A 57671-nucleotide genomic window follows, 5' to 3' on the forward strand; every position below is an offset into this window, starting at 1 on the left:
ACCACCGAAACCACCACCCATACGACGCATATCAATCACGACTTTGTGCATTGGTACGCCAATCACTTCCGCAACCAGTTTTTGAACTTCGGTCGGGTTTTGAGTCGAGGTGTACACGATCATGCCGCCGTCTTCGGTTGGCATTACGCTACTTATTTGAGTTTCTAGGTAGAAGTGTTCTTGTCCACCGATCTCTAGGTCACCAGAGATCACGTGTTTTGCTTTTGCCAGCGCCGCTTTTGAATCACCACGTTGTTGAGTGTGGCTTTCTGTGACGAAGTGCTCTTTCTCTAGCGCTTCTTTTACATCAAGAATCGCAGGGAGTTCTTCATATTCAATGATTGCAGCGTGTGCGGCTTTGCGTGCGGTTTCTAAATCGTTAGCTGCCACGGCAATCACAGGTTGGCCGTAATATTCGACTTTGCCGTCGGCAAGCAGTGGGTCACCCGGAAGAATCGCGCCGATATCCAGTTCACCCGGTACGTCTTTCGCTTGAATGGCAATCGCCACGCCTTCGAATTCGTAACACGGCGATAAATCTATCTTGGTGATGTTGGCGTGTGCTTGCGTGCTCAGGCGTGCGTATACGTGCAGCTGATTTGGGAACTCTAGGCGGTCGTCAATGTATACCGCTTCGCCCGTGACTTGCTTGGCTGCACTGTCGTGTTTAACGCTTTTACCTACGCCAGTTTTAAGGTCTTGTTTTGCAATGGTAACCATCTCTTCGTGGGTCATCGCATTGCTCTTGTGACCAGAGGAATTTGATTTAGACATAAGACGTTACCCTTGTTTCGATTTGGTTGTTTTTGTTCTGTCGTTCAATGAAGTAGCGACGCAGCATGTTGGCCGCCGACAATGAACGGTATTCTTGGCTTGCACGGAAATCAGAGAGCGGCTCAAAGTCGTTATACAGTTCCTGCATCGCTAACTTAATATTAGCGTCTGTCCACGGTTTGCCTAATAACGTATTTTCACAACGAGTTGCACGCTTAGGCGTTGCTGCCATACCGCCGAAAGCGATACGAGCGTAAGAAACCTTGCCATCTTCAATTTGAATATCAAACGCGCCACACACCGCAGAGATGTCGTCGTCTAAACGTTTCGACACTTTGTAAGCTCGGAAGCTGTCGTTGGTTGGCTTAGGAATGATGATCTGTTCGATGAATTCACTCTCTTTTTGCGCCGTCACTTTATAGCTGATGAAGTAATCTTCAATCGGCATCGTGCGTGACTCGTCTCCGCAGCGAAGTTTGATTTTCGCGTCCAAAGCAATCAGCAGAGGAGGGGTATCACCGATAGGTGAGGCATTCGCCACATTACCGCCAATGGTGCCTTGGTTGCGTACTTGCAGTGAAGCAAAGCGATGCAACAGTTCACCAAAATCTGGGTAGTGCTTTTTCAGTAGTGCGTAAGAGTCACTGATAGGCAGGTTGGCACCAATAATTAAATCGGTGTCGGTTTCTTCGCATACCTTCATGTCTTCAACAAGATTTACGCTGATCAGCGTTTCAATCTCGCGATGAAACTGCGTCACTTCTAGCGCTAAATCCGTACCGCCAGCAACCAGCTTAGCGTTCGGATGTGCTTGAAAAAGCTTGGCCAGCTCATCAGTGCTTTTCGGGGAAAAAGCGGTGAGGTGACCAAGGCGTAAGTTGACTTCGGTGTCTTGAATGCCTTCTAGCTTCTTGATGGTGTTGCGTTCAAGTTCAGCAAATTGGTCGATCAAAGGTTGGTCTGTTGAAAGTGACATCGCAGCATCAACGATTGGTCGGTAGCCAGTACAGCGACATAGGTTACCCGCCAGTGATTCCATGACGTCTTCTTTGCTCGCATCGGGTTTGTTCTTGCCTAGGGCAAACATCGACATGATGAAGCCCGGCGTGCAGTAACCACACTGTGAACCGTGAAAATCCACCACCGCTTTCTGCACGGGGTGCAAAGAACGATCTCGGTTTTGTAGATCTTCTACTGTGATCAGTTGCTTGCCATGCAGCGCTGAAACGAACGTCAGGCAAGAGTTCACCGAGCGGTATTGCAGTTGTCCATCAACCACTTCACCCAGAACTACCGTACATGCACCACAGTCACCCGACCCACAACCTTCTTTTGTACCGGTTTTATTAACCTTGGTACGAAGGTAGTTGAGCACTGTCATATTCGGCGACAGATTATCTTCACGTCTTATTTCCTGATTGAGCAAAAAAGTAATCAAGAGACCTCCTTGTAAATCGACATATTTCCATGTGTATTCTTTTTGACTTCTAGGTCAATAATTATCCATCCTGACCCTGTGGTCAACTATTTATTTACAAAAATGCAACAAATAATCTTTTGTGGAGATTGTGTACAATTTTATTTTAACTTTAGTTGCTTGTTTTATAAGGGTTTGAATTAAAGGTGAACAGTTTTATGGCGTGAATGAATTGATAAGTATGTATACAAGATAAAGACAAGGTTTATGGCACTGTTGGAAGTGATTCTGTAGAGGCTAAGAGCGTTGTTGAGGCTAGAATAGGCAGTGTTTTAGATGGATGTGAGCCGATCGTCGTCTTTATTTTTAGGGGAGAGGGCACAAAAAAGAGAAGTAAACACTAAGGCTTACTTCTCTCCAATTTTGTTAACAAAAGCTGTTAACAAAAAGCTGTTAACAAAACGTTGTTGAATGATGGTTATTAATCACATGTTGAATCTTCTATGACTTGCTCTTAAGCAGATCTGAGAACACAACATGCAGGTCGCTCGATGCGGTGCTGCTGTCTAGGTTGAGCTTCGAACGAATATGGCTTAGATGTTCTTGCATCAACTCTACGGCTTGTTGTTCGTTGCCTGACTCTATCGCATCCAGTAAGCCTGAGTGTTCGTCTAGAGAACAGTTCGAGTGGTTGCCCGTTTCGTATTGAGCGATCAGCAGTGAAGTTTGCGATACCAAGCTGCGTTGGAAAGCCAGCAGTGGTGCGTTCTCAGCCATTTCAGCCAGCTTGATGTGAAACTCGCCAGACAAACGTAGGCCAGAGCCGTAATCACCTTGGTCGAAAGCACAGTTCTCTTTCGCGACTAATTTTCTGCATTCTTCTATTTGCGCTTTGGTTGCGTTTTTCACCGCTAGCTCAGTGATAGCAATTTCCATTACTTCACGTGCTTTAAATATCTGCTTGGCTTCATCAACCGTTGGGGCTGCGATCATGGCACCTCGGTTTGGACGGATCACCACAACTTGTTCTAAAGAGAGACGCAGTAAGGCACGACGGATAATGGTGCGGCTAACGCTAAAGATTTCTGCTAAGGCTTCTTCGCTTAATTTGGTGGCTGGTGGCAGCCTCTGTTCTAGTATCGCGTCGAAGATATGGCAGTAAACAACATCGTCTTGAGTCTGGCCTGTTACTTTCGTTTTTACACCTTTGGAGACAGAGTTTTTGAGAACTGTCATAGAGATAAGGACCCTTGTTTAGTCGAGTTGGGTTGGTCGAGAATAATTCATGAGTATTACTCTATATTGTATACATTTATCTATACAATGCCACCGGATGAAAGTGCGATGCACGCTTATTTGTTAATGACTTATAACATTTTGTTTGCAGGGAACTGTGTGCAATCTTTAGCTTCAAGCCATTTTTAATCCAACTAAACTCGATTATCACCGCAGTTGTAGGCAACGATCTGGCTGATTTCGCTTAGGCTACGACCTGACTGTTGCTGCCATTCGTTGAAGGCTTTACCCGCTGCCAGTTGTGCTCGCTTGGTGTTACGGCCGCTATCCACCACATCGGTACTGCGTAGGTGTGCTTCAACATCTGATGACAAGATGAAGGTGTCTTTACCCATTTGGCGCAGAGTGTAGGCACCAGTATTACCACCTAATCGCTTGCCGTGTTTTTTCAGGTAATCCCAAAGCTCTGTGATGCGCTCTGATGGCCAGTCGGCAACCATTTGTGAGAATGAATCGGCTTCACGCTTGGCATTGTGGATCATGGTGGCGTTGGCAGGGATGGTCATCACCTTGGTGAGGTGGCGAATAATGCGCGGGTCTTGTGCTTTCTGTTCCCACATTTCATTCGGCAGCATTAGCATTTTTTCGATATTGAATTCAAAGAACACTTCTTCAAATTGCGGCCACTTCTTTCTCACCACACTCCACGAAATACCACATTGGAATACTTTTTCAGTAAAGGCGGCCAACCAACGATCGTCGGTGATCTGTGATAACTCGGCTTGGGAAAGGGGCGCGCGAACAATCTTTTCGAGCTCGGCAGCTCCGCCTTTACGGTGAGCCGCACGTTGATAAATGGTGTCGAATTTTTCTTGGGTCATTGGAGGTTCCAAATTACATCTGTGTATCTTGAGTGTGTAGCTAATGCTTAATGATATGGGGTCAAATTTGGCAATTAAAACAAGTCTGTTAACTAAAACCAGTCTGACAATTAAAACAAACTAGCTGAGCTTTAATTCCATCTGATACAAGGGCCATGTTTTACCATTGAACTCTTTTACGCTCGGCTCTTTGTCTACCACCTGAAAGCCCGCTTTGTCGTAGCAGCGTTTTGCGCCGTGGTTTTGCTTAAATACGGCCAAGGAGATGGTGGTGACATCTGGTATTTTTTTCGCAGCTTCTAATGCACTTTCTATCATGGATTGCCCAAGCCCTTTGCCTCGTTGGTTTGGGTGAATCGCGACTCGGCAGAAACGAAGTTCGTTGTCTGACATGCGTTGAAATTCCATAAAGCCAAGTAAGTCGCTGGCGTTTGAGTTGGCGTTTGAATCGGTGTTCAGTTCAGAGTATGACTTAGATGCAGAGAAGATATACAGCTCAACCTGTGGCTCTTGAGAACGTTCGACGATTGAAGCGGCTTCTAATGGCCAACCAAATGTTCGTCCGCCCCACAGAACGTAGTCTTCTAGGGATGTAAACCAAGTGACGATCTCGTCGGCGTCGGATGCTTTAAAGCGGTTTATTTCCATATCCTTCTCTCTTCCTTATCGCGTGTCTCTTTTTTTAAGCCGTTAAACTTCGGCGCCCAATTGTTCAAGAAAGCCACGCATGTAGTCGGTGCGCTTGTTCGCTTCTAATTTGGCAGATTCTGTATTCATGGTTTCAGCGAGCTTGAACAGCTTCACGTAGAAATGGTCGACGCTGTAATGCTTGTCATCCAAGTCGCGATGTTCAGCGAATGGGTCTTCGTGGTTATAGAGTTCAGCGTTAAAGCTTTGACCCACGTATAGACAGCGTGCAATGCCAATTGCACCGAGAGAATCGAGGCGATCCGCATCTTGGACTATTTGCGCTTCCAAGGTTTCAGGTGTGATGTTAGCGCTGTAGCTGTGCGTGACAATGGCATGATGGATTTCATCAAGGTAGGGCGCAGGATACTCGATAGATTTGAGGAAAGAGATGGCCTTGTCTGCTGCCATCTGTGAGCTTTTGGCTCTGTCTGAGTGATTCTTAGGAAAGGTGAAGCAATCGTGAAGGTAAGCGGCGGGTAGAACGACTTCAAGCTTAGCCTGTTCTTGAGCACACAAAGCTTTCGCGGTTTTGACTACGCGCTTGATGTGGCTGATGTCGTGCGCCGCATCTTGTATCATTTCTTGTTTTGCAAAATCAAGTAGTTGGCTTTCAAATTTTTCTATCACGCGTCCCTTTCTCCATTTTTAGACGTTATCAATGTTGCTTATCGATCAGTGTCGTTTTATATCGACTGTAACAGTTTCAAGCGCGAGTTTTTATCTTTTATAAAAGGAGTACCCACAAAAAAACCGACTCTGTGAGTCGGCTTAATAGAGAGGCTTGTCTACGTATTTTAGGACGAGACAGATAAAAGCATTATCAACAGAAGTGACAGCCTAAGCGGCAGCTTGTTGAAGCTGCGTTAACACATGATGCAGAGAAGGGCTGATCGTGTGCCCAAGTGCTTTGACTTCTTCGCAAGGCTCAACCAAATCTGGGATCTGGAAGCTAATCATATTCGCTGCCATTGATGCGCGAATACCATTGTTCGAATCTTCAAACGCTAGGCAGGTTTCAGGGGCAACACCTAGGCGTTCAGCCGCTAGCAGGTAGATCTCTGGGTGAGGCTTACCATAAGTCACTTCACAGCCAGTGCTTAACGAGGTGAAATAAGAATCTAGGCCAGCCAGTTCAAGCTTCTTCTTCGCGATATCAAGCTGAGTCGAGGTTGCCACCGCGATTGGAATATCGTTCGATTTGAGCCACTCAAGAAGTTCGATGACGCCATCTTTTACTGGGATCGCTTGGTGCTTAACAATTGCACTGTAGCGAGTTCGCCATTCGTTGTTCAGCGCTGGGTAATCTAACCCTTCACCGTAGCCATTTCTAAAGATCTGTTCGATGGTTTTTGCGTTACAGCCAATGATGCCTAAGTAGACATCTTGCAAAAACGGAACACCTTGCGCGTGACATGCTTCTTCAAAAACCTGCATACAAAGTCGCTCGGTATCGAGCAGCAGTCCATCCATATCAAAAATAGCAGCTTGAAAATTCATATCCGTGGTTCTTTATGTGTTGTCATCATGAGGGCGAGTATTTTGACATAGTGTCTAAGGATAGGCGAGTCAGCGTTGGGTGATAATCAGCGGTGTTGGCTGTGTAATATGCTCCGGATTGACTTAAGGTGCGATTGTTTGGGGGTGGATTAATATCGTTTGGTTATGAGTTTGATGTTTTATAGGCCGTACCGGTCTAACCGATACAATAATGGTTATCGTACATAACAACTTTAAGTCGAGCTTCTGATTTACTATTACAATTCATAAACCTACAGGCTTGGTAGCGTGACCATAATCTTATAAAAAACAATTTGCGTGAGCCTGCAATGATAGTGTGACCAAGCAATAAGTAAATGGCTGAGCTTAGGGACAAAATATAATTAGTCCATATTTTTAGCAAGGTTGCTTATGTTGTATTTTGAGTTTCTATTTTTATTAGTCGTACTTTATATCGGGTCTCGGTATGGCGGTATCGGCTTAGGTGTTGTTTCTGGTATTGGTTTGGTTATCGAGGTGTTTGTCTTCAAGATGCCACCAACGTCTCCACCTGTCACCGTAATGTTGATCATCCTCGCCGTGGTAACCTGTGCTTCGATCCTCGAAGCGGCTGGTGGCTTGAAATACATGTTGCAAGTCGCGGAAAGGGTGCTGAGAAAGAACCCGAAACGCGTCACCCTGATAGCACCGTTCGTGACTTACTCGATGACATTCCTATTAGGTACTGGCCACGCGGTTTACTCCATCATGCCTATCATCGGTGATGTTGCGTTGAAGAATGGTATTCGTCCTGAGCGTCCAATGGCAGCGGCATCAGTGGCGTCTCAGCTAGCGATTACGGCTTCTCCAATCTCGGCTGCAGTGGTGTATTACCTCGCGCAACTTTCCGATGTCCAACACTCCATTACTCTGCTTTCCATTTTGATGGTGACGGTTCCTGCAACGCTGTTCGGCACACTTTTACTTTCTCTATATAGCTTGAAACGCGGTAAAGAATTGAACGACGATCCTGATTATCAAGCACGTCTAAAAGATCCTGAGTGGAAAAAACGCATCGAGAACACGACGGCGACGTCTTTGGATGAAGTGCTTCCAACTTCGGCTCGTAATGCCGTGTTGATTTTCCTACTTTCAATTGTCGTGATTGTTATCGTGGCGATGGTGCCGGAGATCAGAACTATCGTAGACGGCGACAAGCCAATCAAGATGTCGGTAATCATCCAAATGATGATGCTCTGTTTCGGCGGTATCATCTTGCTGGCAACCAAAACTGACCCACGTGATGTACCAAATGGTGTGGTATTCAAATCGGGTATGGTGGCAGCAATTGCTATCTTCGGTATCGCTTGGATGTCGGATACTTACTTCCAATATGCAATGCCTCAGTTCAAGTCTGGCATCGTGGAAATGGTAACGAATTACCCATGGACGTTTGCTCTAGCGCTATTCATCGTATCGGTTGTGGTGAACTCGCAAGCCGCTACTGCGCGTATGATGCTACCTGTTGGCCTTGGCTTAGGATTAGATCCAGCACTGCTTATCGGCTTAATGCCAGCGGTGTACGGCTACTTCTTCATCCCGAACTACCCATCAGATATCGCAACGGTTAACTTCGATGTCTCTGGCACCACCAAGATTGGTAAGTGGTACTTCAACCACTCATTCATGTCGGTGGGTTTAATCGGTGTGGTCGGTGCATGTTGTTTAGGCTACGCACTGGCACAGATTTTTATCGCTTAACCTAACTTCTTGTCGCGTAATCTACGAGCGAGATAAAACGAAAAACAGCGCCTATTTGGGCGCTGTTTTTGTATGTACTGTATTAATTCACTACTGTGCTTCGAAGTTAGGTTTCGAACTAATAACCAATATTAACGTGGCTCAAAAGCCAAAGACTGAATCGCTTCTTCGATAGTCAGGAAGTGGATCTTCATCAGGCATACTTCTGCTTTCTGGAACTCATGATTTCGAATCAGTTTCGTCACGGCTTCAACCGAATATTGCAGTGTTCGTTTAGCTAGGGATAGTTGGTTTGAACTCGATTGAAGCGAGTAGCTGTCGCCTTCAGAATCGATGAGGTAATCATCTTCGCCCAAGATCATGTCTGAGCATTCTGCTTGAAATTCGCGTTCGGATGCGACGTAAATAAGCTCATCGTCACCGTCGAGTTTTACCAAAGATGGCCAACTGATCATTACTGCCTCTAAATCATGGATGTTGAAGTTTGTGTCTCGACTATAAACATTTTCCACTGCTTGGTCATCTCTTCAAGCAAACGACTCAAAACGTTACTTACTTAAAGATCGTCCCAACGGAGCAAAATACCCCTGCATCGCATTGTAGATTTCCTCTCTATGTGTGAGGTCTGGATAGAGAGGGAACATATCCGGTTTGGTCGTGCCATCGACTAAGTAAGAATTCTCGATATCAGAGCAGGATTCAATTGCAGACTCAAAAGCACGTGCCATCATCTCCGTAGGTAATGAGAAATAACGGGCAGACGTTGCCTTGTCGGCAATAACACTTCGAGCCACGTAGTCGTGTTTATCCAGATTATTGCCGCTGAGCAATGTGGCGTCGAATACAGACATCAAACTCTCGTTTAATGGATGAGGTCGCACCTTTCTATCGTGTAGCCAACAATCACTGGCGAACAAGATGTGTTTTCGAGGGCCGGACATATCACCAATCTCAAACGCCTTTTCGGCAATGTAATGGTCAAACGCATGCCAAAACTCGTGGGCTAATGCACCGGCGCCAGCGTTCTTGGCGAGGGCTAGCTCTCGTTGGTTCGGTGCGTAGTGTGCTTGCACACCTTTCCTACCACCACTGCCAAAGGCTAAGCCTAACGTGCCGCGCAGGCCAATCGCTTCTGGCGGCAGAGCCAAGATGTAAGCCAAGTCTGCCAGCGAGTCGAATATCAGGTTCGCAGCGAGCTCTTTCTCTTCTTTAGAAACCCAAGCTCCCACGCGAATGCTGCCCATACCGAAGGTCTGTTTGATGTCCATGAAAGACACCTGATCGCCATGTCGGTAGTCTGGGCCTTTGCGTGTTTTGTATTTAAAGTGAGTTAACTTCAAAGGGGGACCTTGGGAACAGAATTAAGATTGAGTGAGATGCTCTTGAAGGATGCATACCGTTTAGTTGCGTCCTTATGAATCCTTTTTTGAGCTGCCTCTCTTGGAGTCAAAGAAAGTTAGCACTTTTGACGGAAAATTACCGAACAAAATGAGTTAGATTGAGTTCAAAAGCTTCCCATGAAGTTGGGTTACCTTCACGAGTCAGCGGAAACAAAGGTTCATGTGGTTTGGCATAACTTAAACGATGCAGCCTTTGAGTGACATGGTAGCTATCCAGTCCTGAAATCGTGACCAAGTCCAACGCTTCTAAATCAAGGTAGCCATCCGGCATCATGGCGCGTTTTGGCGCGTGAATCGTAATAACTTCACCAATCAACATTTGAGTTTGATTACTTTCTATTGTGATTTGTTCTTTGAAGGCCAAACCTATTTTTAAAGGGCTTTCTAAGACAAACGGAGCAGGGAACACATTGTCGTAATAAGGTGTGAGACCGACCGCGTTGAATTCTGAGATTGGTTTAGGGTAGCGAGCCGATGTTTGATGCGCCTTTTTAACAAAATCGGCACCAATACTATTAATCGTGAAGTGCTTAGTTTCTAGAATATTCTCTAGCGTGTGGCGGCGACTTTCGCAGGGGCGAACGATAAAACCAAACAGTGGTGGGTTCGATCCTAAATGAACTACCGAGCTGATAACAGCAAGGTTATCGAACCCCTGTTTGTCACAGGTACCAATAAGGTTGGCGCTTTTGAACCCTGACAGAGAGTTAATCAATCGAGTACGATGCCTCTGATCCATTGTTTGCAGATCATGTTTCGAAAGGCTGATGTCCTTCATATCTTCTCTTCTTCTCATTTTTGTTTATCACAAACTTGCTTACTAACGGATCAATATGTACGCAGTATCACTTTCTATCGATCAACGGGTTTGCCCTGAATAGCTATGTGGCACTGGTTTCGTCGGTATTTTTGCGAAACAGGTGCTTCTTTAAAGTGTGATTTTTTATGTGGTGCAAACTATTTGCATAGATTTACGCACTTTGACGTCCCTTTACATTCAAGAAACTAAAGTAAAGTTATAGTCTTTGAGAGCGTGAAAACATGAAAACAGTCCGCAATATCATCTGGGCAATGATTGCCACAATGTCAGCCTTTTGGTTTGCGATGGAACCGCAACTCTTCGCTTCAAACAATGTATTTGAATGGCGCTCCGCCATGATTCAGTACTCGGGTATTTTGTCTCTGATGTTAATGTCCATCACCATGATCTTGGCGATGCGTTTGCCTATGGTTGAAAATTGGCTCAACGGTATGGATAAGGCGTATCGCGTCCACAAATGGTTGGGTATCGGTGGTGTAGCTCTGGGTGTGACACACTGGTTGTGGTACCAGATCCCTAAGTGGCTAGTGATGTCTGGAGTGTTGGCTAAACCTGTTCGTCATGACGGTTCTGGCCCTGCAAGAGCTTTGTCTGGTTGGGAAGCATGGGTCAATGGACTACACGGTTTTGCTGAAAGCATTGGAGAATGGGGTTTTTACTTATTACTCGTTTTACTGGTGGCGTCGTTGTGGGCGGCCGTGAAATACAAACCGTTTAAATTGTCACATCGCCTGATGTCTGTAGCGTATCTTTTGATCGCGTTTCACTCGGTATTACTGCTCAAACATGCCTATTGGGGCCAGCCTATTTATTACCTAACGGTGGTATTTGCTTTAGTTGGGTCTATTGCCGCGATTTACAGTTTGTTGGGTTTTGTAGGGCGTCGTAATCGTCACTCTGCTGCTGTTTCCTCCACTCGATATTTTCCACAAGCCGAAGTGATGGAGTTGGTGCTAAAGCCCGATACATCTTGGCGAGGCCATAAAGCAGGGCAGTTTGCGTACTTGCGCTTCGGCAATGAAGACCCGCACCCGTTTACCATTGTGTCAGGTAGCGAAGACTCAGAACTGCGCTTCTTGATTAAAGAATTGGGTGACTTTACGAATGGTCTTTATGAACGAGTAAATGCGGGCGATGCTGTTACGGTGGAAGGGCCTTATGGGCGACTTGAGTTTGACCTAAGTAAGCCACAAATTTGGATTGCTGGCGGTGTCGGGATAGCGTCGTTTTTTGCAACGCTTGAAGCGCTCAAAACAGAGGAGACTCACTCTCGCATCGAGCTATTCTATTGCACTCGTGGTGTCGATGAGCATTTGGTGGATGAGTTATGGCACTTTGCACATCAAGTAGGAGTGAAGTTGAACGTGATAGACACCTTGCACTCACCTCGATTAAACGCTGAACGCATTGCTCACCAGTGTGGTGATTTAAACGATTATGAGCTGTATTTTTGCGGGCCAGAGCGGTTCTCGACATCGCTTAAAAAAGAACTGGATACGTACAAGTTCAACGTTGACCAGAACTATCACGAAGAGCTGTTTGTGATGCGTTAAAAAGACCGAATGAGGTATCAATAGCGTCAAGTTTGGCTCTTCGTTGCGGGGTTAAGGCAGCGGTTTGATTTGGCGTTATTGATACTTAACGACAAGCTCTAATTAAAAAGGCAAAAGTTACTCAATTTTTTATTGCAGCGGTTTGCTATTGAGCGATACCATGTACGGCTGTTTTATTGGTAAAGATTGCAAAATGTCAGATGAAAAGCTCGCGCTAGAATGGATGCGTCAACAAGCGCATAAAATTGATCCATATGTTATAAATCCATCATTTGATGAATGCGTTGAGTTGCTTGAGCCTGCCTTTAAGAAGGGCAAGAGTGTCGCGCAGCTAAAATATCTGTTATCAGAAGCGGATCGCCGAGCGGGTGCCGCAGAGCGTAAACACGCCGCTTTAAAGTTCGCCAAAGAAAAAAGCCCAAAGGCAGGCCAAAACCTTCGCCTTCAAAGCAAGCTTCAACAAGTTCAGTTGGCATTAAAGTTAGCGACGGGCGATAACAACATGACCATATCGCAGTTTTGTTCTGAGTATGACGTCAGCAAGCGAGACGGCAACGTAGCGTGGAATGAAAAGCTGGTTGAGCAGAATAAGAAGAAGTGATTTTCGCAACGTCTTGTTCCCTCTCAACTGAGAGCCGATAAGGTTTTATCGCTCAAATACCAATTTTAAACCCTACCAATAATGCCGTTCAACTGTATTTCAAAAGCCTGAAAAGCGTCTTTTCTTCTCAGGCTTTGCTAACGACTAGTGATTTCTCTCTTCCGTCTTAACGGTTAACCTCTGCTAAAAGTATCGACGAGCGATTACCAGACGCTAAGGTCGAATGTTATTAAAGCTGACCTTCTGCGTACCATCTCCAGTGTTCTCTAACTCCACTACATCACCTTGATAGTAGTAAGGCTCCATTGGCATCTCGCTATGGGCTGGCCTTGCGTAGTGAAGTACAGCGGGTTTACCTTCCTCTTGTCGAGCATACAAATAACCAATCAACGCATGTTCGAATTGATGATAGCCATTACCCCAATGGAAAGCCTTAGTTCGTTTAGGTTCAAGCCCAACGCCACCGTATTTGTGGTCGACCCATACATCATGAAAGGTCGGTAGGGTGTATTGCAGGACGTCTTTCATTGAACCATCGACCAGTGAAACCGTCATTGCAGCTTGGTCAAGTTCTGCCCATTCCCATGATGACGCCCAATTTGTGTTTGGTCTGCTTTGCCATCCAGTTATCTCTTGTCCTTTCCACGCATTCTGAAGTTGCTCACCAAAGTATTGAGATACGTTCACGAAGTCTTTCTGGTATTTAGCTTGCTCTAAGGTGTGTTTCATCCCTTTGATGCCAAACTCCGACCATTCAGAATTATTCAATGCATGACCGGTTAGATAGGTCATCCAATATGCTTTGATGGTGTGTCCAAAATCGTTGTGATTGGCATTCGCCATCATCGCAGCTTTATCATGAATTGCGCCGTAGAAGCGTTGTTCATTTTCAGAATGGTATTGGTCAATCATGGCTTGCGTGAGCCAATTCAGGTCATCAAGCCATTTTGATTTGATCGGCTCTTTCAGCAAAGGGGCGACTAACAGCATGTAACCGTTAATCTGATCAAGTTGTGCGACCAATTCACGTCGTGTGGCTTTGCCATCTTCGCCGTCAGCAAGTACCCACGCTAAGCCGCTGTTGTCGCTAAGTCGATATTTATCAAAGATAAAAGCTTGTTGGGCGATGAGCGCTTCTTCTACCTTTTTGTCTTGGGTCAGGTAGTAGTACATGGCAAGACCAACTAGCGCATACGCTTGATCTTGAGAGGTACGTTGCTGCCAATCCTGACCTGATTTCCCCTCTTTTGTGTAGCCAATAAAGCCACCATTTTGCTTATCTTCTAGCTGATCAATGAGGTAGTAGGCACCTTGCTTGGCAAGCGATAAAGCCTGCTTGTCTCCGGTAAGATGGTAGAGCACGCCATAAGCATAAGTTTGGCGTGACTTCATCCGTGTGAACTCTTTATCAAAGTGTGGCGTGATCCAGCCTCTGTCTAATTCAGGACACACATCAGAAACATCAAGCAAGGTACCGTCATCACAACGAAACGTCGGGAAATTGCCTATCGGTTCTCCCTGAGCGCTAGGCATCAGCCAATAAGGTGCCAGCCCTTCAGAGGCATGATTGAGCCAGTCTTGTCCAGTGGGAAGGGTGACATTGGCAGATACAGCGAAACTGGCCACGCTGAGTAATGCGATCGTTGCTCGTAACATGATGTTTATCTTAATAGTTTGAATTTAGTTGAATATAAACAATCAAGTCTGCACATTGTGATTCGGTGATCACAGTCAAGTATATTGGATCGATGGAAAGAATTGGCTCGACGGAAAGAATGAACCGTAGATTGGTGAGCTATGTTGGCGTTTTATTTGAAGTGTAACTTTGAAGAGTCTTTGTCTTTTTATCTTAGTCGCTTCAACCGTAATGGTTGAAACGACGATTTTTCAGAGCTGAGATTCGATGAAATCAGTACTCACTTGTTGTCATAGTCTTACTCTTACCGAGTGTGTGGAGTAAGTTATTGAGGAGGCTAGAAGCGCCAAAGCGATAACGCATATTGTTGGTAGCCCAATCGTTACCGAACAGCTCGTCAGCCATATCTAGGTATATTTTTGCATCGTCGGCAGTTTGAACGCCTCCTGAAGCTTTGAAGCCAACGCGGTTCTCGACACCTAACTCTTTAATCACCGACAACATCGCGTGTGCGGCTTTTGGAGTGGCATTAACAGGTACTTTCCCTGTCGATGTTTTGATGATATCAGCGCCTGCTTTAATCGAGAGTTCAGAGGCTTTTTTAATTAGCGCTGTCGTTTTCAGTTCACCAGATTCAATGATGACTTTAAGTGGGGTATTACCACAGGCAGCCTTACATTGCTTCACCATCTCAAAGCCGACATTTTCATCTCCAGCTATTAAGGCACGGTATGGGAATGTAACATCAACTTCATCTGCGCCGTACATAAGTGCCGCTTTGGTTTCTGTAACGGCAATATCAATATCATCATTTCCGTGTGGGAAGTTCGTGACTGTCACAACACGAATGTCTGGTGTGCCTTGCAAACGCAATTGCTTTTTAGCGATAGGAATAAAGCGCGGATAAATGCACACGGCTGTCGTGTTTCCGGCTGGTGTTTTAGCATTCTTACACAACTCAATAATGGTGTCTGCCGTGTCATCATCGTTGAGAGTGGTAAGATCCATCAATTTAAGAGCTCGTAGTGCTACCGTATTGAGATCGTTCATAATGAATTCCTATTAAGGTTGTTTGTCTTGAAATGGAAAGTGCGAGGATTATAGGAATTGGCTTGAAACTATAATAGATACAGAAATTTAGGTTTTAGGTATAACAGATTAGAGTAAAAGAAAGATTAGAGTAAAAGAAAGATTAGAGTCCTAAGTGAACGAATGTTGAGATGGTACCCAAATGGCAAAATATGAAATGCTTGTCGATCAAGTCCGAGAACAGATTCAAAACAATGTTTGGGTAGTGGGGGACAAACTGCCGTCACTACGTAAGCAAACAGAAACGACCGGTCTTAGCCTGATGACGGTTTTACATGCTTACCAAGTTCTAGAAAGCCAAGGCTGGATTGTCTCACATACACGATCTGGGTATTTTGTAGCCCCTAAAATTCAGAAATTATCCCCTCCAATCAAGCGTTCTTCAGTTACGGTATCAAAATCAGAAGGTATTGATATTAATGATTTTATTTTTGATGTTCTCAAAGCAAATCGTACTATTCATACCGTTGATTTTGGTTCAGTGTATCCAGACCCTAATTTGTACCCACGAAAATCCGTCAACAAATCTCTGACTAGTGCAATGAGCCATATGCCTACTTCAAGCGCTTTGGATAATTTACCTCCGGGAAACCAAGGGCTACGTCAAATTATTGCGAAGCGTTATGCCGCCGAAGGAATGAACGTGCATCCAAATGAGATAGTGATTACTGCAGGCGCGCTGGAAGCTCTAAACCTCAGTCTACAAGCGGTTACCAAGCCTGGTGACTGGGTTGTGGTCGAGTCTCCAACTTTTTATGGAGCACTTCAGTCACTACAAAGGCTTAATTTACGCGCCTTATCTATCAGAACGGATCCAACCGAAGGGATAGATTTGGAATCATTGGAGAATGCGCTCAAGTCTCATACAGTGAAAGCCTGTTGGTTGATGACGAACCAGCAAAACCCTTTGGGTTATACTCTATCGAATGAAAAAAAGGGACGTTTGATTGAGTTGTTGGCAAAGTACGATGTTTTCTTGATTGAAGATGATGTATACAGCGAACTGTATTTTGGTGGTAAGAAGCCTTTGCCTGCAAAAGCATTTGATCCAAAAGGGATGACAATGCATTGCTCATCTTTTTCTAAAACGCTGGTCGCTGGGTTTCGTATTGGTTGGGTAGCGGCAGGAAAAATGGCGTTGCCGATACAAAAGCTGCAATTAATGAGCACGTTATCAGCGAGTGCGCCGATACAGCTCGCTCTTGAAACCTACCTTTCCACACGTAACTATGAAAATCATTTACGCCAGTTGCGTAGAAAATTGGAGCAGCGAAAATTCGCTGTTTGGCAGACTTTGTGTACGCACCTACCTTCAAGCGTGAATATTGATTATTCTGAGGGAGGGTATTTTTTGTGGGTAGAGTTACCAGAGCGATTGGATGCGACGGTTTTGTACGAACTTGCATCTAAAGAGAACATCAGTATTGCACCTGGCAGAATGTTTTCACTAAATCACGAGTTTGATCATTGTTTTAGGCTCAATTCGTCATTTGAATGTACGGCGGTGCAAGAGAGGGCAATTAAACGGCTAGCAGAGTTAATTCAAAGCATGTTGGATAACTCAAACTAAACTCTTGGCTCGGCTCTCTCGCTTTACCAAGAGTTTTTCTCGACTGTTTTTAATTCGAGTTTTGAACCGTACGTTCAATTTATACAGGCTTGCCTGCCTCGTCCTCTTCAACCACATCGGTTTCTAAGCTCGCTTCTGCTAGCCATTTTTGTATTGATGGGCTGTTAAGCACGCGTTGTTGATACTGTGATGCCTTCTCTGAAAGTTTGATGCCATAGGTTTCTACGCGCAGCGCCACAGGTGCAAACATCGCATCGGCAATAGACCATTCACCAAACAACCATCCCTGTGGGTACAGCTCCACTTGCGCTGACCATATTGCATCGATACGAGCGATGTCTTTCAGTGCATCTTCACTGAGTGTGAGCTTTCGTTGTGCGCGGCAGTTCATCGGCATTTCATTTCTGACGGCAAAAAATCCAGAGTGCATTTCTGCGGAAATTGCTCGGGCATGGGCGCGTTCTTTCACTGAACTGGGCCACGCTGCACCGTTCAAGTGGGCGTCGTTAACGTATTCGAGAATCGCCAATGAATCCCACACCGCAACGTCACCATCAACTAGGGTTGGAACCTTAGCCGTTGGTGTCACTTTAGCCAGAGTGTCGTAGAAATTAGAGGTGAAAAGCTTGAGCTTGATGACTTCTGCATTCAGGTTGTAATTATCGAAGATTAACCAAGCGCGCAGTGACCAAGTTGAGTAGTTCTGGTTTCCAATATAAAGCTGCATCGTTGCTTCCTTGCGTTTAGTGGGTATGCTTTTGAGCTTAGGGGATTGTATTGCGAGGCACTAACGGATAATTTTGATGCAATACATTAATAAAAACGATGGGTGGTGATTTCAATATGGACATTGATGCGTTGCGAGGATTTCTCGCGTTTATAGAAACCAGCAGCTTCACGCGTGCGGCGAAGCAGATCAACCGCACCCAATCGGCATTCAGTGCTCAGATGCGAAAGTTGGAAGAAGAGCTCAATGTGACTCTTTTCCAGAAAGAGGGACGTAATTTAATACTGACTGAAGCTGGCTTAGCGCTGCGTTCTCATGCCGAACAGTTGGTCGCTCTTCACAATACCGCGCTAAAGCAAGTAAAGCGTTATGAGGACAAACAACCTTTAAGACTGGGATGCCCGGAAGACTATAACGACACCATTCTGCCGAAAGTGATTCGCCTGTTGCAGCAAGCAGAACCAACGTGCTCAATCCAAATATTTAGCCTGCCCAGCATTACGCTGAGAGAGTGGTTGGATGACGGCCGTTTAGATGCCGCAATTGTCACCCGAGCGCCCGACAGCGAAGAGGGGTATTGGCTCACCAGTGATACTGGGGTTTGGATAAGCAGCCCTGATTATGCGTTTGATGATTCCAAACCGGTGCCATTAGCTCTGTTCCAAACCGATTGTAAGTACCACGCTGCGGCCGTGAATGGCTTAACCAAGCAGGGTACGCCTTATCAACTGTTGGCGTGCAGTAATACGGCTTCTGCGCAGCGAGCAATTGTTAAAGCGGGTTTAGCGATTGGTGCTATGGGTAAGCTTAGCGTGACTCCGGATTTGAAAATTATTGAAGACATGCCGCCGTTACCAGCAGTGGATATTGTGTTGATCTTAGCGAGCAAACATCACCCGGTATTGGACAAAGAAGTGCTCAATCAGCTTGTGGAAATAGAGTCTGATTAGCTTTGTTCCGTAAAATTTAATAGATGAACTGCAATCGATGAGTTTGGAGCTGAGTGGGAATTAAGAAATGAAGAGGCCGAGAACATCGCGTTTCTCCGAAAACATGGTGTTTCTCGGCCTAGTTATTGTGAGACGTTGTTGGTAATTAAGAAAGCTTGAACTTGCTTAACTCACCGTGCAAATCTCCGGCTTTCACTGTCAGCTCATTACTTATTGCTACTGATGATGTCATGGTACCCATCACTTCCACTGCGGTGTCATTGATGATCACTACATTGCGGTTAATCTCTTCTGATACTGAGCTTTGCTCTTCAGCAGCCGAAGCTATCTGATTGTTCATGTCGTTAATCACTTCAATCGCTTGGTTGATTTCAGATAGTGCTAGATGTGCTGCTTGGGTTTCCCCTTTGGTGTCATTCGCTTGCTTCTGGCTTTGCTCCATCAATATCACGATAGATTGAGTCTCTTGCTCTAGGCGAGCCAACATCGAACGAATCTCTTCTGTCGAGCCTTGAGTGCGATTTGCGAGGTTACGCACTTCATCTGCCACGACAGCAAAGCCTCGTCCTGCTTCACCCGCACGTGCTGCCTCAATAGCGGCATTAAGCGCAAGTAAGTTGGTTTGTTCTGCAATGCCACCAATCTCGCTCAAGATACCCTGAATAGCGGTGCTCGAATCGACCAAATTTTGCGTTTGTTGCTGTGCGTCATTTACCTGCACAGCTAAGCTGTCTACTGCGCTGGCGGCATTGTCCATGCGTGTCATGCCATTGAGACTGTTGCTTTGTACTTGGCTTGCGGCTGCGGCTGCTTGAACCGCTGAACTTGCCACTTCTTGCGCAGTCGCACTCATTTCATTGATCGCGGTTGCAAGTGAGTTCACCTCGTTAACCTGAGAGTTCAACTGGTCACGTGAAACTTCAGCACGAGCTTGGCCTTCTGTTGCGTTTTTATCTACTTGGTCGGCCGTTACCATAACGGTAAGTAGCATCTCTTGCATACGAGATAAGAAAGTATTGAACCAGTGTGCAAGCTGAGCGGTTTCATCTTTTCCTTTCACTTCAATGCGGTAAGTTAAGTCGCCTTCGCCTTGCGCTGCATCTTTAAAACGCTCCACTAAGTTGTTCAGAACCTTGCCCAGAGAATTGGCAATGAATGCCATTGAGGCAATGCCTAGAATAGCTGCGATGAGCCCCGCCCACACACCTTTTTCAAGTGCTTTTGAATTCTGTACATCACTCCATTGCGTGTAGTCGTCGACGCTTTTTGTAAGGTGACTACTGGGAACCGACACCATGACTACCCATGGAGCATCACTGGTCTCAATTGCGGTAATTGCGTACTCATCGCCGCCGAAATTAACAAGACCAGCCCCTTCTCGCTTAGCGATAGATTGAATTGTCGACCATTCGGATTCCAATTCAGAAGAGACTCTTTTACCCACCATGTTTCCAGCACGGCTGTTGGCGAGAGTTATGCCTTTCCATGATGTAATAAGGATTTTTCCTTCGCCATCAAACAAGTTACGTGCAAATAATTCACTCTGGCTTTGAAGTTCGAACAAAGACAAGTCAAAACCAATTGAGCCAATGATTTTCCCGTCTTGTTTGATTGGTTGGCTGATGGTAGTGATGAGCTCTTGCTTGCCGCGAACTGGATAGAAATAGGGTTCCATCACAAATGTCTTACCGGTTTGGTATGGCATTAAGTGCCAGTCGTCTTTGCGCTCACCGTTGCTGTTGAGTTCGGTATTGCTGAAGCTCTCCATTGCGACGGCGTCAAAGCTGTTCTGATCATTTGGAGAGAAGAAAGGCGCAAGGTAGCCCTGACTGTTAAAGCCTAATTCGGTGTCCAAGCTGATCTCGTTATTCAGATCGGTTTGTTGTGGCCAAGTCTTGTTCTCCCACACCATGTAGCCCGCAAATACAGCTTTGTTTTGTGCTTCCAATGCGGCAGTAAACTGTTTAACGATAAGGTCTGCGCTTGCGCTGGTTTCTGAACTTAACTCAATAATGGATCGTGCTTGCTTAAGGTTTGCTAGTACAGGATCAAGTTGGTTGGCAATGTTCAAACCTTGTTGAATAGCTGTGTTTTGTAAATCTGTCGTTGTGGCGTCTGTCAGCTGCGTCTTTACTTTTTCAGTGACTTGTTTGTTCACATCGGTAAAGGCGCTGGTGGTCATGCCCATTGCGATCAACAGAGTGAAAGCCATTGCTCCACCTGCACTCACCGCAATTCGCGTACGTATACTGTTAAACATATGATCCCTGTAGCCAAATAGTGGTAGTTTTCCAGAGATTTTAAACAAGATAAGTGAATGGAAAATTCAAAATAATGAACACAAAAAGAATAGGGTGATCAAAATTATAAATAGGATTGCATAGTGATCAGATTTATATCTTGTGGGCGAGTTCTATAAGGCAAGCAAATGGCCGTAATTATTTCATTAGCTATTTGTATTCATTGATCTTTTAAATTTATTGATGATATTTATTTGTCGGTAAATCAAGAAGTTGTAGTTTGAGAGTGTCCTGAATATGGATTACTCATTACGTGACTTTGGTCACGCTTTAATTTAATCCGAAGCGCATTATATCCACTTGTAAAGTGTGTATTTATGCGTTGCATGTTCAATCTGAGGAACCAAATCATTGTGCATGTTTTATTGAAGAATCCCCAAGCTCTTTAGCTTTCGATAAATGGTATTGCGGCTGATGCCCAGTATTCGAGATGTCTTGCTGATGTTGCCTTGGTTGGCTTGATAGGTTTGCAGCAAGGTTTCTTCAACGGTACTTCTTAAATCGTTATTCGTTGTGCCTTTGATGGTATTAGGAGTCGTCAGTTGATGCTGATTATCTTGCGCTAATGACGTGAGATGTTGAGCAAGGTGGATAGGCACGTGCTCTAAGGTGAGCTGTGGTTCATCACTCGCGAGTAGGGCGGCGACCTTAAGTAAATTGTCTAATTCACGTATGTTGCCCGGCCAAGAATAGGCGCACAGTAAGCTCATTAAGTGCGGGCAGATTGTTTGCTCATCTTCGGCGTATTTACGATGAATGTGCTCGATTAAGGCGTGTTTGTCTTGTCGGTGTTGCAAGCTTGGCAGAGTAAAGGCCAAGCCATTCAGGCGATAAAAGAGATCTTGTCGAAACTCTCCAGTTGCGACTAACTGTTCTAGGTTTTTATGCGTCGCGGCGATGATCTGACAATCGACTTGGTAGCTCTGATTTGAGCCAACAGGCACTACGGATTTGTCTTGCAGAACATGCAGCAATCGGCATTGAGCTTCCAAAGGCATGTCGGCTATCTCATCTAGAAATAAGATCCCTTTATCTGCCTGGCGGATCTTGCCTTGGAAACCTTTGTGACTGGCGCCCGTAAACGCCCCCGGCGCGTAGCCAAACAGTTCAGATTCGATAAGATCTTTCGGTAGCGCCCCGCAATTTACTGCTACTAAGGGTGAAGATTTACGCTGGCTTTGCTTGTGCAGTGCTTTAACAAATTCGCCTTTACCAACCCCTGTTTCACCTAGGATTAATAGGCTGATTCCTTTGTCGATAACCTTGTTGGCTTGCTGCCAAGCGTGTTCTATCTGTTGTTCGCCATGGTGCAAATCGCACGATGCTGAAATGGAACGCGTGCGCTTGGTCGTTGTTTGTTTGAGATGCTGTTTCTCAAACACAAAGGGCGTGTCTAATGAGGTTCGGTTGAAGAGAGTGTCGATGCACTCGCCGACGATCGAGGTTTGATCCAGCAGTTGAGAGGCAACTTGATTGTGCGCCACTACCTCGCCAGCTTCGTTCGCTATCACTATCCCTTGCCAACCACTGTGTAACAACGATTTTTCACACGCGAGGTCAATACGAGTGGTGCCTTGTGGGATATGACTCAGTAGCTGATTTTCAACAAGCTGAACCATATTTTGAACCAGTAGCTGTACCGAAGTATCGTGTTGTTGCTGCTCACTGGTGATGTCCAATACGCCCACCATTTGACCTTGGTGATCAAACACCGGGCTCGCTGAGCAACTGATAAAACGATGCTGGTGGATGAAGTGCTGTTCGCCAATGATCGATACTGGCTTGGCTTCAACAATCGCGGTGCCAATCGCGTTGGTGCCTTTAAGTTGTTCCTGCCAACACGCCCCTGAGCTGAGTGCAATCGAAGTTAGTTTCTCTTTAAACCGCTCCTGTCCCCAACTCGCCAGAATCACTCCCTCAATATCGGTCAAAATCAAGCGGCTGTCAGTGCGTGCAAACATCTGATTAAACAGAGGTAGCGCATTGCGTTCGACGATCTGAATCAAGTCAGACGATTGATGACGTCGCTGCTTAAGAATCGATTGTGGTAGGCGAATGTCTTCGGGAAGTCGTCTCTGTTTTAGACCCGCTTCTGTGCTGCGGTGCCAAGAGGACGAAAGCCAATCTGAGGTGTTTGCTTGTTGAAGGTGCATGACTGTTCCATGTCGTAACAGTGAGGGTGTACCAAATTGGAACAGTTGAACATTGGAGTGGTTTCCATACGTCCGTTCAATGCCAACTCACTTTGGGTTGTAAACGTTTGGTAATCATAGTTTTACAATTTATTAACAACAAGTTTTGAAGTTCTGGCGTGTGATTTGCGTTGTTACTGTTGTGAAGAAAACACGAAGTATCAGTGTTTTAAACAGAAAGTATAAACATGGTGGCTCTCTTCTTACGAGCTTTCTTCTCACGAGATCTGTTCTCAAGGGAAGCCGCCATGCTAGCTCGACAACATAAGCTCAACAACGAATGAACAACGACTAAAAATTAAAGAAGGATCTAACTATGATTTACGCACAGCCGGGTAGTGATAACGCAGTGGTTAACTTTAAAGCGCAATACGATAATTTTATCGGTGGCGAGTGGGTGAAGCCTGTTAGCGGCGAGTATTTTGATAACATTTCCCCAGTGAATGGTCAGGTGTATTGCCAAGTGGCACGTTCAACCGAGGCGGATATTAGCTTGGCACTTGATGCGGCGCACGCTGCTCGTGCAAGTTGGGCTTCGACCAGTGTGACTGAACGTTCGAACATTCTGCTTAAAATTGCTGACCGCATTGAAGCGAACCTTGAAGAAATCGCTGTTGCTGAAACATGGGAAAACGGCAAGCCTGTACGAGAAACTCTAGCGGCGGATATCCCTTTGGTTGTTGATCACTTCCGTTATTTCGCGGGTTGTATCCGAGCACAAGAAGGCAGCGCAGCAGAGCTAGATTCAAACACCGCAAGTTATCACTTCCCAGAACCTATTGGTGTGGTGGGGCAGATCATTCCTTGGAACTTCCCGATTTTAATGGCGGCTTGGAAACTGGCTCCAGCACTTGCTGCGGGCTGTTGTGTGGTAATGAAACCCGCCGAGCAAACACCAACATCGATTTTGGTGATGATGGAGAAGATCGCTGACCTTCTACCAGCAGGCGTGGTCAACATCGTGAATGGTTTTGGTAGCGAAGCGGGTCAAGCGTTAGCAACCAGCGATCGTTTGGCGAAGCTAGCTTTTACCGGTTCGACAGAAGTTGGGCATCATATTTTGAAATGTGCGGCTGAAAGCTTGATTCCATCAACGGTTGAGCTTGGCGGTAAGTCTCCAAACATCTACTTCCCAGACATCTTTAACCATGAAGATGAATACCTAGATAAGTGTGTTGAAGGCATGCTGCTTGCGTTCTTCAACCAAGGTGAAGTGTGTACTTGTCCATCACGTGTGTTGATTCATGAATCGGTATACGACAAGTTCATCGCCAAGGTAGTCGAGCGTGCTCAAACTATTAAACAAGGTAACCCGCTAGATACCGATACTCAGGTTGGCGCACAAGCTTCAAAAGAGCAGTTTGATAAGATCTTGAGCTACCTAGAAATCGGTCGTCAAGAAGGTGCGAAAGTGCTAACAGGTGGTGAAATCGCTCAGCAACCAGATGATCTCGGCAACGGTTACTACATTCAGCCAACCATGCTGGAAGGGCACAACAAGATGCGTGTATTCCAAGAAGAGATCTTCGGCCCTGTTATCGCGGTAACTACCTTTAAAGATGAAGCAGAAGCGTTAGAGATCGCCAATGATACCGAGTATGGCTTGGGTGCAGGCGTGTGGACGCGTGATGCAAACCTAGCGTATCGCATGGGGCGCAACATTGAAGCGGGGCGTATTTGGGTGAACTGTTACCATGCTTATCCAGCACATGCCGCGTTTGGTGGTTATAAGAAATCAGGCATCGGCCGTGAGACACACAAGATGATGCTCGACCACTACCAAAACACTAAGAACCTGTTGATCAGCTACGATACTAATCCGTTGGGCTTCTTCTAATACAGGTTCGCTCTAAAAATATGAGAATGAATCATGGGTACAAAGAATAACTAACAACGCAGTTGGCTTAATTAAGAAAAACAAAAGCTAGAAACCAAAACGCCCAACTCATTTGAGTTGGGTGTTTTTATGTTTGAATAGCTCTAGCTTTTCGAAAAGAAGATTTCGGGCTTGTGGACAGGGCCATAGTTACCTTCTAGCTGAGTGAGTTCCAAACCTTGCTTTTCTATCAGAGAACCAACCAATTGGCGGTTAAACGGGTAACTGTCGGGGTTGTTAATATACTCTTCAACATCAATCCATTTAGCTTCTGCAATTTCATCAGTGTCTTGAATCGCGATCTCTTGAGTTTGAGCTATCAGGTGACAAATAAAGTAGAGGTTTGATTTACCGAATTGATAGGGGTGTCTTGTCGCCATGCCAACCACAGAAACGAACGTTGCTTCGATACCTGTCTCTTCCAAGGTTTCTCGAACTACCGATTCTTCAATGCCTTCACCCAACTCAATATGGCCGCCAGGTAACTTGTAGCCTGTCATGCCGTGCTCTTTGATCATCAGCACTTGGTTGTGTTCGTTAGTGATCAACGCGCCAGCACCCAAGGTGTGGGTAGGGATGAAAGGCACAAACTCTACAATCTCGGATTTGTGGATCAGCGTAATTTCGTCTTCTAGACAGTTGTGAAACACAAAGCCAAGCTCAGTCGCCACCGGAATAAGGTGCGAGAGTGAAATAGGTAAACTAATCCAAATGATGCCTTTGTTATTCTGCTTTGAAAATTCGGTGATCTCGCTGAGTTCGGCATTGAATGAGTCAGCATCGTGAGGGGCTGTTGCTGGGTCAATGATGATGCCGTTAAATTTGTCGAGCGTAAATTCCACGGGTGATCCTTTATTATTTTTGATTTATTGGGAGTCGAGCATAGGTGGAGCTTATCTTATCTCAAGAGCTTATAAAACCTGCTCTGTTGTAGCATTTTTAAGAGCACGGCAGTGGTGGGTAAAAGTGAGGGAGAGTGTAAAGCGGCGGCTAGAAACAAAAACTGCGCTTGGAAGCCAAAGCGCAGTCTGAAGGTAAATCTTATTTAAGGTCTATTCTAACGAATATAGTTTGCATCAACACTTACGTACCAGTGCTGAAGCTTGCCGTCAGATTTTTTGATCCACAAATCGTTGGTGTAGCTCTCAATCTTGCCGTTAACCGTTAAATTGAACGTGTTCTCGTCGAATTCGCCAAGTTTCACGAACTGGTCTGTGGTAATCAGAAACGGGTCCATGTCGTCCACGCCAACCACATCAGAAATCACATAGTAGTGGTAAGTCAGCGGCTTACTGGCATCATTCGGGTTGCTGCGATACGCCACAAGCTTGAACGGTTCCGTTAATGGAACGTCAAGCGTTTGCTTGTCCATGGTCGCTGGAATCGGGATAAACAGCCAAGCGGTAAACAGACCGCTCAATAAAACCATCAGGAAGAAAAGAGTCTTAATTGCTTTCATAGCAACCTTCAAAATAGGTGATGTTGAAGACGCTATGGTAACAGGTTTGATTTGCTGATTGTAAGAGTATGAATAAGTGAAGGCATCACCTGTCTGTTAGGAAGTTTGAACGAATTGACACACTGTTCATAACTTTTTGTTTTAAATCTTTGTTCACTACTCTCTGCGAACATCCCTCGGTTTAGATTGATGAATGTAAGCAAACCGCAGGCACAAAAAAGCCCACACCTCACGCTTTTGCAAGGTGTGGGCTAAATCGGTGTGACTACTTGTTTAGGTAAGCTGCGTGGAACTCAATATGCTCATCAATAAAGCTCGAGATGAAGAAGTAGCTATGGTCGTAACCTGGCTGCATACGTAGCTCTAAATCGGCATTGGTTACCTTAGCCGCTTCGACTAATTGCTCAGGTTTAAGCTGCTCAATCAGGAAGTTGTCCGCTTCGCCTTGGTCAACCAACATTGGTAGCTTAGTGCCTTTGGTTTTTAGAAGCTCAGAGGCATCGTAGTGTTTCCACTCTTCAATATCTAAGCCTAGATATTGGTTGAATGCTTTCTGTCCCCAAGGGCATTGCATTGGGTTGGTGATTGGGCTGAATGCCGAGATAGAACGGTAGCTATCTTCGTTCTTGATGCCAATCGTTAGGGCACCGTGTCCGCCCATGCTGTGACCCGAAATTGATTTCACTGAAGTCACAGGGAAGAAAGACTCAATCAAGGCTGGTAGCTCTGTCACCACGTAATCGTACATATGGTAATGGCTGTCCCATGGTGCTTGAGTGGCATTCACATAGAAGCCTGCACCTTGGCCTAAGTCGTAGTTTTCATTGTCGGCAACGCCTTCGCCGCGTGGGCTAGTGTCTGGTGCGACAATCGCGATACCTTGCTCAGCCGCGGCTTTGAATGCGCCGGCTTTTTGCATGAAGTTTTCATCGGTACAGGTTAAGCCTGATAACCAATACAAAACAGGAACTGGGTTTTCTTTGCTTGCGTTAGGCGGCAAGAAAATCGCAAAACGCATGTTGCAGTCAAGCGTTGCAGAAAAGTGGGTGTATTGTTTGTGCCAACCACCAGCAACCTTTGCTTGGCTAATGTTTTCGATTGTCATCTATTGTGCTCCGTTAGGTTGATGGTTTGGGGAATAACGTGTCTATATCATTTAAAGTTTCACCACCCACCGGGCAGGAGGTGGTGAAGACAGTTTGTTGCTTTTCCTTTATAACTTTGGCCTCGACACCTAAGTATCGAGACCAAGGAGAATTACTTATCCATATGTAGAACAGTACGGATAGATTCACCTTTGTGCATTAGGTCGAATGCTTCGTTTACGTCTTGCAGACCCATTGTGTGAGTGATGAACTCTTGAAGACCAAACTCACCCGCCATGTAACGGTTAACGATTTCTGGAAGCTCAGAGCGGCCTTTAACACCACCGAAAGCAGAACCACGCCATACACGACCAGTCACTAGTTGGAATGGACGAGTTGCGATCTCTTGACCTGCACCTGCAACACCAATGATGACTGATTCGCCCCAACCTTTGTGACAGCATTCAAGTGCTTGACGCATCACGTTTACGTTGCCGATACACTCGAAAGAGTACTCAACACCACCGTCTGTCATCTCAACGATAACGTCTTGGATTGGCTTGTCGAATTTAGTCGGGTTGATGCAGTCAGTCGCGCCAAGCTGTTTTGCTAGATCGAACTTGCTCTCGTTGATATCTACACCGATGATGCGGTTAGCACCAGCCATGCGAGCACCAATGATTGCAGAAAGACCGATACCGCCTAGGCCGAATACAGCAACGTTGTCGCCTTTTTCAACTTTAGCTGTGTTCAGTACTGCGCCCATACCTGTAGTTACACCACAACCTAGAAGACAAACTTCTTCAAGTGGTGCTTCTTTGCTTACTTTTGCTAGAGAGATTTCTGGAAGTACTGTGTACTCAGAGAAAGTAGAGCAACCCATGTAATGGAAAATTGTTTCGCCGTTAATAGAGAAGCGGCTTGTACCGTCTGGCATTAGGCCTTTGCCTTGCGTTTCACGAACCGCTTGGCATAGGTTAGTTTTACCCGATTTACAGAATTTACATTCGCCACATTCAGCGGTGTAAAGTGGGATAACGTGGTCGCCAATTTCAACACTTGTAACGCCTTCGCCGATCATCTCAACGATACCGCCACCTTCGTGACCAAGGATTGAAGGGAAGATACCTTCTGGATCGTCACCTGATAATGTGAATGCGTCAGTGTGACAAACACCAGTAGCAACGATGCGAACTAGAACCTCACCCGCTTTAGGAAGTTGTACATCAACTTCTTCCATTTTTAGTGGCTCGCCAGCTGCCCATGCAACCATTGCTTTTGATTTGATATGAGTTTGACCAGGTTTAATTTCGATTGTCATTGGATGCTTCCTATATATGTCAGTACAGCGGATAACTGTGCAATTAGCTTCAACCCGTTAAGAGTAGTTGAGCTTAATTATTTCCGCTCTCTCGTTTTGTTGGAGCTAGTATAGGTGTGAGTGCGAGTTTTGATAATCCCCTTAAATAGAAAATGATTATTACGTATTTGTAATAGTTAGTATAAAGATCTGCTCTCCGTTCCCAGTAATTACTTTATTCAGATCGAGTCGGGTTTTGATGGAGGACTACTTATCCAAATAGTCTGAATGCATAGTTGTCATTGATATTTGAGTGGTTGTGTTATGGCAGCTTATATATTAATAACTGATTCCTACGATAGAGTTATCAATACTTATAATCGTTACTAACTAATTGAATTTTAATGATTGAAGCAATGTCGCATAAGCACTCTGCATACGACGTTTTGTAAGATATCAGAAACAATAGTGTCATTTTACTCACCTAATCTCCTCGCCAAATTTTGAGTTCTAACTTTTTGGGAAGAGAAAATGAAAAAGAGTACATTGACCGTACTGTCAGGCTTGATAGCAGCAGATCTGGTTGGTTGCAATTCAAGTTCACCAAGTGATGACAGCGGCAATATGGATAGCGCAGTGCAAGTGGCGTTCATGCCTGATATCCATTTCCATGATGTTTACGGTGATTTTCAGGACGGCTCGTTCGCAGGGTTGCCGAATGCAATCAGTGGTAAGAATGCAACGATCAGAACGATGGAGTCTCAGATGAACTCTACTCGTCTATTCAACGAAAACTACTTCGCGATGATTGCGGCGTTAGATGATGTGGTTGAGCGTGGCGTGAAGTACGTAGCCCTGCCGGGTGACTTCAGTGATGACGGCCAACCCATTCATATGCGTGGTTTAGTAAGCATTTTTGATCACTACCGCGACACGTACGGCCTTGAGTTTTTTGCAGCACCTGGCAACCACGATCCAGTGAGGCCTTTTACTATCCCTGCGGGTAAGTCCGACTTTTTAGGTGAAGGGGGCAAGAACCAACGTATTTACAGCCGCGGTAAAGAAGAGTGTGTTGGCTATGAAGATGAGTGGACAACCATTCCTGGATCCGGTGACAACCTCGATACCATTTGTACTGAAGAAGTGCGTGAGTGGGGTTATGAAGAGATCATGAGTATCCTTGGTACTCACGGTTTCTATCCTCAGCAAGATTATCTCTACTTTGAAACGCCTTACAGTAGTGACCAAGCTCGTGCTAACTACAGCTATGACTTAGCTAAAGAAGAAGCGGCCTTTGACAAACGTATGTACGAGATCTGTTACGAAGGCACTGGAGGCAGTTACAAAGCGAGCGGTTACTCAAGCTGTTCTGAAGTGCCTGATACCAGCTACTTAGTAGAGCCTGTGAAAGGACTTTGGTTGTTGGCAATCGACGCGAATGTTTATCGTCCCAAAGAAGGTTCGTCTGATAGTTCTTTAGATGGAAATACGTTTGATGGCTCAAGCAGTGCTGGCTACAACATGATGCTGACCCACAAAGAACATGTGATCGATTGGATCTCTGATGTAGTAAAAGCAGCGAAAGAACAGAATAAGACTCTGGTCTCTTTCTCACACTTCCCAATGACCGATTTCTACAACGGTGCCTCTGAAGAGATTGAAGACTTGTTTGGAGAAGGAAGCCATCAATTGGCTCGTGAACCAGATGACAATACCAGCCGAGCATTGGCAGCGACTGGTTTAAACATTCACGTTGGCGGTCACATGCACTTTAATGATACGGGTAAGAAGAGCTTCAATATTGATGGTGTTCAACACACACTCTTCAACATCCAAGCGCCATCGCTAGCGGGTTACATCCCAGCTTACAAGCTGCTGAACATTCGCCCGGATAACCAAATCGAAGTTGAAACCGTCGTTATCGATCAAGTTAAACGTTACAACGAGCTATTCAGTCACTATGAAGAAGAGCATGAATATCTTACTCAAGCTGCAATCGGAGACCCAGAAGCACAAGCGAAAATCTGGAACAAAGATATTTTGGATTCAGAGAGCTACTACGAACTGACTGATTGGCATATCCGCGAGTTAACGCGTCTGCGTTTCCTTCCTAGTGATTGGCCAATCGAAATGCGTAAAATGATCATGCGCATGAACGGTGAAGATATGATGATCATGTCTCAGCTAGAAACCAATTTTACGGTTTGTCAGCTAGCTGATGAAATGAATTATCCAGTCGAGGGTTGTGTTGCAAATGGCGTAGAAGACTACGAGCAATTTAAACAAGACTGGCAAGCAGCGAAAGTTGAAGCTGACGCTATTGCATCTCAAGAAGGTCTAGTGCTTGAAGATTTCGCAACATGGGAAGGTGAAACTCTTGCAACCGACTTCTACCGACTACGTAATGCAGATGAACTGGCTTTCCGTGATATCGGTGAAACACAACTGCGCCAATACGAGTTGCTAAGTCGAGAGCTTTCAGAGTTTGATGGCACGGTGGATTCTGAACTGGGTGACCTTGGCCAATATACGGTTGGTGAAGTGTTCCGCTCTCGTTTTGGTAGCTTGTTCGTGATTCTTGAAAAATTCGCAACAGGCCAAGCGAGTGACCACTTCTTGATCGATATCGACCAGCAAACCTTGACCGATCTGAAAGGTGAAGTGAAGCGCGATATTTTAAGAGGCTCTACGTCAGTAAACTAAGCGTTACGGCTTGTTTTTAATAGACTAGCTACCTAGATTACTCAATTGAAAAAGAGCCTGTTAGCCATGTGTTAGCGGGCTCTTTTATTTTGTATAAAGATGAATTACCTAAGATCTATTCAGTGAATTTTTTGATTAAGACATTTTAGGGTACGTCATAATAATTGCTTACTGAAAATCGCATGAATTGGAAATAAAACTACAATATTCTGAGCGCCGTATTTTATTGTTGTGGACTCGAACATGCTTTTATCTCTCCCACCTCCAGTGATGCTGTCACTGGCCATCGTGCTTGAAGTTGTCGCAACTTCTCTATTACCTAAAACGCAGCAATTTACTTCTTTACCTGCTACTGCCGCGGTATTAGCTAGCTACGGCTGTGCCTTTTATCTGTTGTCTCTCACAGTGCAAACCATGTCCTTGGGTGTGGCGTATGCGATTTGGTGTGGGGCAGGGATAGTGCTAGTCGCAGCTTTGTCTTGGTTGGTCTACGGGCAAAAACTCGATATTTTCGCGATAATTGGCATCGCTTTGATTTTGGCTGGTGTGGTGATTATCAACTTGTTTTCGAGCTCGGTGAGTCATTAGTGGCCTCCAGGTTCTTTTACCTAACTGAAGCTCATAGCATTAATACTCACCAATTAAACATATAGCCTTTATTTATCAATGGATAACCATGAATAAGTCCACACTTATATTATCAACTGATTGTATAGCGCCATATTGAGTATTATGATGCATAGTCTTAATTTACAGTATGCATGATTTATAATGAAAAATTACCAGGTAAATGACGTTTTCACACCAGCTTCTCCTGCGAAAGTTAACTTCATAGAGCGCAAGCAAATCAATACGAGAATAGTTAGAGCTCTACAAACTAAAGGCAAACAAGTCGTAATTTATGGACATTCCGGTTCAGGAAAGACATCTCTAATCGAGAATAAACTAAAACAAGTCTATAGTTCACATATCAAAACTAACTGCATGAAAGGCATGACATTTGAAAATGTCATGCTGGATGCTTTTGACCAACTTTGTCCATATTATCTAGATGAAACTGTTCAGATTGAAAAAAACAGTGTGAAGGGTACCATCGTAGCAAACATTAAGCTTATTAAAGCTCAAATTGGTGGTAACAATGACTCATCAACTCAAGCTAAAACGAAGCGCGTTTTACCGCCTCAACTTACGGGGTCTAGTCTAGCTAAAATGATCGGTGAGGCTGGGCTTTGTTGGGTACTAGAAGATTTTCATAAGATTCAAGATTCGGATAAAGAACAATTATCTCAATTGATGAAAGTTTTTATGGACCATTCTGATGTTTACCCTGACCTAAAGATAATTGCTGTTGGGGCTGTAAATACTGCTAGGCAAGTTGTTCAGTATGACTCTGAAATGCGCCGTCGAGTATCAGAGCTTAAAGTTCCATTGATGAATGAAAAAGAGATCCATAAAATAATAGAACAAGGCTGTAACCTATTAAACATAACAGTTGAGCCTGACATATATGACGAAGTATGGAACCACTCGAATGGTGTAGCCTCAATTTGCCATCAACTTTGCCAACTAATGTGTGAATCCGAAGGTCTAACGGAAACTAACCTACTAGGGCGTCAAGATGATTATGTATTAGACTATTCTCATTTAAAGTACGCACAGCGCGAGTATCTAGAAATTGAATCCGATACTATAAAGCGTGCTTTCGACAACGCATTTAAAGTCAAGAACTCACAGGAAGTTCTATACATTATGGCGAAAATGGATAGTTATGATGCGGACATTAGTAAAATAGTTGATGCGTCGGTACTAAACGAATATTCACTCAAAAAAACACAATTAGCTAAGGCATTAGATCAGCTTTGTACAGAAGAGTTCGGTGAACTGTTAAAGTTTGATGAAGACTCTCATAATTACAGCTTTTCTGACCCATTCTATAAAACTTTCGCTCAATTTCTCATCATAGAGAGTCAAGATGCACACTCATCGAAGAAGAAGCTGTCTGATTCAGAAAGACAGCAGTTACTGAATCAAGCCTTCAGCTCTTTAGTTGGTACTTACCAAGATGCCCCAAGAACAACGAGCATTCCTAGTGGCGACTCTACTACTATTGTAAATGATGATTTAGATCCGTTTGAAGATGAGGATGATGACGTTCTTATTGCAGCGAAAGAGATTCGTAAACTGAAGCGTCAAGAAGAGGTTGTAAAATAACAAGTCTAATAATTTAATCAATGCTAACGTATTGGAAGAGCCAGGCTTTTATATGTCTGGTTCTTTAAATATGTATTTGTTTTTTGTCTTAGCATTACTATCGCAATCTTTAATAAATGTATCGAAGTGATTATCTTCAAATCATAGATTCAGGAATGTCAAAAAACGTGCTTGTCTAACCAACCTCCTCACACCCCAACACCTTCGCAAACGCATCCAAATACTGTTCTATAGTCAGATCCGCTGAAACGGGCGGTAGCTCCACGGTGATGCACGGTAGGTTTCTTTCTTGGCACCAAGTGCCGAATGAGCCTGGGGTTTCGTAATCGACGTCTTCGACAAGTGGTAGGTTGAACTGTTTGCCCAGCCAAATGGCGAGTTCAGATTGGGTTGGGTCGTCGACCATAGCGAGTGGTTCGTGGAAAGAGATGACGAACTTGGGTTGGCGCTGTTCGATGAGGTTGATAAGCGATTGCACTTCCGGTTCAAGCTGATCGGCTTGCCCCGTTTTTACTTTTACATCTCTGACTGGTGAGTGAGAACTCCAGCGATAGACAGTGCCGTTTTCTGTCCAGTTTTTAGTCGGAAAGGCGCGGTTTAAATCGACTTGGTTAGCGTTAGCGCGAGTGCCTAGTTGATTGCCATCTGGGTTCATCGACAGGATCACATCGTGTCGTAAGTTGGCGGCAGGCAAACTTCTTAGGGCGCAAGACAAACCTGCGATAGATGCGGTTTCATCACCATGTGTGCCTGCCAAAATTAGCCCGCGAGATTCGCTTTCTATTTGCGCGGGGAAGTAGAGCAAGGGTGCGCCCAACACCGATTTTCCATATGACAGCGGCTTTATCGAAAACGCAGCTCTTTCCGTTCTTGGAATTAAACTCACCTTAATCTCCTGATTGATCAAGTACTATCAAATAGTCACTACTATTTAGATGACCTCTATTAAATAAACCATAGCGTCAAAACTCGTCAACCGTCGCATTGTTAATTTTATTACTTTGCTTCAAAGATAGGCTAGGAGAGCAAAAAAACATGGATTTTAAGAAACATTCAACGGCTTTAATCATTTCATCTTTATTGACCCCTTTTATCTCAGTGACTGCCGTTGCTGAAACATTGCCTGCCGGAACTTCTCTGGCGAAAGAGCAACACTTGGTGCGCGCTAATGATGCAGAAGCGGCGACACTCGATCCGGCGAAGGCAGAAGGCTTGCCCGAAATGCACATTCTACGCGACCTATTTGAAGGGTTAGTGATTCAAGATCGTGATGGCAATATCACCCCAGGTGTTGCGGAATCTTGGGAAACCGAAGACAACCAGACGTTTGTATTCCACCTGCGTAAAGATGCTAAATGGTCGAATGGTGATCCAGTGACGGCCGATGATTTCGTGTATGCGATAAGACGAGCGGTCGACCCGAAACTGGCTTCGCCGAATGTTTGGTATCTTAAACTTACTCAAATCAGCAATATTGCTGACGTGGCGGAAGGTAAGAAGCCCGTTGAAGAGTTAGGTATCTCTGCTGTCGACAAGCACACGGTGAAGTTCGAGCTTGATAGTAAAGTGCCTTACTTGGTGGCGATGACAGGCCACACCTCAATGATGCCAGTTCACAAGACAACGCTAGAAAACAGCGACAAGCCGTGGAGCGATCCTAAGCAGTTTGTGGGGAATGGCGCTTTTGTTTTAGACGAGTGGGTGGTTAACGAACGGATTGAACTGAAGAAGAATCCTAACTATTGGGACAGTTCAGATACGAACCTAACTCAAGTGACTTACATTCCGTTTGAGAACCAAAATTCCTCGATTAACCGTTATGCGGTGGGCGAGGTTGATATCACTTCTGACGTACCAACACATATGGCGCAGCAGCTGAAAACAAAGTATCAAGACGCTTATACCGCCGTCCCTCTACTGTGTACTTATTACTACGCATTCAATACCACACGACCTCCGTTTGATGATGCGAGAGTGCGTAAAGCGGTGTCTTACTCAATGATGCGTGATGTGATTACCAATGGCGTCACTCAGGTGGGTAACTTGCCGGCTTATACCTTTGCTCATGAATACACAGCAGGCTTTGATGCGACTCTGCCTGAATACAGCACATGGACTCAAAAGGAACGTGACCAAAAAGCAAAAGAGCTACTGAAAGAAGCGGGGTACGATGCAGCTAATCCATTGGATTTCAAATTGCTCTACAACACCAGTGAGTCGAACAAGTCGATTGCGGTGGCGATTGCATCCATGCTGAAAGGCAACCTAGGCGCGCAAGTTGAGTTGGAAAACCAAGAGTGGAAGTCTTACCTAGTATCACGTCGCCAAGGTGATTTTGATGTAATGCGAGCGTCTTGGTGCGGTGACTACAATGAAGCGTCGACCTTCTTGAGCCTATTGCGCTCAGAGTCATCGGGTAATTTTGCGCGTTACAACAACGACAAGTACGACTCAGCGATGGACAACGCATTAGCCGCAACCAATGAGCAAGATCGCCAAGGTTTCTATGATCAAGCGGAGCAGTTACTGGCTGAAGATATGCCTATCGCGCCAATCTATTACTACATGCAGGCTCGCCTAGTGCGACCAAGTGTCGGTGGTTTTGCTAAGAACAACGTTGAAGGGCGCATCTATTCAAAGGATCTTTATATCAAAGAATAGATAAGCCTGATGCGAGCTCTGATATGACGAAGCGAAGGCATTACGTATAAAAATAGAAATAAGAAATAAAAGAAAAGGGACATTGATCATAAATATCTGATCAATGTCCCTTCGTCATTAATCTGTAACTAGAACCGCAAAAAACTGAAACCTGATTGAAGTATTTTTCACTTTTATTTCAATCAGGTGAAGCCATGTTACCCCCTCTACGCGCCCTTGTTGCGTTCGAAGCTGTTGCTCGTCTTGGTTCCATTGGCGCCGCTGCCCGAGAGCTTTGTGTGACTCAAGCTGCGGTTAGCCAGCAGCTCAAAAGTTTAGAAGCCTTTCTCGATACCACCTTGTTTGAACGCAGCTCTAAAGGCGTGAAGCTGACCTCTTCAGCTCAACATTATCAACCGATTGTTGCGGGCTCGCTTGCTCACTTGAAGCTACAGACTCAAATCCTGTTCGGGGAAAAAGAAACCGACGTGTTAAGCCTGCGCGTTAACCATACCTTTTGCCATAACTGGCTGTTACCTCGCCTGCCATCCTTTTATCAAAAATACCCTTTTATCAGGCTCGATATTCAGCTGGTGGACTGGCCATCAACTACCCCCTGTCAGAATATCGATATCGAACTGACCAATGGCAAGGTTGAAAGCGAAGACACTCATTGCGAGCGACTGTTTCAGGAGCATTGGCAGTTGGTGTGTAGCCCTCAATTCAAAGTCGCTCATCAAGAATTACTCAGCAAGCCCGACTTCGCTGCTCTGCCGACGGTTCAGGTGAAAGGCTACCGAGAGAACTGGCTGCAATGGCTTGGGCATAACCAATTCGAAATGACATTACCTAAGGTTTTGCTCGAAGTGAGTAACTCTTTGCATGCATTAGAGGCGGTCAAACATGGCATTGGAATATTGCTGGTGCGTTCGCTCGCAGTGTCTGAGTTGCTAAAGAAAAACGATCTTGTACTGGCGAGTGATTCGTCGATGCCTGCCGAGTCTGCCCACTATCTCATTACCAAACACAGTCGCAGCGCAAAGGTGAATTTCTTCTGTGATTGGCTCTATCACCAGATGGAAGACGGTGAACTGGAGTAAACATTTTCTTATGGATAGCCATAAAAAAAATGAAGGGCGCTCTTACTAACCTGTCATAAAAAACACTTAGTTTAACCGCATACAAATAAGGACGAGGTCACCATGAGTGCTTTCTCACAACCAATGAAAAACCGCTTAAAGGTACTGTTATTTACTGCTCCGTTGTTGGTGCCACTGTTTACTTTTTGGCTCGTACCATTTGGTTATTCAATTTATATCAGCTTCACCGATTGGGATTACATCTCGCCAGATTATTCGTTCATCGGTTTAGAAAATTACGAGTATATGGTTGAGGACTACGAGTTTATTCAAGCGGTGCTCAACACGTTTTGGTTCTCTGTTGGTGTGGTGATCCCCACCATCATTCTTGGTCTTGTGTTTGCCATGTTGCTGCACAAAAACTTCAAGGGTAGTCAGTTCTATCGTGCGGTGATCTTCTCTCCTTGGATCACGCCAACGGTCGCGGTGTCGATTGTTTGGTCTTGGGTTTTTGAAACTAAATCGGGCTTGGCAAACCACTTATTGGAGTCGGCAGGGTTTAGCGCGATTCCATGGCTAGAGAACGGTAACACAGCCTTGATTGCGGTGATTATCGTAACGGTGTGGCAAGCAATTGGTTGGACGATGCTGTTTTACATCAGTGCGCTCAACAAGATTCCAGAGTCACTGTATGAGGCCTCTTTGATTGATGGTTGCAGTAGCTTAACGCGCTTTTTGAAGATAACGCTGCCGCTGATTTCCCCAACCACATTCTTCTTAGTGGTGGTCAACATTATCACGGCAATGCAGGCGTTCGATCAGTTTCAGATCCTAACGCAAGGCGGGCCGGGCGGTGAGACTCGTACCTTGTTGTACTTGTTCTACCAACAAGCGTTTGAGCGTTACGAAATGGGACCTGCGGCCGCAACATCGTTAGTGATATTCCTGATTACTGGATTGTTGGCACTTATTAATACCTACATCGGCAAGCGCTGGGTGTACTACTAGTCGATTTTTGAAAGGACAGAATTATGACCACGCAAGTATTGGATGCCAATCAAGTCTTAAATCAAAGAGCGGCTGAATCTAAAGTCACAACCCAAACGAAAGCGGCCAAATCAGAGATTGCGTCAAAGAAAAGCTCAGTGGTTCGTCGTTCGTTTATCGCACTGGCTAAGCACCTGTTCTTAGCGACCTGCGGAACCATTATGGTGTTCCCGTTCTTATGGATGTTGTCTGGTTCGCTGAAAACCAATGATGAAATCTTTGCTAGTCCGCTGAACTTGATTCCAGAGCAGTTTCGTTGGGAAACGTTTGTCGAAACCTTTCACAGCGCGCCGTTTGGTTTGTACATCTTCAACAGTTTTAGCGTGGCTTTGTTCACTACGCTGTTGGTGATTGTGAACTCGGCGATGTTTGCATACGCGCTAACTCAGTTGAAATTTCGATCGAAGACAGTGCTCTATTTCATCGTGATGGGCTGTTACATGCTGCCGGGCGCAGTGACGTACATTCCGTCTTATATCACCTTGGCAAAACTGGGCTTGTTGGATTCACACATGGGATTGGTGGCGTCGAACGCGGCATCAGTTTTCGGAGTGTTCTATCTACGCCAAGTGTTTATCAAGGTGCATCCGTCGCTGATTGAAGCGGCAAGAATTGATGGTGCAGGTGAGCTCAAAATCTTATGGGCAATCATCTTACCGCAATGCCGAGCAGCAGTCGCAACACTGTTCCTCATCACTTTTATTACCAATTACAACAGCTACATGTGGCCGAGTCTGGTTATCACCACTCAGGATCTTAACCTGATTGCGACCGGGATTCGTCACTACTTTATTGCCGAAGGTAACTATGGATTGAACTGGTCGCAAATCATGGCGGCGAGCACCATTGCAGTATTGCCTTTGTTAATTCTATTCGTCATTTGTCAAAAGACGATTCTTTCAGGTATCGCCGATAACGGCGTAAAAGAGTAAACGGAAATGAAACTAAAAACTCTCGCACTAGTGTGTGCTGGCGCAGCAAGTGCGTCTATGTTCTCTAGCAGTGTTCTTGCCGCAACCGAAGTTAACTTTTGGTATTCCGGTGGTACTAAGCCACAGCAAATGATGACTAAGCTCATCGAAGAGTTCAATGCGAGCCAAGATGAGTATGTGGTGAAGCCAGCATTGCAAGGTAACTACACAGAAACCTACCAGAAACTGCAAGCAGGCTTGGCGTCGAAAACGGCACCGGAACTTGTGCTGCTAGATTCAGGTCGTGCGGAAGCAATGCACGGACGTGGTTTGAGCCGCGACCTAACGGCTTTCATGGATGAAGAGTTCAACTTCTCTGATTTCATTGGCGCGTTTAAAGATCAAGTGACGGCAGACGATGGCACCATCATCGGCTTGCCTGCTTACGGCACAACTCAAGTTTTCTACTACAACAAGCAGGTATTGGCAGACAACGGCTTTACTGAGCAAGACCTAAACACATGGCAAGGCGTGGCTAAGGTCGCTGAAAAAGTCACACAGCGTGATGAGAAAGGCAAAGTGACTTTTTATGGCTGGGAGCCGATGTGGGGTCAAGACAACATGATTGACGCGGCTTTCTCTAACGGCGCGAAGATCATCAGTGATGATGGAAAAACAGTGTTAATTGACTCGGCTGAATGGGTTGAGGTGTGGGACAGCTTCCGTAAGTGGATCCACGATGATCAAATTATGCGCATTCACTACGGCGGTCAAGGCTGGGAATACTGGTACAAAACCATTGATGACGTGATGAAAGACAACGCACTAGGCTACACCGGTTCATCGGGCGACCAAGGCGACTTGGACTTCACTAAACTTTCAGCCACCACACAACCAGGTTGGGGATCAAACCCTTCTGCGCCACAAGCGGGTGCGCTGGTTTACGTGATGCCAAAAGGCACAGATGAAGCGGCAGCGAAAGGCGCGTTCGAATTCGTTGAGTTCTACACCAATGCGAAGAACACCGCAGCATGGTCAATGTTTACGGGTTATATCCCAGTGCGTAACAGCGTTTCTGAAGTACCAGAATACCAAGCGTTCACTAAAGAGAATCCGCAAGCTCTGATTCCTTTGAAGCAAGCAAACACGGCGACCAAAGACTTCCTAGACCCTACTAACGGTAAGATCATGGATGCGTTGAAAGTAGCCGCGGATCAGATTCAAATCCAAAATGTGCCTGCTGACAAAGCGCTAAAACAAGCGGCTAAGAAAGCGCAACGCGCACTAGACCGAGCTAATCGTTCTTAATCAGTAAACGCTCGTGATTAAAATTCGTCGCTAGCTATGAGCTTCTAGTTCCTAGTTATAAATAGCGAACAACGAACGATGAACTAACAAAGGCCCATCTTTTCGGGTGGGCCTCTTTTGACCCTGTCCTTCAATTAGGACGAATTTGGTGAAGACAATGACCCAATTTCAAGGTGAGCTGCCGTTTGGCAGAGTACGTATCCCTTTCGATGTGCCAACAGGTTCTCACAGCGTAGTGATTACAGGCACGACGGTGAAAAAAGGATTCTTGTACGCGGCGGCATACGATGCCAACCAAGCATTTCGTGGCAAGGTGCTGTTTGAAAAAGCGTACAAGTCACTCACTATCCAACAGCAAGACTCCGGGTTAGGCGCGATTGATGGTGCCATTTCATCGGGCGAGTGGTTCTTAGAACTTTACAATCTCGAAGGTGAGTTTCGCACCGAGCGCGCGATGCAATATCAAGTCGATGTGCTTTATTCTGATGAGTTAGTTAATCATTCTAATGAGCTAGGTACTGACGGAATTGAGAGTGAGTTAGAGCTGAACCCAACGGTCACCACTGATCACGATATCGAGTTCGATTACAGCCACATGCTGAGTTCTGACTCTCGCTGGTATCGAGGTGATTTACACGCCCACACTCAGCTTTCAGATGGCCATAACACCTTGGCAGCGGCTAAAGATATTGTCGAATCACAAGGGCTCGATTTCTTCTTCTTTACCGAGCACAACATCTGCCAACCTAAGCTGCCTGTATCAAAGCAATGCTTGTTCTTACCCGCGTTAGAAGTAACGACAGACCTAGGACACTTCAATGTTCATGGCCCAGTTAAGTCTTTAGACCTGAGGGACGTTGAACACAGCAGCCAAGCGACCATGGAAGCCGGATTAAATCTAGTTAGAAATGGACACAGCTCCCTTGGCATTAATCACCCAATGATGAAGCCGTGGCATTGGCATTACGATCAAGTGGATCTCAGCCAAGTGTCTACGTTTGAAGTGTGCTGCGACCCTACTTGGTCAACCTCGCCGAAAGCGACCGAAGAGGCGTTATTGGTTCTCAATGAAATGTGGAATTGTGGCCAGCGCATTACTGCGATTGGCGGCAGTGATTCACACCTTGAGCCTCATGAGCGTAATCCGAAATCAGATGAGCCTTCCATCTATGGCGACCCATCGACCTTCGTTTACAGCCACGGTTTGAGTGGCGAAGGCATCTTGTCTGGTTTGCGTAACGGACAAGTCTATCTGGAGCGCCGTTGCGGCTTGAAGTTTGATATCAACTTGGGAGACTTGCTGCCAGGTAACGACTCTCAAGGGCTGGCACTTACTTATCGTATCGCAGTCACTGATTCAGAAAGCCCTTACTACGCGGAGTGCGTAGTTGATGGCGAGATCGTAGATCGAATCGCTCTCAACGATGAACTGCAAAGTATCCATATCGAAGAAGGGTATCGTTGGAGCCGCGTCGATATTCGTCGTGGAGATCTTCCATTCTCAATAGGATCGAACAGCACTCAATCTTCATCGAATGAGAATGAATTTGAAGGCTGCATCAATGCCGTATTCGACGGTAAACAACCAGAATTTAACCAACCCCTAGTGCGTACTTGGGGAGAACTAATGGAGCGAATGAGCCGTGATGAAGTTTAAGGCGATGTTATTTGATAAAGACGGCACATTGTTAGAGTTCCACAAGATGTGGCTCAACGTTTCTCGTGGTGCTTGTGAGCGTGTGAAATCATACAGTGACCAGCATCAAGGTAATCAAACTGTCACACCTGCTGAGTTACTCTTGGCCATTGGTGTGGAAGGTGATGTGGTTGATAACTATGGACTATTAGCTTCAAACCCAGTGGAAGATACCGCGATAGCGTGGTTTAACATGCTGCAACCCAATGTCTCGCTTACTGAGTTTACCAAGGTGACCAAAGCGGCGTTCAATGACGAAGTGGAAGCGAACCCAGGCTGGATTGAAGCGCTACCGGGAGTGACTGAAAAGCTTGGTCTGTTCAAGCAACAAGGCATGATTTTAGGCATCGCGACCGCAGACACCAAAGACTCGACCATCTACACGCTCGAGCAATCGGGTTTGAGCGAGATGTTCGATTATGTCGGTTACTCCGATGGCGATATCGAACCGAAGCCAGCGCCCGCACTGCTCAATGCATTCTGTGAACAATGCGGTATTGAGCCACACGAAGTGATCATGTTTGGTGACACGGTTTCAGATATGGAGTTTGGACGTAACGCAGGCGCAAGCAATGTTGGCGTGCTGACAGGAACCGCACAACAGAGCGAGTTAGAACCTGTGGCGGATCTGGTTATCGCATCAGTTGCCCATTTTGAGCTCAATCAACTGCAAGAACGCAGCCTAAGCGTTTAACGACAGAATCTAAAGATAGTATTTAACGAATTGATTTAAGGACAGGTTATGGCTGAAGTCACACTGAGAGGGGTAGAGAAAACCTACCCAAATGGTTTTAAGGCCGTGCACGGTGTCGATCTGAATATTCGCGAAGGTGAGTTCATGGTGTTTGTTGGGCCGTCTGGCTGCGCAAAATCCACGACGCTTCGTATGATCGCAGGCCTTGAAGATATCTCAGAAGGCGATGTCTACATTGGCGACAAGCGTGTGAATGAGCTGCCACCTAAAGATCGTGGCATCTCCATGGTGTTTCAAAATTACGCGCTTTATCCGCACATGTCGGTGTACGAAAATATGGCTTTTGGCCTTAAGCAGCAGAAGCTGCCAAAGCATGAAATCAATAAACGTATTGAAGATGCAGCCAAGACGTTGGATATCGAACATCTGCTAAATAACAAGCCGGGTGAAATGTCCGGCGGTCAAAGGCAGCGTGTGGCTCTAGGTCGTGCGATGGTGCGCAAGCCAGATGTATTTCTGTTTGATGAGCCTCTGTCTAACTTAGACGCTAAGCTGCGTGTTTCAACGCGTGTCAGCATTGCGCAGCTACACAATAACCTGAAGCAAGAAGGACAGAATGCCACCATGATCTACGTGACACACGATCAGGTGGAAGCCATGACTCTTGGTGATCGTATCTGTGTATTGAATCAAGGTGAGATCATGCAAGTCGATACGCCGATGAATCTTTATCAGTATCCAGCGAACAAGTTTGTCGCAGGCTTTATTGGCTCGCCAGCCATGAACCTTATCAAGGTGAGAGTGGACGAGATTGACGGTGTGATGAACGTGGTATCGGAAAGTGGTGCACGTTGGACGCTACCACAAGATAAGCAGGCTATCGCTCGTGAAAAAGCAGGAGAGTGGCTGTGGTTTGGTGTTCGCCCTGAGCATATTCAATTGGCCAATCACGATGCTCCATTGTCTGAGGTGAATACTCAAACGCACAGGCTTGATGTTGTCGAGTCTATGGGTAACGAGCTTTATCTCTACTTTAAAGTTGGATCTGACAAGCTGGTGGCGCGTGTTCCGTTTGATGCGAATCGCATTGCAAACAGTGGCGAAGAGACCGTGCTCCATTTTAACACGCTACAGTGTCACTTGTTTGATTTGGAAACCGAAGAGTCGCTTGTTTCTCAAGTCTGATCAGACTGACGTTACAGAGCTCAAGCTTGTGACCAATTGTTTAGATAAACAAATCCCCATTCGCTGACAAAACGAATGGGGATTTTAGTTAGCAGGGGTAGTTATTTTATCAATAGTGGGCAATCATTAATTTATTGGTTATTTCTAAGTTATTTTAACCTTTAATAAATTATATGAGGTGCATAACGATATAACAATTTTTCCTCATTGCTCTGCAGCTTATCTCATTCTTTTCCGACTTGGAGGTGATGAAATTCTTATCTGGTTACCTAATTCGAACCTGGAGCGAGCCGCAGCCCTTTCAGAGAAATTACGCTCAGCAATTCAGAAGATCAAACTTGAGCAACAACCAACTCTAACAATTACGTCTAGTTTTGGTATTGGCTTGTTATCAGAAAATGAAAAGTGGAAAGACTGTGTCGATCGCGCTGATAGGGCGCTTTATCAAGCAAAGCTTAAAGGACGAAATACAATTGTGATTGAAGAGTCATATGACAGTTACTCGACATCAACAAAAGCGATTGGCAGCTCTTAGTTTGGCTAAGAGCTAATATTCACACAAATTGTTCTTGCCATGTTTTAGCCTTAAAAGGTTTTCGTCGCGCAGAGTGATGACGAAAATCGGTAAACAAAAGTTAAAAATAAAAACGCGAGCGGTAGATTGCGATTTATGTTGGTGCTACGTTATGAGCAATTTATAACATATAAGTCATGACACATTAGACTGAGAGATAGCAGCTAACGATGAACAAGACAAAAAGATATCCGGCCAACATAGTATTCAGTTACTTAATACTGTCATCTTTATGGGTTTTATTTTCTGATCTCGCGGTTGAATCACTATCAAATGACTTGCGAGAACACGCCTTAGCACAGACAGTCAAAGGCCTGGTATTTATCATTCTAACGTCTGCTTTGTTATGGGTAATGGTTCGGAAAAATAATCGAGATTTAGAGAGCGCTAACGATCTTGATAGTGTCACTGGGCTTCATAGCCCATCCGTTTTTTATCGATATTTAAACAAAAGGCTAAAAAAATCCCAGGCCAGTGACCATTATGTCCTCTTCTTACTCGACATTGATAACTTCAAATCTGTAGCTGATCAGATTGGGTTCGAAAATACGAATTTATTTTTAAAAGACATCGCCTGATCGATTGAACTTCCTATTGAGCATCAACCACTTTCGTCACGGGTACATTCCGATGGTTTCGCATGTTTAGTCAAACTCGATGATAAGGAAGATATTGAATCCTACATTTCTCTCGTACATCGTAGATTTAACCAATGTGCTTATCGTTATGATATCAACGCCACTTGTTGTATTGGCGCTGCTCTATTCCCCTCTGATGGAAATAATGCCAAGCAACTTATGGCATCAGCAATCCACGCCTTAACTGAAGCAAAAAAAAGCAAGAATACGATTGAGTTTCATGACCCAAAACTCACTGAGCTTGAACGTCAACGTCAAGAGATGGTGCAAGAATTACGTAAAGCGATTGATGACAAAGCGATTGATATTGTGTTTCAGCCTAAATACAACATTGAAAGTAAATTTGTCGCTGGCGTGGAAGTGTTGTCTCGTTGGACGCATGAGCGCTATGGTGTCGTTTCACCGGATATCTTTGTCGCGCTAGCAGAAGAAAATCATTTTTGTCGTGATTTGACTACGTTAGTTCTAGAGAAGACTGCGTCACAACTTAGGGCTAACGGTTTACTAGGGAATGAGCTTAATAGTGTCTCGGTCAATATTTCAGCGGTAGAGCTAAATAGCGTTGATGACATGAACCATCTGGATGAATATCTACGAAAGGATCCCGAGTTTGCTCGCTTACTTTGTCTTGAAATCACTGAAACCGCTATTTTGAAAGATATAGATCAGTGTGCAATCGCTGTTCAGACGTTAAAAAAACAAGGGGTGTCCTTTTCGATAGATGACTTTGGTGTTGGTTACACTTCTTTTGGTATATTTAGCAAATTAGATGTAGATGAAATCAAAGTCGACCGCAGTTACATCAATGGGTTAGAAGATGATTATCGTTCTAGAGCCATAACGTCTGGTATTATTGATATCGCGCGAGGGTTTGGCATTAATGTCGTGGCTGAAGGGGTTGAAAATGCTCAACAGTTGTCAATTTTGAAAACGTTAAATTGCGAACAAGCCCGAGGTTATTATCTAGGCTACCCGATGTCCTCCAAACAGTTAAAAGTAAGTCTTACCCCTGAAAAAGAACCATGTTCAACAACATAACGTAATATTTTTTCATCTAAGCGACAGGGATACAGATGACTTGTATCGAGAAGGATACTGTTAACCTAACTATAAAAAATCCCCATTCGTTGATAAACGAATGGGGATTTTAGTTACTAGGGGGTAGTTACTTTATCAATAGTGAGCATTCACTAATTTATTGATTCTTTTAGATAGCTTTTGGCTTTAGATAACCTTTGGCTTTAAATAGCGACCATAGTCGCGGCTTTCTTCATCGCTTCCTTAGTCGAGCATTCAATCACGTTCGCGTTAGCAAAGCGGTGTGCGTCTTTCACTTGAATATCGTGAGCCAAGATAACCAGCCTTGCGTTAGCCACATCTAGGTCGCTGATGCGGTTCTGAATACCGTTTTGACCTTGTGTTTCTACCTTAATCTTAAGGCCTGCTGCTAAACCTGCTTTCTCTAGTGCTTTTGCTGCCATGAAGGTGTGTGCAACACCAGAAGGACAACATGTTACTGCTACGATGTCGTACTCGCCTTCGCCTGCTACAGGAGCCGCTTGAGCTTGTACTGGCGCTTCAGCCATGTCTTCATCGGTTTCAACAGCCACTGGTTTCCAGAAGCCAACGATAACGGCTGTGGTTAGTGAGCCAAGTGCAATACCGACGACGTACATTGGAATGTTGCTTGATACTGGTGCCGTAATTAGGCCGCCCCACGGTGCGTGCAGTAGAACGTCTGTCATGAAGCCGAACACACAACCAACGATACCGCCGGCAACGATTGAAGGAAGTACGCGCATTGGGTCATTCGCTGCGAATGGGATAGCACCCTCAGAGATACCGATAGAACCCATGATTGCTGCTGCTTTACCTGCTTCTTGCTCTTGTTTAGAGAACTTGTTTTTGAATAGGAAAGTCGCCAGTGCCATACCTAGAGGTGGCGTACAAATCGCGATGCCTACGCCGCCCATTAGCCACGGTTGTGTGTCTACTTGAGTTTGAGCAAATAGGGTCGCTACTTTGTTGATAGGGCCGCCCATATCAAACGCAGTCATACCTCCAAGGATTGTGCCTAGAACCATCTTAGATGCGCCAGCCATTGAAGCTAAGAACTCGTTCATAGAAGACATGAACAGTTTGATTGGCTCACCGATGCCCCACAATACGATACCTGCAGAGATTAAAGTGCCTAGAAGCGGGTAGATGAAGTACGCACCCAGCGCTGTCATGTTCGCAGAAAGTGGGATCTTCTTAAGCTGGAAGACGACGCCACCGGCGATAAAGCCTGCCACGATACAGCCAAGGAAGCCGCCGCCCATGTCAGCCATGATGCCAGAAGAAATCATAGCAGGAGCTAGCGCTGGTTTATCTGCAATTGAGTAACCAATAAAGCCGCCAAGAATGATTGGGAAAAGAACAAGGCCTTTGATACCGATATTGGAGATGTCTGCTAGCAGGCCGTCTGCAGGTACAGCGCCTTTGCCTGATGCCATTACCGCTAAAGCCAATAGAACACCACCGGCTACGATGAAAGGTAGCATGTGTGAGGTTCCGAAAAGCAGATGGCCTTTCATGGTACTGAGGATTTTTTTATAGTCGCTACTATTATTCTTATTATTAGAATTGCTACTGGTATTGGTAGCTTGATTTGCTAGGGTGCTCATAATTTTCTACGCCTTATGAATTAATTAAAATATTAAGGATTTGTTGTTCGTCTTTTGCGTTATGGATATTTTGAATAAATTCATCGCTGAATTTTCCAAATAGTTCTTGTAGTACATAAATATGATGGTCAGCACCGTTATCTGGTGATGCAATCATAAAAAGTACGGTTGGGTTAATGCCGTCGTCATCGCCATACTCGATACCTTCACGCTTAACACCGACAGCAATTGCGGGTTCAGTGACTGCCTTGCTTTTTGAGTGTGGGTAAGCAATGCCGTCCATTGAGGTAATGCTTTGAGATTCACGAACTTCGATGTCTGCCAAGAAGGCTTCTTTACTGCTGATTCGCTTGTTCTCAAATAACATGCCTGCCAATTCTTCAAACAGTTCTTTTTTATTTTTCGCTTGAAGGTTGTTATTAATTAAGTTGACGTTAGTTAGCTGTGTGATCATTTATTAACTCATTCACTATTGAAGTTCTTGAATTAAAATTAATGGATTAACCCGATTCGCGAAATAGCAAATAAAAGCCCTTCACTGCATATTTGTACCAAGCAAAATTAAGTGTGATTTGCATCATTAATGCAGTGTGATACGGGTCATACTTAATGGCGTTTTGATTATGTTTTGATACGCCAATAGGCTTCGTAAAAACAAAAATGCCCCGCAAAACAGGGCATGATCAGTGTGAGTTTATTTAGATTTGCTCAGTGCTGACTAACTGTAAGCGCGTGCAACACGCCCAACACAATCCAGTTTGTAACTCTCAGCATAAGCGGGAATGAAAACCGATTGGCCTTTCTCTATCACACAGGTTTCACCGCATTGATGGGTGAGCACCATGGATTCATCGAGCGGCAGCAAGATCTCTGCGCCCTCAGTAGTGATCTCTCTCTTATGAGAATTCTGGACGATAGAGAACTTAAAATCCTCGACGGGAATTTGGTATTCCATTACATCACCTTGCTCAACTGGGCTTAGCAGTAACCTATCCGCAGGTTTTTCATTGAATTGAGTACAAGAGACTAGTTCATTGATATCCATGTACTTAGGTGTCAACCCGGCACGAAGCACATTATCGGAATTCGCCATGATCTCTAATCCAGTCCCTTTGATGTAAGCGTGGGGCGTTTCGGCATCCAAATACATGGCTTGCCCTGGCTTTAGGGTGATCACATTCAATAGCAGCGGGGCAAACAGGCCGACATCACCCGGATACTGTTGTTCCAACTCTGAAATCAACTGGAACACAGGTGTATCTGAAAGCTTCGCCTTCATCAACAACATGGTGAGTGCCATTCCTTTTTGTTCGCCTTCCAAAGACAACAGGCTTGCGAAAAAGCACGCTAATCCATTCGGTGTTTGATCGCCCGCTAAATCGTTGATCATCGAATGCAGCTCTGGAATATCGAGGTAGTGGAAATGTTCAAGGATCTCGTCGATCGACCTAAAACCATTCATCGCCGTGTAGTCGGTTAGGGCATACACCAGTTCTGGCTTGTGATTGGCATCTTTGTAGTTACGGTTGCCCGCCGTCATTGGAATGCCTTGCTGCTCTTCGAGTGCATACCCAGATTCCGCTTGTTGCTTATTCGGGTGTACTTGAACTGAGAGCGCTTTCTCTGCTGCTAATACCTTAAACAGATACGGCAGCTCACCAAAACGACTCGCCACTTTCTCACTTAGAAACAGGTTTAGGTTCTGAGAGATCAAGCTCGATAGGGTGGTCTGCTGCCCGTTATTGTTCACCATAGAACAACCATTGGGGTGAGCGCCCATCCAGATCTCCGCTTGCGGCTCGCCAGATTGGTTATCAATACCAAACAGTTGGCTAAACGAAGAAGGGCTACCCCATGCGTAGTTTTGAATCACATTAGTCATAGGGTAGAAAAAGCGTTGTACGAACGAGTCGTTCGCTAAAGAAAAATCAGACATCGAAATCACCATGAAGGGAAACATGGCTTGAGCTGTATTAGTTCCTAAAAAAAGGAGAGTAAAAGGGCTCAAGCCATTGGAGTTGAAATGGCTTAAGCTGCTGCTGTCGTTAGCTTGGCTTTGCGTAGATTTTTAAGCGCGATACAAGTCACCGCAGTCACACCCGCACCTGATGCCATGCACAGAAGTGCCAGCAGTGGGTAGTTCATTGCGCCTAGTAAAGCGACCACTGGACCACCGTGAGCAACGCTATTGGTGATACCAAATGAGAACGCCATAACCGCTGCCGTCATTGAGCCAAGTACATTGGCAGGGATAACCGACATCGGGTCTTGAGCTGCGAAAGGAATCGCACCTTCAGAGATGCCCACCAAGCCCATCGCACCTGCTGCCTTACCCGCTTCGATTTCAGAAGATTCGAATAGGTCGAACTTACGGCCAAGTCTGGTTGCGATAGCCATACCCAGTGGAGCAACAGGGATTGCACACGCCATCGCACCCATGAATTGAGTTTGACCGCTGGCAATCATGCCGACTGAGAATAGGAATGCCACCTTGTTGAATGGGCCGCCCATATCGAAACCAGCCATACCACCCAGTACGATGCCTAGCAGAACCACGTTGCCTGTACTCATGCTCGTTAGCAGTGCAGTAAGAGCATCCATCAGCCCAGCGATTGGCGCGCCGATAACAAAGATGAACAGACCCGCGATGAATAGAGAACCAGTGATCGGAGCGATCATGATAGGCACAAGCGGTTGAACGAATTTGTGGTAGTTAAACGAGGTAATCCACTTAACGAAGTAACCCACTAATAGACCTGCGATGATTGCGCCAATGAAGCCTGTACCTGCGTCAGCGCCGTAGAAAGAGCCGTTGTTGGCAATCCAACCACCGATAAGGCCAGGAGTTAGGGCAGGGCGGTCAGCAATAGCGTAAGCAATGTAGCCAGCCAAGATTGGGATCATTAGGGTGAAGGCAACCACGCCCACTTCTAGAATTTGGTTCCACATGCTGCCCGCAGGAATCGCCATGCCGGATTCACTTGGCTCGCCGCCAATGGCCAGTGCAAGCGCAATCAAAAGACCGCCAGTTACTACGAATGGGATCATGTGTGATACGCCATTCATCAAGTAACGGTAAAGGTCTGAACGCGCTTGTGAGGCTTTTTCTACAACAGATTGGTTGGTTGGAGCTTGTTCTGCTTGATAGCTTGGCGCGTTGAGTGCTTGTTTGATCAAACCTTGCGCGTCTTTGATTGGTGCTTTTACGTTGGTGCTGATGACGCGTTTTCCCGCAAAGCGCGCCATGTCGACCTGCTTGTCACAAGCCACGACAATCGCGTCAGCACGTTCGATCTCTTCTTGAGTTGGGCTGTTTTTAACACCAATAGAACCGTTGGTTTCGACCTTGATGTCGTAACCAAGTGCCGCCGCGCCTTTCTCTAGTGCTTCTGCTGCCAAATAAGTGTGTGCAACGCCTGCAGGGCAACCTGTAACACCAATGATGAAGCCTTGCTTCTCAACGTTGGTTTCGGTTGTTGATGGTTCAGGTTTAGTAAGCAGTAGTTCCAACGCCGCTTGTTCTGAGTTGGCATTCATGAAGCTTTCGATAAAGCCTTCTTCAATCAGTTTTGAAGAAAGCTCTGCTAGAACTTCGATGTGATGGTTATCGCCGCCATCTGGAGAGGCAATCATAAAAAAGAGTTTGGATGGCTGACCGTCATCTGCGCCGTAGTCGATGCCCTGCTTGTGGACGCCGATCACAACCGCGGGTTTGATTACCGCGCTACTTTTCGCGTGTGGAAGGGCGATACCTTCTTCAAAGCCAGTATTACCTTGTGCTTCACGCGCCTTAATATCGGCAAGAAATTGTGTTTTATCTGAAATTCGACCCTGTGCATAAAGCACGTCTATTAGCTCTTTAAATACGTCTTCTTTTGAATTAGCGCTAAGCGAAAGCTTAATCAAATCTTGATTGATCAATGTCGTGATCATAATGAACCCCTAATACGTTTTTATTTTGTAATGGGTATTCTGGAATTGATCACTCACCTTCTGTAGTGCAGAAAAAATGCATTTACTGGATGATTGTTGCGTTCTAAAAAGAGTGTGATTTTGATCGGTATAACCGTCGATTTTAGGCCTATCTTGACAGCATTGATAATGCAACGAGGCTTTTATTTATAAAGGTTGTGGCGTAGTGGTCTATTTTGAAAATGACGTTCTATATCAGTTTTTAGACTGGATATTTATTTCTATGACTGGATTTTTGTAACCTAGATCTCAAATTGTGATTTTGCTCAATAGCGCTATGTTTCACTAAGGGGTATATCTATTCTCGTAGCCTTATTGCTGCCCATCAGAGTACGAATAATGATATTTCATGACTTAATCTCCTCGGTGCTAAATGAGAGAGAACCGTTTCATAACATCTGGTTTGCTGGAGATTTTCATACTCCTTCAGCTTTTAGTTATCAGGTGAACTTTCCGCGTTTAGAGTTGGTTCTAGACGGAGAGTATATTAATGAAATGGAAAGTCATGATCGCAAGATAACTAACGTTATTGCCAAAGCCGGAGATGCGATTTTCATTCCGCCTAACTGCTGGAATAAGCCTAATTGGGATACCGATTGTTCTGTGTTGAGCATGTTGTTTGGGCGTCGTCAGCTTGGTTTAAGTTTGGTGAGTAAGCGCAAAGGGGAAGAGAGTTTCTATGATATTCAAAAGCACAGTATTCAGACTCGATCTGGGTTTGCGATTGATAACATTCTAGAGGCGCTTAGCTCACTAGCAAGAGAGAGCAACAAGCAGCCTATGGATGAGTTATTGCTACAGGCTCTACTGCAATACAGTAAGTCGATGTTGGATGCGCCGGTCGAGAAGTCTCACAGCCGAGTGCAGGATGTGTATCAGGGAATTTGTATCTACATTCAAGAGAACTTCCATCGCCAAATAACCCGAGACAGCATTGCCTCACGCTTTAGTATTTCATCCAATCACTTGTCACGAATGTTCCGCCAGCAGGGCCATATGACGCTGGCAGAATACATCACACGCGTGCGAGTCGACCGTGCCAAGTTCATGCTCAAAAAGTACAACTTCAAGCTCAATGAAGTGGCGGTGCGTTGTGGCTTCAAGGACGTGAATTACTTTTGTCGAGTGTTCAAAAATCGAACAGGAAGAACACCGACACAATATCGTGGGTCAATCTAATATACTCTAAAATTCCCTTTTCTGACCTGAGCTTATACGACCGAAATTTGTATGACTAGAGCATCACTGCTGGTTCTGAGCTGTGGTGGTCACTTACTTTGTGTTTTCCTCTAGTGTTTATTCCTACGCTTCATCTCTAAGCTCGTTTTTCTATTTATCCCACTTCACTAAATAACCCTAATTAATAACATTAAGGGTTAGATTTTCGAGTTGCTTATTATTTCCGCTCTCTATTAATTGAATTAAACGTGTGAGAGTTGATGTATTAACTCGATGCATTTAATGAATGTTAAGTAAATTAAAAACCACTTATCGAGACGACAAAATCTTGTTATTGCTGTCCGAGTTACTGATCGAAGTGTTTTTAAGTTGTTGATTTTAAATGTTTAATTTGTATCGGCTTATTCTTTATTTACTAGCGCGTAATTAATTCCTCGAAATCGAATATTCAGGTTTATATGCCCCATCACAATATTGACTTATAATACTACAAATTAAGATTTCTACGGATAATATGCTCTTCAGATATTAATAATAAAGAAGACTTATACATGGAACTCAATACTCTGATCGTAGGAATTTATTTCCTTTTCCTTATCGCAATAGGTTGGATGTTTAGAACGTTCACCAGTACCACCAGTGACTATTTCCGCGGGGGCGGTAACATGCTTTGGTGGATGGTTGGCGCAACTGCGTTTATGACGCAGTTCAGTGCTTGGACTTTCACCGGTGCAGCAGGTAAAGCGTATGCCGATGGTATGGCTGTCGCGGTTATCTTCCTAGCGAACGCATTTGGTTACTTGATGAACTACTTGTACTTCGCTCCGAAATTCCGTCAGCTGCGTGTAGTCACGCCAATTGACGCGATTCGCATGCGCTTTGGTAGCTTCAACGAGCAAGTGTTTACTTGGTCTGGTATGCCTAACAGTATTGTATCTGCAGGTATTTGGCTAAATGGCTTGGCGATTATCGCATCGGGCATCTTCGGCTTCGATATGACGACAACCATCGTTCTAACCGGTCTTGTTGTACTGGTGATGTCGGTGACAGGCGGTTCATGGGCGGTTATCGCGTCTGACTTCATGCAGATGGTTATCATCATGGCGGTAACGGTAACGTGTGCAGCCGTGGCTATTGTGCAGGGTGGTGGCGTTACTGAAATCATCAACGATTTCCCTGTTGCAGAAGGCGCGTCATTTGTTTCTGGTAACAATCTGAACTACGTAAGCATCTTCGGAATCTGGGCATTCTTCATCTTCTTCAAGCAGTTCAGTATCACCAACAACATGTTGAATTCTTACCGTTACCTAGCGGCAAAAGACTCAAAGAACGCGAAGAAAGCGGCTCTGTTGGCATGTATTCTGATGACAATCGGTCCAATCATCTGGTTCATGCCACCTTGGTTTGTTGCAGGACAAGGCGTTGATCTTGCGGCGCATTACCCAGATGCAGGTTCTAAAGCGGGCGACTTCGCTTACCTATACTTCGTAGAGCAATACATGCCAGCAGGTATGGTGGGGCTTCTCATCGCAGCGATGTTTGCGGCAACTATGTCTTCAATGGACTCAGGTTTAAACCGTAACTCGGGTATCTTTGTTATCAACTTCTACCAACCGATTCTTCGTCCAAACGCGACAGAGAAAGAGTTGATGGTTGTGTCTAAGTTGATGTCTTCGGTCTTCGGCGTCGCCATCATCCTTATCGCACTGTTTATCAACTCGCTGAAAGGATTGAGTTTGTTCGATACTATGATGTACGTAGGTGCCTTGATTGGTTTCCCTATGACCATTCCAGCATTTTGTGGCTTCTTCATTAAGAAGACTCCAGACTGGGCAGGTTGGGGCACGTTAGTGGTTGGCGCGATTGTGTCTTACATCGTAGGCTTCGTGATTACCGCTGAAATGCTACAAAACTGGTTCAACCTAGAGCCGCTAACGGGCCGTGAATGGTCTGATTTGAAAGTAGCGGTAGGCCTGATTGCTCACTTAACGTTCACAGGTGGCTTCTTCATTCTTTCGACTCTGTTCTACAAACCACTAGAAGCGTCTCGTCAGAAAGATGTAGATATTTTCTTCAACAACCTTGCGACACCTTTGGTTTCTGAATCAACAGCACAGAAGAAATTGGATAACAAGCAACGTCACATGCTGGGCTCACTGATTGCAGTGTCTGGTGTGGCAGTAATGGCGATGTTTGCTCTACCGAACCCATTCTGGGGAAGAATGATGTTCGTACTGTGTGGCGGTATCGTGTTTATCGTTGGTCTGATGCTGGTGAAAGCCGTGGACGACTCGGTGGAAGATGCGAAACAAGAGAACAAAACGGCTTAGGTAACTAAACCTACAAGATAAGCCATTTAGAATAGAACGGCTGAGCGTAATTGCTCAACCGTTTTTTATTGGTTATCAGCGGAGTTTAGAATGATTGGCAAGGCAAAAACCAATCAAAGCAAATTCATGAAAGGCCGATAGAACAAGATAAGGTTCGTTGGACGGGCTTAGATTAAATAAATTGCGATGAATGAGATGAAATAAAACGAGGAATCTAAATAAGAAGAGGCTAGATGAATTTAGATAAGACGTGACGAGATATACATCAGCAACGCCTGCAAATCGACACTGCTTCGGGTCTTTTGCAAACGCTCGTTAACCTGATCGTGGAGCAGGTTTCTGGTTAGGTTGGTGGCTGCTACAATATGTTCTCTTTGTGGTTTGGTTGGCAGTACAAGTGCGATGGCAACGTGTACTTGGCCAATTTGAGACGCCCAATCAATCGCTTCGTCATTGACGATGACTGCGATGGAAAGATCTTTGGTCGATTCAAACATCACATGAGGTAATGCGATGCCCGGCGATACACACGTTGAAGAGCGTTCTTCTCGCTTAATGAAAGCCAGAATAAGCTCATCAGGATCGTTTGGGTGAACTAAGTGAGCGAGTCCTTTTAAGCATTCGAATTTGGTTAATTGGGTTTGTGCTTTGGCATGATGCCATTTGATCTCGCAAGGTGGGCATATCTGCGGCATACGCTGAATCAAATCGTTAGAGAACTCATGGTTTACTTGCGATCCAACCATGGCGTAATGCTCGGCGATTATGTCTTTAAGAACAAAGCACGCCAGTTCCGCATCGATACCAACAGCGGTTATCTGACACAAATCACCACGAAGTAGACCGACTTGTAACATGGCGACAGATTTGGATAGATCGGCCGTTCGGTTTTGAGTGATGTTGATAATACGGATGTTACTTTTGAACTTCTTTGCCAAACGGGTGAGAGGCTGCGCAACGTGAGAATTAGCCGCTGGGTCGTCTACGAAGAAGGTGATCTGATATTCATTCATACCGAGGATTAGCTGCGACAAGGCTTCGTATCACGACAAGGTTTTAGGTCTCGACAATGCTTGATAAAGACCTTCTCCACGCTTAACAGTACTTCCTCCATTGAGATCAACACGGTTTTCGCAGGATCAAATCGGTTTGGTTGTTCAATGTCGATATCGGAGACGATCAGGATTTTATCAGCTTGCACGATGTCGTGATCTGTTAGTAAGTTTTCAATACCCATAGCACCTTGCGTTTCAACCTTGATTGAAACGTTGAACTTAGGGGCAGTTTTAATTAATGCATCCGCTGCCATGTAGGTATGGGCAATGCCTGTAGGGCACGCAGTTACCGCTACAATTCTCATTATTATTCTCGGCTTGTGTGGATCAGATATTATTATCCGAATCTGTGGATTTTATGGATTGCCGTTTTTAATTCAAAGGTGAAAGTCACACTCTGAGTTCTTGGTTACAATAATCCAGTTAATGCACCTTTCGTCCTATATATTGAGAAGCCTTGCGTCGTTAATCTTTTCATCTCATTAACTTCTTTAGCTCATTTACTTAAATCGGCACTCGTACGAGGCAGCATATGGATATCACTAACATTATCGAGCCAGAGATTATCTGCTTGGAATTACAGGCAGACTCGAAACAGGCGGTATTTGAAGAGCTTGTTGAACTGCTCGACCGTGCCGGTAAGCTCTCGAGTAAAAGTGATTTCCTTGATGATATCTGGAAGCGTGAAGCTATAGGTAATACTGGATTTGATGATGGTATTGCGATTCCACACGCGAAAAGTAAAGCCGTAGCTAAACCTGCTGTCGCCGTTGGTATCAGTCGTTCTGGAATCGATTATGGGGCCGACGGTGGTGAATTGTCGGATGTGTTCTTCATGCTCGCTTCACCCGATAACAATGATGATCACCATATCGAGGTATTGGCTCAAATATCGACCAAACTGATTGAAGATGACTTTGTTACAAAATTAAAGGCGATGGAGTCGGTAGAGGAAGCTTTAGAGTTGTTTCTCGAAGCCAATTCTGACTC

The 57671-nt window shown here is 45.1% G+C and carries 46 protein-coding genes and 2 pseudogenes (2 of these 48 only partly in view); 22 read left to right on the forward strand and 26 right to left on the reverse strand.

What is annotated here, in order from left to right; all coding sequences use genetic code 11:
- The 7 genes from xdhB to OCV36_RS17090 form a co-directional block, all read right to left on the reverse strand.
- Positions 1-774 carry the 5' end (the start) of a xanthine dehydrogenase molybdopterin binding subunit gene (gene xdhB / locus OCV36_RS17060; RefSeq protein ID WP_102548098.1) on the reverse strand. It extends 1632 nt beyond the left edge of the window, so 774 of the gene's 2406 nt are visible here — the first part of the coding sequence; the start codon lies at positions 772-774; the stop codon falls past the left edge of the window.
- On the reverse strand, positions 767-2155 hold the full coding sequence (gene xdhA, locus OCV36_RS17065) for a xanthine dehydrogenase small subunit (RefSeq protein ID WP_245300931.1): 1389 nt from the start codon (positions 2153-2155) through the stop codon (positions 767-769). The genes xdhB and xdhA overlap by 8 nt, the downstream gene beginning before the upstream one ends.
- 537 nt (positions 2156-2692) lie before the next feature.
- Positions 2693-3427 carry a GntR family transcriptional regulator gene (locus OCV36_RS17070; protein ID WP_017075215.1) on the reverse strand — a complete coding sequence of 245 codons (735 nt, stop codon included), beginning with the start codon at positions 3425-3427 and terminating at the stop codon, positions 2693-2695.
- Between the two features lie 194 nt (positions 3428-3621).
- Positions 3622-4308 (reverse strand): DNA-3-methyladenine glycosylase I, encoded by a 687-nt coding sequence (locus tag OCV36_RS17075; RefSeq protein ID WP_135456978.1) that lies wholly within the window; start codon positions 4306-4308, stop codon positions 3622-3624.
- 120 nt (positions 4309-4428) lie between these two features.
- Positions 4429-4956 carry a GNAT family N-acetyltransferase gene (locus OCV36_RS17080; RefSeq protein ID WP_135456980.1) on the reverse strand — a complete coding sequence of 176 codons (528 nt, stop codon included), beginning with the start codon at positions 4954-4956 and terminating at the stop codon, positions 4429-4431.
- Between the two features lie 42 nt (positions 4957-4998).
- Positions 4999-5625: an HD domain-containing protein gene (locus OCV36_RS17085; protein ID WP_135456981.1), complete on the reverse strand. Its 627-nt coding sequence runs from the start codon at positions 5623-5625 to the stop codon at positions 4999-5001.
- A 210-nt stretch (positions 5626-5835) separates the two neighbouring features.
- A complete protein-coding gene (locus OCV36_RS17090; RefSeq protein ID WP_135456983.1) occupies positions 5836-6495 on the reverse strand; it encodes an HAD family hydrolase in 660 nt (219 codons plus the stop codon).
- A 411-nt stretch (positions 6496-6906) separates the two neighbouring features.
- Here OCV36_RS17090 and OCV36_RS17095 point away from each other — a divergent pair, with 411 nt between their 5' ends.
- Complete coding sequence (locus OCV36_RS17095) at positions 6907-8235, forward strand: anaerobic C4-dicarboxylate transporter (RefSeq protein WP_029225082.1); 1329 nt, start codon at positions 6907-6909, stop codon at positions 8233-8235.
- A gap of 131 nt (positions 8236-8366) precedes the next feature.
- Here the strand turns inward: OCV36_RS17095 and OCV36_RS17100 are convergent, their stop codons facing one another.
- From OCV36_RS17100 to OCV36_RS17110, 3 genes are all read right to left on the reverse strand, one after another.
- A complete protein-coding gene (locus OCV36_RS17100) occupies positions 8367-8690 on the reverse strand; it encodes a DUF4144 domain-containing protein (RefSeq protein WP_135456984.1) in 324 nt (107 codons plus the stop codon).
- Positions 8691-8783: 93 nt separating this feature from the next.
- Positions 8784-9575: a CLCA_X family protein gene (locus OCV36_RS17105; RefSeq protein WP_135456987.1), complete on the reverse strand. Its 792-nt coding sequence runs from the start codon at positions 9573-9575 to the stop codon at positions 8784-8786.
- A 136-nt stretch (positions 9576-9711) separates the two neighbouring features.
- Positions 9712-10413, reverse strand: a complete 702-nt coding sequence (locus OCV36_RS17110) for a flavin reductase family protein (protein WP_135456988.1) — start codon at positions 10411-10413, stop codon at positions 9712-9714.
- Between the two features lie 263 nt (positions 10414-10676).
- Here OCV36_RS17110 and OCV36_RS17115 point away from each other — a divergent pair, with 263 nt between their 5' ends.
- Both OCV36_RS17115 and OCV36_RS17120 read left to right on the forward strand, forming a co-directional pair.
- The gene (locus OCV36_RS17115) at positions 10677-12008 is read left to right on the forward strand and encodes a ferredoxin reductase family protein (protein ID WP_135456991.1); all 1332 of its coding nucleotides are present in this window, start codon (positions 10677-10679) and stop codon (positions 12006-12008) included.
- A 193-nt stretch (positions 12009-12201) separates the two neighbouring features.
- Positions 12202-12609 carry a hypothetical protein gene (locus OCV36_RS17120; RefSeq protein ID WP_029223609.1) on the forward strand — a complete coding sequence of 136 codons (408 nt, stop codon included), beginning with the start codon at positions 12202-12204 and terminating at the stop codon, positions 12607-12609.
- A 213-nt stretch (positions 12610-12822) separates the two neighbouring features.
- Here OCV36_RS17120 and OCV36_RS17125 read toward each other — a convergent pair whose 3' ends face one another.
- Together OCV36_RS17125 and deoC are read right to left on the reverse strand one after the other, a co-directional pair.
- Positions 12823-14265: an AGE family epimerase/isomerase gene (locus OCV36_RS17125; protein ID WP_135456992.1), complete on the reverse strand. Its 1443-nt coding sequence runs from the start codon at positions 14263-14265 to the stop codon at positions 12823-12825.
- A gap of 253 nt (positions 14266-14518) precedes the next feature.
- Positions 14519-15295, reverse strand: coding sequence for a deoxyribose-phosphate aldolase (gene deoC, locus OCV36_RS17130; RefSeq protein ID WP_135456994.1), 777 nt, complete (start codon positions 15293-15295; stop codon positions 14519-14521).
- A gap of 181 nt (positions 15296-15476) precedes the next feature.
- Between deoC and OCV36_RS17135 the strand changes: the two genes are divergently transcribed.
- Complete coding sequence (locus OCV36_RS17135; protein ID WP_135456997.1) at positions 15477-16904, forward strand: aminotransferase-like domain-containing protein; 1428 nt, start codon at positions 15477-15479, stop codon at positions 16902-16904.
- A 79-nt stretch (positions 16905-16983) separates the two neighbouring features.
- Here the strand turns inward: OCV36_RS17135 and OCV36_RS17140 are convergent, their stop codons facing one another.
- Positions 16984-17631: a glutathione S-transferase family protein gene (locus tag OCV36_RS17140; RefSeq protein ID WP_135456999.1), complete on the reverse strand. Its 648-nt coding sequence runs from the start codon at positions 17629-17631 to the stop codon at positions 16984-16986.
- 98 nt (positions 17632-17729) lie between these two features.
- On the opposite strand from OCV36_RS17140, the gene OCV36_RS17145 reads away from it, so the two are divergent.
- On the forward strand, positions 17730-18581 hold the full coding sequence (locus tag OCV36_RS17145; protein WP_135457001.1) for a LysR substrate-binding domain-containing protein: 852 nt from the start codon (positions 17730-17732) through the stop codon (positions 18579-18581).
- Between the two features lie 145 nt (positions 18582-18726).
- Here OCV36_RS17145 and OCV36_RS17150 read toward each other — a convergent pair whose 3' ends face one another.
- Both OCV36_RS17150 and OCV36_RS17155 read right to left on the reverse strand, forming a co-directional pair.
- Positions 18727-20841, reverse strand: a complete 2115-nt coding sequence (locus tag OCV36_RS17150; RefSeq protein WP_135457003.1) for a methyl-accepting chemotaxis protein — start codon at positions 20839-20841, stop codon at positions 18727-18729.
- Positions 20842-21243: 402 nt separating this feature from the next.
- The gene (locus OCV36_RS17155) at positions 21244-23034 is read right to left on the reverse strand and encodes a sigma-54-dependent Fis family transcriptional regulator (protein ID WP_135457005.1); all 1791 of its coding nucleotides are present in this window, start codon (positions 23032-23034) and stop codon (positions 21244-21246) included.
- Between the two features lie 355 nt (positions 23035-23389).
- Between OCV36_RS17155 and exaC the strand changes: the two genes are divergently transcribed.
- Positions 23390-24910, forward strand: a complete 1521-nt coding sequence (gene exaC / locus OCV36_RS17160; RefSeq protein ID WP_017099114.1) for an acetaldehyde dehydrogenase ExaC — start codon at positions 23390-23392, stop codon at positions 24908-24910.
- A 143-nt stretch (positions 24911-25053) separates the two neighbouring features.
- Here exaC and OCV36_RS17165 read toward each other — a convergent pair whose 3' ends face one another.
- From OCV36_RS17165 to OCV36_RS17180, 4 genes are all read right to left on the reverse strand, one after another.
- A complete protein-coding gene (locus tag OCV36_RS17165) occupies positions 25054-25791 on the reverse strand; it encodes an NUDIX domain-containing protein (protein WP_135457007.1) in 738 nt (245 codons plus the stop codon).
- Between the two features lie 215 nt (positions 25792-26006).
- Positions 26007-26408: a hypothetical protein gene (locus tag OCV36_RS17170; RefSeq protein ID WP_019821298.1), complete on the reverse strand. Its 402-nt coding sequence runs from the start codon at positions 26406-26408 to the stop codon at positions 26007-26009.
- Between the two features lie 265 nt (positions 26409-26673).
- Positions 26674-27513, reverse strand: a complete 840-nt coding sequence (gene fghA / locus OCV36_RS17175) for an S-formylglutathione hydrolase (protein ID WP_019821300.1) — start codon at positions 27511-27513, stop codon at positions 26674-26676.
- 152 nt (positions 27514-27665) lie between these two features.
- Positions 27666-28814 (reverse strand): S-(hydroxymethyl)glutathione dehydrogenase/class III alcohol dehydrogenase, encoded by a 1149-nt coding sequence (locus OCV36_RS17180; protein ID WP_135457008.1) that lies wholly within the window; start codon positions 28812-28814, stop codon positions 27666-27668.
- 510 nt (positions 28815-29324) lie between these two features.
- Here OCV36_RS17180 and OCV36_RS17185 point away from each other — a divergent pair.
- The 3 genes from OCV36_RS17185 to OCV36_RS17195 all read left to right on the forward strand — a co-directional run bounded on the left by OCV36_RS17185 (position 29325) and on the right by OCV36_RS17195 (position 33707).
- Positions 29325-31496, forward strand: a complete 2172-nt coding sequence (locus OCV36_RS17185) for a metallophosphoesterase (protein WP_135457010.1) — start codon at positions 29325-29327, stop codon at positions 31494-31496.
- 243 nt (positions 31497-31739) lie between these two features.
- A complete protein-coding gene (locus OCV36_RS17190; RefSeq protein ID WP_102267801.1) occupies positions 31740-32084 on the forward strand; it encodes a DMT family transporter in 345 nt (114 codons plus the stop codon).
- 183 nt (positions 32085-32267) lie between these two features.
- Complete coding sequence (locus OCV36_RS17195; protein WP_135457012.1) at positions 32268-33707, forward strand: ATP-binding protein; 1440 nt, start codon at positions 32268-32270, stop codon at positions 33705-33707.
- 175 nt (positions 33708-33882) lie between these two features.
- Here OCV36_RS17195 and mpaA read toward each other — a convergent pair whose 3' ends face one another.
- A complete protein-coding gene (gene mpaA, locus OCV36_RS17200; protein ID WP_135457014.1) occupies positions 33883-34593 on the reverse strand; it encodes a murein tripeptide amidase MpaA in 711 nt (236 codons plus the stop codon).
- A gap of 149 nt (positions 34594-34742) precedes the next feature.
- Between mpaA and OCV36_RS17205 the strand changes: the two genes are divergently transcribed.
- From OCV36_RS17205 to OCV36_RS17250, 10 genes and pseudogenes are all read left to right on the forward strand, one after another.
- Positions 34743-36368, forward strand: coding sequence for an ABC transporter substrate-binding protein (locus tag OCV36_RS17205; RefSeq protein ID WP_135457016.1), 1626 nt, complete (start codon positions 34743-34745; stop codon positions 36366-36368).
- A gap of 194 nt (positions 36369-36562) precedes the next feature.
- Positions 36563-37447 carry a LysR substrate-binding domain-containing protein gene (locus tag OCV36_RS17210; RefSeq protein ID WP_135457018.1) on the forward strand — a complete coding sequence of 295 codons (885 nt, stop codon included), beginning with the start codon at positions 36563-36565 and terminating at the stop codon, positions 37445-37447.
- A 102-nt stretch (positions 37448-37549) separates the two neighbouring features.
- A complete protein-coding gene (locus tag OCV36_RS17215; RefSeq protein ID WP_017074494.1) occupies positions 37550-38434 on the forward strand; it encodes a carbohydrate ABC transporter permease in 885 nt (294 codons plus the stop codon).
- 23 nt (positions 38435-38457) lie between these two features.
- A complete protein-coding gene (locus OCV36_RS17220) occupies positions 38458-39405 on the forward strand; it encodes a carbohydrate ABC transporter permease (protein ID WP_135457020.1) in 948 nt (315 codons plus the stop codon).
- 6 nt (positions 39406-39411) lie between these two features.
- The gene (locus OCV36_RS17225) at positions 39412-40692 is read left to right on the forward strand and encodes an extracellular solute-binding protein (protein ID WP_135457021.1); all 1281 of its coding nucleotides are present in this window, start codon (positions 39412-39414) and stop codon (positions 40690-40692) included.
- Between the two features lie 157 nt (positions 40693-40849).
- Positions 40850-42349, forward strand: a complete 1500-nt coding sequence (locus tag OCV36_RS17230; protein WP_135457023.1) for a CehA/McbA family metallohydrolase — start codon at positions 40850-40852, stop codon at positions 42347-42349.
- Entirely contained in the window at positions 42339-43082 is a 744-nt protein-coding gene (locus OCV36_RS17235) for an HAD family hydrolase (RefSeq protein ID WP_135457112.1), read from the forward strand. Before OCV36_RS17230 ends, OCV36_RS17235 begins: the two co-directional genes overlap by 11 nt.
- A 48-nt stretch (positions 43083-43130) precedes the next feature.
- Positions 43131-44267, forward strand: a complete 1137-nt coding sequence (locus OCV36_RS17240) for an ABC transporter ATP-binding protein (protein ID WP_135457025.1) — start codon at positions 43131-43133, stop codon at positions 44265-44267.
- Between the two features lie 229 nt (positions 44268-44496).
- A pseudogene (locus tag OCV36_RS17245) lies at positions 44497-44802 on the forward strand (GGDEF domain-containing protein); the annotation flags it as partial.
- Between the two features lie 209 nt (positions 44803-45011).
- A pseudogene (locus tag OCV36_RS17250) lies at positions 45012-46517 on the forward strand (putative bifunctional diguanylate cyclase/phosphodiesterase).
- 203 nt (positions 46518-46720) lie between these two features.
- Here the strand turns inward: OCV36_RS17250 and OCV36_RS17255 are convergent.
- The 4 genes from OCV36_RS17255 to OCV36_RS17270 all read right to left on the reverse strand — a co-directional run bounded on the left by OCV36_RS17255 (position 46721) and on the right by OCV36_RS17270 (position 52078).
- Positions 46721-48145 (reverse strand): fructose-specific PTS transporter subunit EIIC, encoded by a 1425-nt coding sequence (locus OCV36_RS17255; protein WP_135457027.1) that lies wholly within the window; start codon positions 48143-48145, stop codon positions 46721-46723.
- A gap of 13 nt (positions 48146-48158) precedes the next feature.
- Positions 48159-48599 (reverse strand): PTS sugar transporter subunit IIA, encoded by a 441-nt coding sequence (locus OCV36_RS17260; protein ID WP_135457029.1) that lies wholly within the window; start codon positions 48597-48599, stop codon positions 48159-48161.
- A gap of 264 nt (positions 48600-48863) precedes the next feature.
- Positions 48864-50081 carry a mannose-6-phosphate isomerase, class I gene (manA, locus tag OCV36_RS17265; RefSeq protein WP_029224979.1) on the reverse strand — a complete coding sequence of 406 codons (1218 nt, stop codon included), beginning with the start codon at positions 50079-50081 and terminating at the stop codon, positions 48864-48866.
- A gap of 92 nt (positions 50082-50173) precedes the next feature.
- Positions 50174-52078 (reverse strand): PTS fructose transporter subunit IIABC, encoded by a 1905-nt coding sequence (locus tag OCV36_RS17270; protein WP_135457031.1) that lies wholly within the window; start codon positions 52076-52078, stop codon positions 50174-50176.
- A gap of 378 nt (positions 52079-52456) precedes the next feature.
- Between OCV36_RS17270 and OCV36_RS17275 the strand changes: the two genes are divergently transcribed.
- Complete coding sequence (locus tag OCV36_RS17275; RefSeq protein ID WP_114635677.1) at positions 52457-53296, forward strand: helix-turn-helix transcriptional regulator; 840 nt, start codon at positions 52457-52459, stop codon at positions 53294-53296.
- Between the two features lie 551 nt (positions 53297-53847).
- Positions 53848-55626: a sodium:solute symporter family protein gene (locus OCV36_RS17280; protein WP_135457033.1), complete on the forward strand. Its 1779-nt coding sequence runs from the start codon at positions 53848-53850 to the stop codon at positions 55624-55626.
- A gap of 239 nt (positions 55627-55865) precedes the next feature.
- Here the strand turns inward: OCV36_RS17280 and OCV36_RS17285 are convergent, their stop codons facing one another.
- Both OCV36_RS17285 and OCV36_RS17290 read right to left on the reverse strand, forming a co-directional pair.
- Positions 55866-56639 (reverse strand): PTS sugar transporter subunit IIA, encoded by a 774-nt coding sequence (locus tag OCV36_RS17285; RefSeq protein ID WP_135457035.1) that lies wholly within the window; start codon positions 56637-56639, stop codon positions 55866-55868.
- Between the two features lie 8 nt (positions 56640-56647).
- On the reverse strand, positions 56648-56986 hold the full coding sequence (locus OCV36_RS17290; protein WP_054546249.1) for a PTS fructose transporter subunit IIB: 339 nt from the start codon (positions 56984-56986) through the stop codon (positions 56648-56650).
- A gap of 227 nt (positions 56987-57213) precedes the next feature.
- On the opposite strand from OCV36_RS17290, the gene OCV36_RS17295 reads away from it, so the two are divergent.
- On the forward strand, positions 57214-57671 hold the beginning of the coding sequence (locus OCV36_RS17295) for a fructose-specific PTS transporter subunit EIIC (RefSeq protein WP_135457037.1). Its footprint extends 1408 nt past the window's final position; 458 of the gene's 1866 nt are visible here — the first part of the coding sequence; the start codon lies at positions 57214-57216; its stop codon lies beyond the right edge, outside the window.

The organism is Vibrio echinoideorum (assembly GCF_024347455.1).
GTDB lineage: Bacteria > Pseudomonadota > Gammaproteobacteria > Enterobacterales > Vibrionaceae > Vibrio > Vibrio echinoideorum.

What these genes read in the sequence shown, in the direction of transcription:
- OCV36_RS17230 (WP_135457023.1), top strand. Translation starts at nt 40,850, where the DNA reads ATGACCCAATTTCAAGGTGAGCTGCCGTTTGGCAGAGTACGTATCCCT.
- OCV36_RS17205 (WP_135457016.1), top strand. Translation starts at nt 34,743, where the DNA reads ATGGATTTTAAGAAACATTCAACGGCTTTAATCATTTCATCTTTATTG.
- deoC (WP_135456994.1), bottom strand. Translation starts at nt 15,295, where the DNA reads ATGAACGATCTCAATACGGTAGCACTACGAGCTCTTAAATTGATGGAT.
- OCV36_RS17155 (WP_135457005.1), bottom strand. Translation starts at nt 23,034, where the DNA reads ATGCACCTTCAACAAGCAAACACCTCAGATTGGCTTTCGTCCTCTTGG.
- OCV36_RS17150 (WP_135457003.1), bottom strand. Translation starts at nt 20,841, where the DNA reads ATGTTTAACAGTATACGTACGCGAATTGCGGTGAGTGCAGGTGGAGCA.
- xdhA (WP_245300931.1), bottom strand. Translation starts at nt 2,155, where the DNA reads ATGACAGTGCTCAACTACCTTCGTACCAAGGTTAATAAAACCGGTACA.
- fghA (WP_019821300.1), bottom strand. Translation starts at nt 27,513, where the DNA reads ATGACAATCGAAAACATTAGCCAAGCAAAGGTTGCTGGTGGTTGGCAC.
- manA (WP_029224979.1), bottom strand. Translation starts at nt 50,081, where the DNA reads ATGTCTGATTTTTCTTTAGCGAACGACTCGTTCGTACAACGCTTTTTC.
- OCV36_RS17210 (WP_135457018.1), top strand. Translation starts at nt 36,563, where the DNA reads ATGTTACCCCCTCTACGCGCCCTTGTTGCGTTCGAAGCTGTTGCTCGT.
- OCV36_RS17235 (WP_135457112.1), top strand. Translation starts at nt 42,339, where the DNA reads ATGAAGTTTAAGGCGATGTTATTTGATAAAGACGGCACATTGTTAGAG.
- OCV36_RS17275 (WP_114635677.1), top strand. Translation starts at nt 52,457, where the DNA reads ATGATATTTCATGACTTAATCTCCTCGGTGCTAAATGAGAGAGAACCG.
- OCV36_RS17120 (WP_029223609.1), top strand. Translation starts at nt 12,202, where the DNA reads ATGTCAGATGAAAAGCTCGCGCTAGAATGGATGCGTCAACAAGCGCAT.
- OCV36_RS17215 (WP_017074494.1), top strand. Translation starts at nt 37,550, where the DNA reads ATGAGTGCTTTCTCACAACCAATGAAAAACCGCTTAAAGGTACTGTTA.
- OCV36_RS17135 (WP_135456997.1), top strand. Translation starts at nt 15,477, where the DNA reads ATGGCAAAATATGAAATGCTTGTCGATCAAGTCCGAGAACAGATTCAA.
- OCV36_RS17100 (WP_135456984.1), bottom strand. Translation starts at nt 8,690, where the DNA reads ATGATCAGTTGGCCATCTTTGGTAAAACTCGACGGTGACGATGAGCTT.
- OCV36_RS17225 (WP_135457021.1), top strand. Translation starts at nt 39,412, where the DNA reads ATGAAACTAAAAACTCTCGCACTAGTGTGTGCTGGCGCAGCAAGTGCG.
- OCV36_RS17115 (WP_135456991.1), top strand. Translation starts at nt 10,677, where the DNA reads ATGAAAACAGTCCGCAATATCATCTGGGCAATGATTGCCACAATGTCA.
- OCV36_RS17090 (WP_135456983.1), bottom strand. Translation starts at nt 6,495, where the DNA reads ATGAATTTTCAAGCTGCTATTTTTGATATGGATGGACTGCTGCTCGAT.
- OCV36_RS17125 (WP_135456992.1), bottom strand. Translation starts at nt 14,265, where the DNA reads ATGTTACGAGCAACGATCGCATTACTCAGCGTGGCCAGTTTCGCTGTA.
- OCV36_RS17185 (WP_135457010.1), top strand. Translation starts at nt 29,325, where the DNA reads ATGAAAAAGAGTACATTGACCGTACTGTCAGGCTTGATAGCAGCAGAT.
- OCV36_RS17075 (WP_135456978.1), bottom strand. Translation starts at nt 4,308, where the DNA reads ATGACCCAAGAAAAATTCGACACCATTTATCAACGTGCGGCTCACCGT.
- OCV36_RS17270 (WP_135457031.1), bottom strand. Translation starts at nt 52,078, where the DNA reads ATGATCACGACATTGATCAATCAAGATTTGATTAAGCTTTCGCTTAGC.
- OCV36_RS17145 (WP_135457001.1), top strand. Translation starts at nt 17,730, where the DNA reads ATGGGTGGTGATTTCAATATGGACATTGATGCGTTGCGAGGATTTCTC.
- OCV36_RS17095 (WP_029225082.1), top strand. Translation starts at nt 6,907, where the DNA reads ATGTTGTATTTTGAGTTTCTATTTTTATTAGTCGTACTTTATATCGGG.
- exaC (WP_017099114.1), top strand. Translation starts at nt 23,390, where the DNA reads ATGATTTACGCACAGCCGGGTAGTGATAACGCAGTGGTTAACTTTAAA.
- OCV36_RS17240 (WP_135457025.1), top strand. Translation starts at nt 43,131, where the DNA reads ATGGCTGAAGTCACACTGAGAGGGGTAGAGAAAACCTACCCAAATGGT.
- OCV36_RS17280 (WP_135457033.1), top strand. Translation starts at nt 53,848, where the DNA reads ATGGAACTCAATACTCTGATCGTAGGAATTTATTTCCTTTTCCTTATC.
- OCV36_RS17110 (WP_135456988.1), bottom strand. Translation starts at nt 10,413, where the DNA reads ATGAAGGACATCAGCCTTTCGAAACATGATCTGCAAACAATGGATCAG.
- OCV36_RS17190 (WP_102267801.1), top strand. Translation starts at nt 31,740, where the DNA reads ATGCTTTTATCTCTCCCACCTCCAGTGATGCTGTCACTGGCCATCGTG.
- OCV36_RS17260 (WP_135457029.1), bottom strand. Translation starts at nt 48,599, where the DNA reads ATGATCACACAGCTAACTAACGTCAACTTAATTAATAACAACCTTCAA.
- OCV36_RS17070 (WP_017075215.1), bottom strand. Translation starts at nt 3,427, where the DNA reads ATGACAGTTCTCAAAAACTCTGTCTCCAAAGGTGTAAAAACGAAAGTA.
- OCV36_RS17180 (WP_135457008.1), bottom strand. Translation starts at nt 28,814, where the DNA reads ATGACAATCGAAATTAAACCTGGTCAAACTCATATCAAATCAAAAGCA.
- OCV36_RS17255 (WP_135457027.1), bottom strand. Translation starts at nt 48,145, where the DNA reads ATGAGCACCCTAGCAAATCAAGCTACCAATACCAGTAGCAATTCTAAT.
- OCV36_RS17140 (WP_135456999.1), bottom strand. Translation starts at nt 17,631, where the DNA reads ATGCAGCTTTATATTGGAAACCAGAACTACTCAACTTGGTCACTGCGC.
- OCV36_RS17220 (WP_135457020.1), top strand. Translation starts at nt 38,458, where the DNA reads ATGACCACGCAAGTATTGGATGCCAATCAAGTCTTAAATCAAAGAGCG.
- OCV36_RS17170 (WP_019821298.1), bottom strand. Translation starts at nt 26,408, where the DNA reads ATGAAAGCAATTAAGACTCTTTTCTTCCTGATGGTTTTATTGAGCGGT.
- OCV36_RS17080 (WP_135456980.1), bottom strand. Translation starts at nt 4,956, where the DNA reads ATGGAAATAAACCGCTTTAAAGCATCCGACGCCGACGAGATCGTCACT.
- OCV36_RS17290 (WP_054546249.1), bottom strand. Translation starts at nt 56,986, where the DNA reads ATGAGAATTGTAGCGGTAACTGCGTGCCCTACAGGCATTGCCCATACC.
- OCV36_RS17195 (WP_135457012.1), top strand. Translation starts at nt 32,268, where the DNA reads ATGAAAAATTACCAGGTAAATGACGTTTTCACACCAGCTTCTCCTGCG.
- OCV36_RS17285 (WP_135457035.1), bottom strand. Translation starts at nt 56,639, where the DNA reads ATGAATGAATATCAGATCACCTTCTTCGTAGACGACCCAGCGGCTAAT.